The sequence below is a fragment of the Pseudomonas maioricensis genome (genome assembly GCF_022790535.1).
Taxonomy (GTDB): Bacteria; Pseudomonadota; Gammaproteobacteria; order Pseudomonadales; family Pseudomonadaceae; genus Aquipseudomonas; species Aquipseudomonas maioricensis.
Genome location: NZ_LOHG01000004.1, coordinates 90,007 through 141,917 on the forward strand (window position 1 = coordinate 90,007; position 51,911 = coordinate 141,917).

The following is a 51,911-nucleotide window of genomic DNA, read 5'->3' on the forward strand; positions in this document are numbered from 1 at the left end:
CTCCTACATGGACTGCGCAATCTTCGTTCTCGTGATCAGCCGTTCCATGAGCAGCAGAGGCCAAGCGTTGCAAGTATCAGCGCCCTGCCCCTGCTCCTCGCCAGCCTTAGCGTTTGTGTCTCTACCGACGTTTACGTCATTTGCCTGGCAGGGTGCTGAGGCGCTTCATCGACCATCGAATCACGCTCTCAGAAAAGGCAGGCCGAGAAGGCCAGACGGTTGTTCTCTGGAAATCCATTTCCAGCGTGTCGCCGATAAAGCGTCCATTGAAGGTGTGCACGGTCGTGTAGACGAGTTCACCATTCTGTTTTTTGAGCGGGGTGCGCGACTCGGCGGTTATACGGTCGCCGGTGCGAGTGAACGCGATGGGCGTATCCACGCCGGTGCCGTTGTCTTTGGTGTAGTAGTCAAATTTCTTCAGGACCACATCGGGGTCCTCAACGGTACGCCAGTAGATGAAGTGGGTGTCGTCGACGAACATCAAATACGCATGCCAAGGCACAATTCGCGGCTGCTCTGTTTCGGCGTACCAGATTTTTTCCCGAACGCCGGAGCCCGGCAAACTCGCGCACCCCGAAAGGGTGAGTAGAAAAAGCGCGGCAATCAGTATCTGTTTCATGCGTCCATCCTGGATGATTCGTTGTCTGGCGTTATTGCGCTCGACAGCACCAAGCCGCTGTTTTGAGCGCGGCCACTTTATCACGCGGTCAGGTGCTGATGGTTTAGGTGGTGGCTGGTTGGAGGTGGCGTGTCAGGGTGGACGCTTCGCGGGCAAGCGCGCTCCTACAGGGGCGGTGGGTGTTTTTCAAGCGCCTGGCTTGCGGGCCCATGCGCCGAACATGACGTCGCCGATGTAGATGCTTTCGGACTGGGTGCGTTCTTCGTCCAGGCGGTGTTGCAGGGTTTCGATGTCGACTTCTTCTGCTGTCGCCACGCCCAGCGCGATGATGCGTGGCAGGCAGGCGCGCACGATGTAGCCCAAGGCGTAAGCGCTGTCAGGCGTTTGCACGATGCATTCGGCGCGCACATTTTCGACGGTCAGCCCGGCCTTGGTGAAGATGGCGTGCAGGTTGAAGCCGATGTGCAGGTCGGCGCCTTCGCGCGCAATCATTTGCTGTAACCAGCCTTGCGCTTTTCGGTGCAGAGTAAACGCGTCGACGCTGGCCGGGGCCAAGGTGGTGTCGTGTTCCTGGAAGACCATGACGCCGCCTGGACGAAGGTGCTTTGCCAACGCCGTGACGGCCGCAACGGTGTCCGCCTGATACATGAGCACTCGCCGACCGACGATGGCGTCGAACGTGCCAACCGATGCCGGGAGGTCAAGGAGCCCGCTCTGAATGAAGGTAGGCGAAGGTTGTTGATTGGCACTCGCACGGTTGCGGGCCGTGGCGAGCGCATTGTCATCGTGATCAATGCCCACGACTTCTCCGGTCTCCCCGACGAGGCTGCTTAGCAGAAAGGCCACGTCGCCCATTCCGCAGCCAGCGTCCAGCACGCGCATCCCACTGTTAATACCGGCGTCCATGAGAAGTTGAGTGGTGAAGTCGTGTCTGGCAGTCGTCATGCGGCTAGCTCCTGAAATTGTGCGCGGAGTCTGAGGCACGTTTCCTGTTTGGCGCAATGAGCGCCCCGCCCGGCTGCCAGTTCGGACTAGTAATCCAGCCGCCCGAACAATTCCCCGAATGGAATCATCACGTGCCCTTTAAACGCTGCACGGGTTTGCAGCCGTTGATACCACGCCTCGACGTGGGGAATATGAGGGCGCGGGATATCCAGATTGAAATAGCGGTAGAGGTTCGTGCCGGCGGGTATGTCTGCCAACGTGAGGTGCGGACCGGCGAGGAAGTCCTGCGTGCTCAGGACGTGGTCAAGCAGTTGGAAATATTGCGCACAGAGGGCCACGTTTTTATCGACAGCGTTCATGTCGCGCCGGGCTTCGGGCGTTCTGTAAAAGCCCCAGAACACGCCCGTGAGAAACGCCGGTTGCAGCGTGCTCTGGGACCAGTCCATCCAGCGGTCTATCTGCGAGCGACGTGCAGGGTCATCGCTCCAGAATGCTGCCTTGCCATAACGTGCCGCCAGATACCTGAGGATGCTGTGTGACTCCCAGACGACCGTCCCGTCGCTGTCCCTGATGACGGGCATTCGACCGTGCGGGTTCATCGCCAGGAATTCGGGGGTGTCTTTGAGACCGAACTCGCCTCCCGCCGGAATGTGCTCATGGGGCAATCCTAGTTCGCCGATGAGCCACATGACCTTCTGAACATTGAATGATGAACGCCTTCCCCACACTTCAAGCATGCAGCCTCCTGGTCTTGGCTGGACGATGGCCAGCTCTACAGTTCGCTAAAGCTTACCTTGATTGAAATGGGTGGATGCATGCGAGATGGTTAAGCCGCACTGGCGCTGCTGAACTGCCTTGGCTTTAGCCTTTCATGCGCTGTCGGTATTCCTGAATCATGGCTTTGGTGACGTCTTCTTTGTAGCACAGCGGCGCATATCCGCCCGGCTTGCTGTAGGCGCTACGTTTGCCGCAGCTTCTGCCGTTGCGCATGGCGTTGTAGGGGCATGGGCAGTTGCCGGAATAAGAGGCGATGGAGTCGTCGATCAGGAGTTGGACGATGGTTGAATCGGGGATTTTGCTGTCCTTTGCGGAAACGGAAAATGCGCAGAGCAACGCCAGCAGCGCGACGAAGCTGATTCCTGTCTTTCTCATGGCCAATCCTTAGCTGATGGGACGATATGTCCGAGCAGCCTTGTATCACGCCATCATTTCGCCACTAAGCTTTTTGTTTCCGAATGTCGGGATTTGAGAGATTTGTCTCACCGGCGGCGAGACAAATCTGTGCCAATGTCCGGGCGGTGTTATTGCTGCTTGGGTGGGTCGATCGGGTCCCAGTTGAAATGCTGGCGTTGGCCGATGCCGTTGAAGTCCACGCGGTAGGTGTGTTGCTTGCCGCCGATGTCGCACACGCCGATATAGTCGTGGTTGTGTTGTTCGCGAGGCGGCGGCAGCTCGATGCGGACGGTGCCTTTGCAGCCCTGATGATCGCAAGACGCTGTTTTGCGATACAGCAGGTAATCACCCGCTTCGTCGCGCTCGACCCAACGACCATCAATGAAACGAGCCTGCCCTTCGGGAATGGTTTGCAAGGCTATCTTGCCTTTGGTTTTGTAGAACACGAGGCCAAACATGCCGACGATGGCGATGGCCCAGGCGAGGATTTTCCAGCCTAGGTTGAAGTAGGAAAAGATACCTACCGCATCGGCAAAAATGGACATGACGGAGAGCGCAAACGCCGGTATGGAACCTGCGAAATACCAGGCACCTTTGTTGACGCTGGCACGGCTTAACCGTTGCACGCTGCTGGCTACAACTTCGAACTCGATGGGGTTGCGCATGGCGGATTGGCTCTGGGCGATGTTGATGTGATTGGCGTTACCGATAGAACCAATGTTGATGTTGTTGTCGTCGGACATGGTGTGTCTCGCTGTGGTTTCGGGGATGTGCGTTACGCAGCGTTAACGCTAGAGGGATGGGCTGCTTGATGCCAGTGAACACGATGCAGTTGCTCGCAGGCCTTGTGTAGCTTGGGTTTCAGAGGTGGTTGATCGGTATTGAAAATCGCGCAGATTCTCAATATTGCCGCTGCTTGGCGAAGAGGCGGACCTTAGCAAGGCTGGGCATAGGGCAGATCGCTGTCAGGGAAAAACAGACGAGTCCTACAGCAGAAGTAGGCAGCTGACTGAATTGGAATGCTTTTCTGTAGGAGCGAACTTGTTCGCGAAGAGGCCACTGCACCCGCTACATAAGTACTGCCTGAAATACCGTCTTCCCGAATGAATTCGGTCCTACAGGTCCATCATGAACCCGAGGTGGGCGTGAATCAGTACGGGCGAACGGGTTTGCTGCGCGACACCTTGGTGTCAGGACACTGCGACAGCTTCTCCTAGTCATCTCAGCTTCAACATGAGGGAAGAGACTAGAGCCCAGTCGAGTCCGATCAGGCTCGTCCGTGCGGAAATCTGAAGCAGTAGCCGGAGATGCGCAGGGAAATTTTCAATATCATCCGCGTCGAGACGGCCTGCCCGAATTGCAGCTCCGGGCCACAGTATTTCGAAGGAGATTCTGGCGGCCTCCCAACGCCGTTCCCTCCAACCCATAGAGTCAGTAGAACCACGACTCCAGCGATACTTGTCACTGTTTTTCAATGCATCCAATATCGCATCTAAATGTCGAACACCGATGTACTGGGCAACCAGCCAGCCGAAAGTCATCAGCAAGTAAGGAGTCATGAGGAAAATGGCAGCAATCCATCGCGGCCAGAAGTCGATGTTCAATAGTTCCAGCCATCGTGAGTAATGCTCATATCTGGAGGCGTCAATGCAGTGGTTTGCAGAGGTCGTATCCATCCCGCTAGCGCAGCTCAGCCAGCACGTAAATGATCAAAAACCAGATCACGATGATCAGAGTCAAAACATGTTTGGCTTTGAGAAGCTTGCGCAGATATGCCGGAAATTTTCTGAGGTCGTCAGGATCCATTTCACCCAAACGCAATCCCGGTCCAGGCCACTGCACCATGCCACTGATGATCGCTACAAGCAGGATGCGCTCGAACCAACCTTGATGACGTAAGCCCGTACGAGCCGTTATATAACGACTATTTTTCAAAGCGTCGATCATTGCATCCAAGTGACGATTGGCCATGTACAAGCTGAGTACGAAGCTAATGATGATCAACAGAAAAGGTATCCCGATAAATAAAATTACCGCCCACGGAGACCAACTATTGATGTTCATCATAGAGGCAATACCTCATATATCGCCTCTCCCATCATCTCTCCACCGATACCAACCCCGGTGGACCCCAGCCATGCACCCGCACCTATAAAAATTCCAATACATATAACGCCAGGGACCCCTCCTGCTGCACCCAAAAGCGCGCAGATAGGCCCCGCTGTTCTAGCGGCTAGTTCTCCGCCAGCAAATCCTCCCGCGGTCGATCCAGCAAACTTCCCCCCTTCCGTAAACTTGATCTTCCTGCACGCCTCCGCATCCCTATGCCCGCACACTTCCTGAATCGCCAATACTGACGAAACCCCGCCAATACCGATCCCGATGTAGCCACCCGCTTTCATGTATTTGGCAGCCTTGCTTACTGATTCGACGTGGGTGGAATAGCCGTGAATGCTTTTCGGGCCGCCGGCTTGTTTCCAGTGGTGGACAAGGCTTTGGGTGGAGATGCCGAGTGCTTTCTTCAGGTTGTGATGGTCACTCAAGGTGGTGAAGCTGCGCAGGCGGGTAGATTTCAGGAACTGGGCATTGAGTTGGCTGATAAGTATTTTGCGCTGGGCGAAGAACTCCGGGGAACTGAGGTTCCCTTGTTTGCGGAAGCTGTTCTGATGCAGCTCTTCGATGCCTTTCAACGTCTTGGAGATTTCGACCAAGTGCTTCTCCATCACGGCTGCGCTGACACCAAGCCAGGTGGAGCTCTGCCCAGTGAAGCTGACGATTTCCGCTGCGTGGCGGTGCATGAAATCGGCTTCGTCAGGGGTCAGCGGGGCCAGTGCGGCTTTGACTTGATGGGCCGCCTCCATGAGTTGGGATTCGGCGTAGGTGCATGAGGTGTTGTTGGGGTCGCTGAGTACGATCAGGGTGCCCGCTTTGACGATGTCCTCAAGGTTTGGGTTGAGGGCACTGAATTTGGTCAAGGCGCTGTCGGGCATGTTGTCGAACAACCCGTGGTAGAAGTCGTAGGTCGATACGCTCTGCGGGACGATGTAAAAGCCGGGCTCGGCGGCGGGCGCTGTTTCGGCAGCGATGAAGGTGCGCGGCTGCGGATTTTCGAAGCTGTAGTTGTGGGACGATGGGTATTGAGGTGCGTCGAGAATGGGCGGATTGGGATCAATCTCAGGAGACCGCTGGCCGAATGCATAGCGCTTTTCAACCTCCATGTTGTTGGGGTTGGTCCTGATTCTGTCAGCCATGACACCGGCTCCTTGCTGGTCAAAGGAGCGGAGCCTAGCAAGGCTACGAGCGGCGGTGACGGGGACGCGAGTGAATCAGAATGGTCCTACGGTGAATGTCGAAAAAGCTTGTGGGATTTAGCGGTGATGGAGCGTCTGGAAGGGGTCGGGTGACTGGGCTGGCCTCCTCCCGGCTGAGTCTGGTCCTACGCCATCGCGCCAATAGTTGGGATTGCGCAGAACCTGTGGGAGCGAGGCTTGCCCGCGATAAGGTACATGCGATCTAAAGTGAATCGCGTCCAGCCTTATCGCGAGCACGCTCAGCTCCCACACGTCCAATGGCTAATGCTGGAGGGCGTGCAGTCAGCATTACCGCAGCAGCACAATGCGTGGGCTCGTTCCTGGGGTTTACGGTAAAGTCTGTGCCCTGCCCGCCTCTGACCCATCAGGTTTATCGCTGTGAAACTCACTCGACTCAACACGTTGCTTGCTCGTGCTTCTGCCTGGTTAAGAGGCAATCGTGAGCCTGTGGACGAGTCGCAGGTGGTTGAGGATAAGCTGCTCGATGCGCCCCCCGTTGAACCTGTCAAACCAAAGGTCAGGAAGGCCAGGCCCAAGGCAGTGCCCAAGGCTGCAGCCGAGCCGAAAGCGCCCGCATGCCCGCATTGCAAGAAGGCAATGGTGCTGAAGGTGGCACGCACTGGAGCCAATGCCGGGGGGGATTTCTGGGGGTGTGGGAATTATCCGAAGTGCCGAGGCATCAGGGCGATCTTTGCGCCAATGGTTGATGACCAGCAGAAACGCAGTCGGTAGGAGCCAACTTGTTGGCGATGCGGTGGATCAGGTCTGCCGCCTCGCCAACACGTTGGCTTCTACAGGTTCAATGCTTGCCGCTCCCCTCTCCTTCAACCCCATGGCTGATCATCCAGCGAATCATGCTCGCCAATGGCACGCGATGATGACGCACGGTGCACCAGGCCGCATCATCCTGGCTGAACAACTCGACGTAGCGGCTCAGTAATACGTGGCGGCCATCGTCGGCCACGCGCAGTTCGATTTCGCGGCTGTGCAGTGACGCGGGGTTGGGGTTGCGGGTTCTGCGGTGCAGCACCAGGGCTTCGGTTTTATTGGTCATCGGCTTCACCGCCAGGGCAAGTTGAAAGGCTTGGGACGACGGCGCCGGATTTGCCTTCGACCACGAAGTTGGCGCGTTTCTGGGCCACGGTGTCACGCAGGGCCGCGTAGTAATCCGGCTGCTTGCGCAGTTGGTCGGTGAACGGCAAGGCTTCAGCGCGGCCATCCACGATGCCGCCGACGGTATTAATCGTACCCAGGGTCTGCACGGTGTCGCTGTTGCTGCCCAGTGGGTCGACCACGAAGCTCAGCACTTTGCCGGTCGCATCTCGCAAGTTGCCGGTCCCCAGTAAAGGCAGTTCAACGATGGGGCCGTTGGCGATATTCCACACGCCGAAGGTCTGGCCAAAGTCTGACTTATGGCGCTCGATGCCCATCTTGCCCGAGACGTCGATCAATCCGACGATGCCCACAGTGGTGTTGATCACGAAGCGCCCGAAGGTGGCAACTGAACGCTCGCCATTACCTTGCAGCAGGTCGTTGATGAACACTTTGGGCTCGCCGAAGTTAGCGACGAAGTTGTGAACGCCGGTCTGGAAAAAGTCTGGCAGGTGGCGGTAACCACGGGCCACCGGCGCCAGGGCGTAATCATCGACCGTGCGGTTGAAGGCGAAGATGCCTCGGTTGACCGGCTCTGCCGGGTCATGAAGGGTGTAGCTGACGTTATCGCAGGGGCCAATCGGGGTAGGCGGCGGGCTCGCGCAACCGCTGGCAAGCACGACAACAAACCCGGCAACTGAGAAGCGAACAATAGGCGAAGCGCATTTGAGAGTGGGCATGCAAGGTGATCTCGGCAAGGACTGGCGCTGATCCTGCCTGCGCTTTTTTGCCTGAAGATTTCTGCTTTATTGCGCGCTCGTCGCTTTATTACCGAGTTGAAATATATGACGCGGCGCCGCGAATGATTTTAGATAGGCGCTGCACATCCATTCCGGCAGCGAGCCCACTGTGAGTCATTTACTACTGGTCGACGACGATGTTGAAGTCCTCGCCCTCTTGCAGAAGTTTCTTGAGCAGCATGGTTACAGCGTCGAGGTCGCCACCGATGGCCCGGCGCTGTGGCAGGCTGTGGAGCGGCGTTTGCCGGACCTGATCATCCTCGACGTGATGCTGCCCGGTGAAAGCGGTCTGGTGCTCTGTCAGCAGTTGCGTGCCAGGCACAAGATTGCAGTGATCATGCTCACTGCCATGGGCGAATTGAGTGATCGGGTCATCGGCCTGGAACTGGGCGCCGATGATTACCTGACCAAGCCGTTCGACGCCAGGGAGTTGTTGGCGCGTGTGCGTGCCGTGCTCAGGCGCGTGGGGGAAGCGGCAACGGTGTCGAGCGACTCTTCGCGCTCGATCCTTGAGTTCGCCAACTGGCAGCTGGACGTGACCCGCCGCGAGTTGCGCTCACCGGAAAAAGTCATGATCCCGCTGTCCACCGGCGAGTTCGAGTTGCTACTGGTGTTTGCCGAGCACCCGCGGCGCATTCTCACCCGCCAGCAGTTGCTGGACATGGCACGTGGCGAGGCGTACGACGCGTTTGATCGCAGCGTCGATGTGCAGGTCAGCAGGCTGCGACGCAAACTGGAGGCGGATATTCACAGTGAGCCGATGATCCGCACGATTCGCAACGGCGGTTACCTGTTCAGCCCGTCGGTGGTGAAGCGATGAGTTTTTTCTCGGCATTGCGCACCCGATGGAATCGCCCCCATGACACGGTCGCGCGCTGGATCGCCCTGACCACCATGCTGGCGATGCTCACTTCGCTCGCCTTGAATGGCGCCTTTACGTTGCTGGCAGGTGTCTGGGCGCGACCGCCAATTCTGGAAACCGGCCTGATGGAAAAGGCGGCGACCATCACGCGCATCATCAACGCTGCGCCTCTGGAGCAGCGCAACAGCATTGCTGTCGCGGCCAGCGACAAGGTGTTCGACGTGCAATGGTTAGCCCGTCGCGAAGATGCACATTTGCCGAATACCAACGACCCTGGCTTCGAAGACGGGCAGCAGTTTTTACGTGACTTACTGGAAATGCCCGATGCAATTATTGAGGCCTATGAGCCAAGGGACTGGGGTGCAGAACAGGCCGGGCGACCGTATGCATTGCTGATCCAGTTGGGCGACGGTTCTTGGGTGCAGTTCTCCGTGGCGACGCGCAACTGGGGGCTCGACCCGTTTGAGCGCAACCTGATCGTGATCTTTCTGGCACTCCTGTCGACCATCGTGGTGGCGCTGATTGCCACTCGACACCTGGCGACGCCTTTGGAGCGCTTCGCCGAAGGGGCCAGGCGGTTTGGTAAGGACTTTCGCGCGCCGCCCATCCCGGTCGTAGGCCCCCATGAGATCCGTCAGGCGATCCTGGCCTTCAATGCCATGCAGGCGCAGATCCGGCACTTCCTCAACGACCGTACGCAAATGCTCGCCGCCATTTCCCACGACCTGCGTGCGCCCTTGACCCGGATGAGGCTGCGCGGGGAGTTCATTGAAGATGCCGAACAGCAAAGCAAGCTGTTCCGGGATGTGGATGAGATGCAGACGATGGTCAACTCTGCGCTGGACTTCTTCCGCGACGACGCCCGACTGGAACCGCCCACGGCGTTTGATCTGGCTGAACTGCTGCTCACGGTGGTCGATGATTTCAAGGATGCGGGGATTGATGTGCAGTGTGTGGGCGCCAATCGTTTTGTCTACGTGGGACGCCCGATCGGTATCAAGCGTGCGCTGGTCAATTTGATTGATAACGCCGTGAAGTACGGCCGCGAAGCCCGCGTTCAGCTCAGCTCGCGTACTGGCTGGGTCGAAATCCTGGTGCAGGATCGCGGGCCGGGTATTGCTCCGGAGTTGCATGAACAGGTGTTCGCCCCCTTCTATCGCATCGAGGGCTCGCGCAACAAGAACACAGGCGGCGTAGGCCTGGGCCTGCCAACCGCCCGTGCCACGGTGCTTGAACATGGCGGCTCGTTGACGTTGAGGAACCGAAGCAGCGGCGGGCTCGAAGTGAAGGTGGCGCTGCCGGTGGATTGAGGTGGTGCTAAACGATGGAATTCTCCGTCTGCCCGCGAACTGATGTGCGACGTTAATTCTGTAAGCAAGCTGTTCGCGAAGCGGGCGTGCCTGATGAACCGCGTTAGCCCTTCTCGCCAACAAGTTGCCTCCTACCTTCAAAAGCGTTGAGCCTACGCGGTCGGGGTAGGAGCGAACTTGTTCGCGAGGCGGTGTGTCAGGACAACGCTTCGCAGCCTTCGGCAGCTCCTACAAAAAATGTATTTCAATTCCGGGACGGGGTGTTGGACGAGGCGAAATTCGACATAAATCTTCCCTTGAGGCAGGATGCCAGCACATCCAGCCGGGATCATTCCGGCGCTTTTTTCGAGGGCATTCGATGCGGTTCTTTAGCTGTAAAACTCTGCTGGTGACGGCTGCATTGGCGATGGGTCTACAGGGCGCGAATCTGTCCGCTGCGCCCCAGCAAAAGGCGCCGAGCCAGCAGAAAGTGTCGATGCTGGAAGGCAAATGGGTGTTCAGCCTGCCCAAGGAATACGTGAAAAACCCGATGCCGGAAATCGACGACAAGGCCAGGGCCGCCGGGGTGACGGGGTCGCTGTACATGAACAAGGCCGCCAAGCGCGTGGTAATTGTCACTGAAACGCCACTCGACTCCCCCGAGCCAGTATCAAGCAATGATGAGGCAACGCTCAGCGGCGTCATCGCCGCGACCCTCGAACAGCAGCAGGCCAGCTACCAGAACTTCAAACAGTTGGGCGACGTGAAAAAGATAGTGCGTCGCGGTTTGGGCCTTCGTCAGTTGGACATTTCCGGCAGTGTCGACGGTGGCAAAGTACTGAGCACCACCGTGACCGCGGCCTCAGGCAAGCGTATGGCGATGGTCAATGTCATCTCGCTGGAGAAAGACGCCAAAGCGCATGGGGATTTGCTGAAAGGGATTACTGGAGGGAAGTAGCGGATCCCGGTAGAGAGCCGACCTGCTTTTCCGTAGGAGGCGTCGCTCCGCCTTCGAAGCCACGCTGTTGCGCAGCAAACAGCGCCCCTGTAGGAGCTGCCGAAGGCTGCGATAGCGGTGTGTCAGGGTCAATGCTTCGCAGCCTTCGGCAGCTCCTACAGGAAAATGCATTTCAATCCAGTAATTTGCATGTCGTTTTATAAGAGCCAACGTGTTGGCGCCTACGATGGTCTCAATCCATCCGCAGCGTCGCCGACAGCAGCTCCACCAACTGATGCACCTTGGGCAGTGACTCCCGGTTGCGGGGCCAGGCCAGGTGCAGATCGAGGCCTTCGGTAGCGAGATGCGGGAGGATTTCTACCAGTTCGCCGCGCTGCAACTGGTCTTTGATCAGCCAGGTCGCCAGTTGTGCCACCCCGCTGCCCGCCACCACCGCCGCAACCTGAGCCTCACCATTACCGACGACAATGCGTCCTTCGATCATGCGCAACTGGGTTTGCCCAGTGGCGTCGACGATGACCCACGGGCTGGTGCCGCCATAGTCTTTGCCATACAGCACGCAAGCATGATCGGCCAACTCATCAAAAGTCTTCGGCGTGCCGTGGCGATGCAGATAGACCGGAGCGGCACAGAAGATCACTCGCTCGGTCCCCAGATAACGATGGCCCAAGGTCGACGGCCAGGCAGACGGCCCGCCAATGCGCACGGCCACATCGACCCCCTCTTCGATCAGGTCGACGAAGCGATCGGTAAACGATACATGCGGGCGCAGTTTGGGATGCTGCTCGGCAAACCCCAGCAGAAGCGGCAACACGTGAATGCGCCCGAACGAGGCAGGCAAATCTACGCGCAGATGCCCGGCGGGCTCCGAGCGCTGTGCCGCCATTGCCGTTTCGGCATCGGCCAGTTCATCAAGGATGCGGGTACAGACGGCGTAGTACGCGGTGCCCTCTTCCGTCAGGGCCAGGCTGCGGGTAGTGCGCTCGAACAGGCGCATGCCCAGCCGCCCCTCAAGCCGGGCAATGCTTTTACTGACGGCGGAATTGGTCAGGTTCAAGCGCTCGGCTGCGGCCGTAAAGCTGCCCGCATTGGCGACAGCCACGAACGTTGAAATACCTTTGAGGCGGTCGGCGGAAATCATAAGCCTGCATCAACTAGTGAAATTAATTCCATAGTGCACGGAAAAACCACCAAAGATAAGAAGAGGTTTCTCGAATAGGCTAGCAGCATTATTTCAATTTGAGTTATATCCATGCCTTCTGTAGACACTACCGCTGCTGGTTCTGCCAGCAGCGCAAGCGCCACTGGCGCCAATTTGGCGATTGCCATTCTGGCGCTGGCCGGTTTTGTAATCGTCACCACCGAATTTTTGATCATTGGCCTGCTGCCGGGCATGGCCCGAGACTTGGGGATCTCAATCTCCGACGCGGGCTTGCTGGTGACCTTGTTCGCCTTCACGGTGATGCTGTTCGGGCCGCCATTGACGGCGATGCTTTCACACCTTGATCGCAAAAAGACCTTTGTGGCGATCCTGCTGATTTTTGCGGCGTCAAACGCGCTGGCTGCGCTGTCCAGCAATATCTGGGTGCTGGCGTTCGCCCGGTTCATCCCCGCTCTGGCGTTGCCCGTGTTCTGGGGCACAGCGAGCGAAACCGCTAGTTTGATGGCCGGCCCGCAAAGCGCCGGTAAAGCAGTGGCGCGGGTTTACCTGGGCATTTCTGCGGCCATGCTCTTCGGCATTCCGCTGGGTACTTTGTTTGCGGACGCGGTTGGCTGGCGTGGCGCTTTCTGGGCCCTGACGCTGTTGTCGCTGTTGATGGCCTTGCTGCTGTGGATCTCAATGCCCTCCATTGCTAAAACAGAAAAGGTTGGCTTGGCCAAGCAGGCAAAAATCCTCGGTGACCCGCAGTTCATCGTCAACTTGCTGCTGTCGATCCTGTTGTTTACCGCAATGTTTACCGCTTACACCTACCTGGCCGACACGCTGGAACGCATTGCACAGATCGCCCCCGCACAGGTCGGCTGGTGGTTGATGGGCTTCGGTGCAGTGGGCTTGATTGGTAATACCCTGGGCGGCCGTTATGTGGATCGCAGCCCGTTGGGTTCGACCATCGTCTTTGCGCTGTTACTGGGGATAGGCATGACGGCCTCGGTGCCAGCGGCAGGCTCCATCCCGTTGCTGTGTGTAGTCTTGCTGGTCTGGGGCATTGCCCATACCGCGCTTTTCCCGATCTGCCAGATCCGCGTGATGAAAACCGCACCTCATGCGCAGGCACTGGCAGGCACATTGAACGTCTCGGCGGCAAACGCAGGGATTGGTCTGGGCTCGGTAATTGGCGGGCTGGCTATTGATCAGTTAGGTCTGAGTTATGTGGGTTATGTGGCCGCATTCGTCTCGCTGCTGGCCATTGCGACAGCGCTCATAGCCATGCAAATGAAGGAGCGATGAGCGACGAACGGCGCAAATCAATACCGCCAGCGACTTTTTACGGCGGTATTGCTCAATAATGGCAAAAGGCTCTTCCTAATTCCCTGTCGGCGGGCCAAAATCCGATATTTCGTTCTGACCTAAGACCAGAAGGTCCTCAGATCGATTCCGGTAGAGCGTTATGAGAAATCACGACGGCAAAGGAATGTCCTTTGCCAAACGAATATATTGGGTTCGCAGCGTTGGTGTAGGCATTGGGTTCTTCAGTGTCGCGGCCACCATGTACCTATTGCATCCACCCGCCTGGGTCTGGGTACTGATGCTGTGCAACTCGATCGTCTGGCCGCCGATTGCCCTATGGCTGGCCACCCGCTCTCGCCAACCCTTTTACGCAGAACGACGCAACATCCTCTGCGACTCTCTCGCAGGCGGTTTCTGGGCCGGGGCAATGGGTTTCAACCCGTTGCCTACGGTGACGGTGCTGGCAATGATGGCGATGCATAACCTCGCGGCAGGCGGCAAACGTCTGTTTCTGCAGGGCTGCGTAGCGCAGATCATTGGCGCATCGATCTCTCTCTATCTGTTTCGCCAACCGTTCGTGTCCGTCAGTACCCCGATGCAGATCTACGCCTGCCTGCCGGTCCTGGTGTTTTATCCCATGTTCGTCGGCTACATGAGCTATCGGGTGGCGGTGAAGCTCAGCGAGCATAAGCACATTCTCGGCAAACTCAGCCGTACCGACAGCCTGACCGGCCTGATCAATCACGGTTCCTGGAAAGACCTGTTGCAGCTTGAGTTCAACAAAAGCCAGTTGCTGTCACGCCAGGCGTCCATTGCCTTGATCGACATCGACCACTTCAAGGCTATCAATGACACCCAAGGCCACATCATCGGTGACAACGTGCTCAAGCGCCTGAGCACTGCACTGGTGGCTAACCTGCGGGATTCGGATATGGCGGGGCGCTACGGTGGCGATGAGTTCTGCGTCATCCTGCCCAATACCAGCGCAGCCCTGGCGTGGGAAATCCTTGAGCAACTGCGCCGGGACGTTAATGACTTGCGCGATCCGCAACTGCCCCACCTGCAACTGAGCCTGAGCATTGGTATCTCGACCTTTGGCCCGCATATCAGCGACGCGGCCATGTGGCTCAACGAGGCGGACAAGGCGTTGTACATCGCCAAAACCACAGGCCGAAACCGGGTCTGTTCCGCAGCCCCGGCCGTGATTGATTACCCTCGTCTGGGTGCTGAAACGTCAGCGTCCTGATGCGTTCAATCGATAGCACTCGTGCTAGTGCACAGGTGCGTCAATATCCACTCGGGCGTGTGCTCTTCAAGCAGTTCACTCACGGTTCTTTTCAGTTCGAGCCTGCCATAAACCGCTTCTTCACGTTCCAGATGCTTTTGCTGAGCGCGGCGGTAATGGGCGGGATAAATGCTCTGTTCTATGGGTAATAGCGCATCGAAATGCTCCAGCAACCCGGTAAAAACCAGACGCCGCTCGACGGTGTGCCGGGTAGTGGCGATAAGTTTGATGAAGTACTGGCTATCACGCTGACGCAAGGCCTCGTAAGCGGCGAAACGCTCAGCCAGCGTATAGTCAGCCAGATCATCGAACACCATGCAGCACAGCAGCGAGCGTGACAGATCGTGAAAGGGGTTAGCGCTCAGCGTCCGGCGCTGGTGGAAGCCCAAAGCAAAATCGACGGCTTTTTCAACTTCCTGCTGGCGCTCGACATCGTCAAACTCCGGCAAGTTAACGAGCCCCGGCGCTTGCCGCCCCTGAGTCGCTACCTGCCGGGAGAATATCGACAACTTGCCTTGAGGCCCAAGCAGCGCTGCTTGCTGGTCACACAGCCGGGCTTTGGTTGTAGCTACCTGTCTGGCGACCAGTTGCTGAAAACCCAGCACCACGTCGGTCAGCGGTACATGCATAGATTGCTCCCACGCGTGTTCATCCCCCTGAGTAAGCAAAACGCTCATGACATAACTCCCTTTTTATTGACGTGTTTATGGTGTGCAGTTTTTTATTGTTGGTTCGCAGATCACTGAGACAGGTGGGCAGCAACCTGTTCCACGGATAAAAAGGGCGTAGTCACACTCTCTTCCCTGATGAATCCGTAGGAGAATTCTTTATTTACCTTCCTTGTATCGACGGCGCGCATAGCTGATACATTGCTTAGCAGAATATTCCTACAACACACATGGAATACTTCTTATAAATAACTCAAACACTGTTTAAAAATTTAATGGCGACGACTTGTATAGACAGAAACGATAAACATTCGGAATAACAATTACAACCAATCGTTACAAATATATTGTTCATCTTGATGCCTACAAAACAAATCCCATTATGAATGCGCACAACAAGAATATTCCCACACCTTCAATAGCTGTGAGATGACAGACTTTTTGATTATTTAAATATTTTTACCGCACATTGAGGCAGCGAGGGCTTTTTATAAAGCTCAACGGTCCGCTCAGGGGGGGCGGCCTGGACACTGGAGGGCTGATCTTGGTGCGTGTTATGACGGCAGGGATTCATGCCCTGCCCTCGTTCAGTCGAGGATAAAGACGAGCTTCATCCCGACTAAACAAGTGCGCAGACTGTCAGTTGCTGACGAACACCGCATCGACTTTCATGCCGCGACGCAAGCCAAATACTGCAGCGGTCCCCAGCCCCACCGCGCCCATGATCGCGACGTAGCCAACGCACACCCATGGGCTCCATGGCATCAGTGCGATGAGCACCAACGGCGTAATGCTGGCCCACAGTGCGTAAGCGATGTTGTACGTGAATGAGATACCTGAAACGCGAATGGTGGGCGGGAACAATCCGACCATTACCGAAGGCACGACCCCGACGATGCCGCAGGCCAGACCCGCCAATGCATAGGCGATGCCCGGAGCGAGCCATTGGCCGATCAGGCTGGCGTAAAGCAGGCCGATGCCAAGCGGCAGCAGCATGCTGTAGACAATCACGCCACGCCAGGCGCCGATACGATCGACCAGCATGCCCGCCAGCACACAACCAATGTTCAGGAATACGATACCCAGGCTGCTGAGGGCAAACGTATCGCTGGCGCTCATGCCGAAACGTTTTTGCATGACCGTCGGGGTAATGACCACCAACACCACCACCGCTGAGGTCAGTACGCACGTCAGCAAGGCGGCGGGCAACAGCGACTGACGGTGTTCGCGCAGCACCGCTGTCAGGGGGAACTCCGTCGCTGCTTCGCGCTGGGCGTGCATGGCCATGAACACTGGCGTCTCGCTCAACCAGCGGCGCAGCCATACGCCGAGCACACCAAAAGCGCCGCCCAGCAGAAAGGGTATGCGCCAGGCATAGTCGAGTATTTCCGCCGGGGTGAAGACCTTGGCCAGCCAGGTAGCGATCAGTGCGCCCAGCAGATAACCAAACGTCAAACCCGCCTGAAGGATGCCCAGTGCGTAACCGCGATGACCTTTGGGGGCGTGTTCGGCAACAAATACCCAGGCGCTTGGGACCTCGCCACCTACCGCTGCACCTTGCAGGATACGCAACGCCAGCAGGATCAACGGCGCCCAATAGCCGATCTGCGCGTACGTTGGCATCACTCCGATCAGCAGACACGGCAGCGCCATCATCAGAATGCTCAGGCTGAACACCCGCTTGCGTCCCAACCGGTCAGCGAAGTGGGCCATCAGGATGCCGCCCAGCGGACGGGCCAGATAGCCGGTCACGAAGATCCCGAAGCTTTGCAACAGACGCAACCACTCGGGCATTTCTGGTGGGAAGAACAGCTGGCTGAGGGTCAGCGCAAAGAAGACGAAAATGATGAAGTCATAGATTTCCAGCGCCCCGCCCAGCGCCGCGAGGCCCAGGGTTTTATAGTCAGCCCGGGACAGCGGCTGAGGACGTGGTCGAGCAATGGCCGTCATAAGGACCCCGGACACGGAAGAGTGAGAACGCGACACTGCGTCGCAGGGCGCGAAGAATAGCAAAAAGGAGGCTAATGGCTAGGGGTTTGGATGAGTGGTGACGTGGTACTGCCTGAAACCGAGGCGCGCCAATCGCGAGCAAGCTCGGCTCCCACAGAGCCCACGCAGTCCCGGCCGGTCCCACAAGATCAAGAGATCGCTTGCAGGCAAACATAGAATCTCTCACGGGTTCTGCGTGATTCCAGGTATTGGCGCGATGTCGTGGGACCGAAAAACTTGCAGGAAGACAGGGGGTTTACAACCAGCAATAACGCCCACGTTTATTATTAAGCGTGAATTAAGTATCAGTGGCTAATCTGGCTTCAACAGGCAACGGAACGATTCAGTTGCCCCTCGATCAATATCACCAGATCAACCATAAGGAAGTACTCATGAAAACGTTGAATGCCTTGTTTGCTGCTGTTGCCCTTACTGCCGCCGCTGGCGCTGCCCAGGCAGACGTTCGTCCAGATCAGATCCCTGGCCTGCTCAAATCGGGCGCGATCATGGACTTCGAAAAGTTGAACAAGCTGGCGCAGGACAAGCACCCAGGCTTTACCATCCATGACACCGAACTGGATCAGGACGCACAAGGCAACTATATCTATCAGGTTGAACTGCGCGATGCTCAAGGTGTTGAGTGGGACGTTGATGTCAACGCCAAGACAGGCGCTATTGTAAAAGACAAACAGGATAAGTAATCAATACTGAGCTGTTTGATATGAACCTGCCGGGCTGAACGTGTTAGAAAAAACGCAGGATAAGTCAGTCAAAGCGTCACTGACTTATCCCACGTATAACCTACACGTTCAGCACTGCAGGTTTTTACTGTTTCAACCCTACTTTCAATAGTTGACCATTGTCTTCATCGGTCAACACATAGATATAACCATCCGGTCCTTGGCGCACGTCCCGAATGCGCTTCTTGAGGTCACCCAGCAAACGTTCTTCATGAACGATCTTGCCATCTTCAAATTCCAGCCGAATCAGATCTTCCGATGCCAGGGCACCAATGAACAGGTTGTGGTCCCAGGCCTTGAAACGTGACGCGTCGTAGAACGCCATGCCGCTGATGCCCGGTGATTTTTCCCAGACGTGGAACGGCTTGATGGTGCCTTCGACAAACTTGCCTTTGGCTTCGGGAATAGCCTCGCCAGAATAATTGATGCCATGAGTCGCCAGCGGCCAGCCGTAGTTCTGGGCGCGCTCGATGATGTTCACTTCATCGCCACCTTTAGGGCCATGCTCGTTGGTCCATAACGTGCCAGTCCATGGGTTGAGCGCAGCCCCTTGTTGATTGCGATGGCCATACGACCAGATTTCAGGACGCACGTTTTTCTGGCCAACGAACGGGTTGTCAGGTGGCACCTTGCCGTCGGCGAACAGACGTACGATCTTGCCCTGCAATTTGTCCAGATCCTGGGCTGTCGGCCGGTCATTGTTCTCGCCGAGGGCGATGAACAAGTACCCCTCACGATCGAAGACAATCCGCGCGCCAAAGTGATTGCCCACCGACAGCTTTGGCTGTTGGCGGAAGATCACATTGAAATCTTCCAGCTTGGTCAGGTCTGCCGAGAGACGCCCGCGGCCTGCAGCGGTGCCTGCCTTGCCGTCGTCACCGACCTCGGAAAAGGTCAGGTACACCATGCGGTCCTTGGCGAAGTCCGGAGACAGGACAACGTCCAGCAAACCACCCTGCCCGTTTGCCCAGACCTTGGGCACGCCGGACAAGGGTTGGGACAAGGTGCCGTCAGGCGACACAACGCGCAGGTTGCCCGGCTTTTCAGTCACCAGCATGCCCTTGTTGTCCGGCAGGAATGCCACGGCCCACGGGTGGGCGAGCCCTTTGGCCACTTCTTCGACGCTGATGGTACCTTGCTCGGTTTTGAAATCCTGTACGGGACCTGCAGCAGCGCTCAGCGGCAAACTCAAAAAGGCGCTGGCACACAACGTTGCGATCAAGGTTTTGCAATGCATGGACGATTCCTTATGTCATGAAAAAGCCCCCCGGCTTGCGGGGGATGCGGGTCTCAATCAGTACTTTTACGGTTCTGCCCGGAATTGCTGTCGCCTGGGCGAGGGGCTGGTTGTCGGGTCGGGTAACCATTGCCGATGCCGCCATTTTCCAGAGTAGGCGGCCTTGGGTTAGGGGCCGTACTCGGGCCGCGCACAGGTGGCGTGGACGGGACAGTGCCTTGGCGGCTGTTAGGGTTGGCACGGTGAATAGGGCTGTTATTCGGATTGCCGCTATTAAGCGTACTGTTGGGCAAGGTCTGGGCCTGGGCGACACTGGTCATGCCAGCTGTCAGCAGGCTCCCCAGGGTCAGGAATGCAACACGTCGCGCAAAACTGTTCATCACTTACCTTCTGTTGAAAACGGTAACGATCCGGATCTTTGATGGCGATTGCTCCGCTAGGTTCGCCCTCAACAGGGTGGATGAGCAACCGGCGCGGGTTTGAGTTTGTAACAAGGATGTGCAGCGGTGCCGGCAGAGCCCGCCCGGTAGCTCTCATCAAACGCAAAATAGCCATATGAATTCAGATGCTTTTTCTGTAGGAGTGAGCTTGCTCGCGATAGCGTCTAATCCGACGATAATTTCTCGACGTTACTACCGCTATCGCGAGCAAGCTCACTCCTACAGGACCCGATGTTTGCTGTCCGATAGCGTTGCGTCTGGATGAAGGGGCAAACTCGTTCACGAGAAAGGCCAGCCCATCTGATACACCTCACTGGACTGTAACGCTGCGACAATGGCGCGCAGGCAACATCACAGGTTCTCAGTGTTAATAATCAGGAGAAAACCAGCCTCATGACAGACACCCCCGAGGCAGCACCGGCGCTGAAGGAAATTTTCAACCGGGCGCGGCTGCAGCACATCGCCGAGCAAACCCGTGCGATCTACCCCGCTTTCGATACCGAGGCGTTTTTGGCCCATGTGGCTCATGACCTGGACAGCCAGTCGCTCATGCAACGCCTCAATCGCGTCAGTCGCGGCCTGCACGCTGGCTTGCCTGCCGACTTCAGGGAGGCGCTGGACATTCTGCAAGCACTCGCGCCACGCCTGAACAGCAGCTTTGTCAGCCTTATCCTCCCGGAATACGTTGCGTTGTACGGTCAGCACGACTTTGACCGCTCTATGCAGGCATTGAAATTCTTCACCACGTTTGGCTCATCTGAATTTGCCGTGCGGCATTTCCTGCGTCTGGATTTCCCGCGCGCACTGCAGATCATGCAAGGCTGGGCGCTGGACGAAGATGAACATGTGCGCAGGCTCGCCAGCGAAGGCAGCAGACCACGTCTGCCGTGGTCATTTCGGCTGGAGACGTTGATGGTCGATCCGACGCCGGTATTGCCGATCCTCGACGCACTCAAAGCCGACACCAGCCTCTACGTGCGTAAGTCAGTGGCCAATCACCTGAACGACATCACCAAGGACAACCCCGACTGGGTGCTCGCACAGATCGAAAGCTGGTCACTGGATAACCCGCATACGGCCTGGATTGCCCGTCATGCACTGCGCTCGCTGATCAAGAAAGGTGATCGACGCGCGCTGACGATAATGGGTGCCGGGCACGCGCCGCAGGTACGCGTTGAACAGGTCAGCGTCACCCCGGGCGAGATTCGTCTGGGAGATAACCTGAGCCTGTCTTTTGAGTTGACCTCAACGACCGCAGAAAGCCAGCGACTGATCATCGACTACGCGATTCATTACGTGAAGAAATCCGGTGGCACCTCGGCCAAGGTTTTCAAACTCAAGACACTGGAACTGGAGCCGGGAAAATCAGTGCTTGTCACGCGCAAGCTTCAGGTCCGTAATTTCACCACCCGCGTGCATTACCCGGGCGTGCATGAACTGGACGTTCTGATCAACGGTGAGTGTCTGGGCAGCAGTCGCTTTGAACTGCTGCCTTGATGGCTGCACAAATCTTCCAGACACATGGAATGACAAACGACGACAATCAAGAAAACGGCGTGACCGTTCAGCCTTATCTTTCACCTGCACCACCTCCGCTGTTCTGACAGGACTTCGCCATGGCCAATAGCAACTGGATCGACTTGAAGCAGGACCACGAGTCCGGCATCGAGACGATTCGTGCGCATTTTGAGGGTCATGCCTATGATCCCCATTGGCACGACAGCTACCTGGTGGGCATTACCGAGCAGGGTGTGCAGCAGTTTCACTGTCGGCGTCAGCGGCGCATCAGTACGCCGGGGCGAATCTTTTTGCTTGAGCCCGGTGAGATCCATGACGGTGACGCGCCTGCACCGGAAGGCTTCACCTACCTGACGCTGTATGTGGACCCCAAATGGCTGGACCGGGAATTGCGGGCGCTGTTCGAACATACTCCGGCCGACTGCCAGATCAGCTTTGCCGACACCCAGGCTGATGATCTGCGTCTGGCCACGGCCACCGCCAACGCGTTCAACATGCTGCACGGTGACGAACTGCGCATTGTGCGCCAAACAGCCCTTGATGATTTGCTGTCGAACCTGACCCGCCACCTGCGCTGGCGCACGCAGGTCTCTCCTGACCCACGCTTGCCCCTGGTGGCGCAAACCGCCCGTGAGTTTCTGCACAGTCACAGCCATCAGGACATTGGTCTGGATGACCTGGCACGGATCACCGGGGTTGACCGGTTTCGTCTGACACGGGCATTCAAGGCAGCATTCGGCATCGCGCCGCATGCCTATCTGATCCAGCTGCGTCTGGCCAGGGCCCGACGGCTGCTGGCCAGCGGTCAATCCCCTGCCGAAGTTGCAGCCGCGCTTGGCTTTGCCGATCAAAGCCATCTGGGGCGCTGGTTTCAGCGGGCGTACAGGATGACGCCCGCCCACTACCGCAAGCGCTGCTCAAACCTTCCAGACTGACGCGCTGCCGATGGCGATGATTGACTGACGATCAATCACCGACGAGCGTTTCATGGAACAGTTCTTACCTTTCATGCTGTTTGCTTTCGTGTCATCCATCACGCCTGGCCCGACCAATATTCTGGTGATGACCAACAGCTCGCGACACGGCTGGACAGTGGTCGCGCCCATCGTGCTGGGTGCCTGTGGCGGCGCCGCTGCGCTGGTCTTGCTGGTGGGCACAGGCATTGGTGATGTGCTGGCCCGTCATCAGGGTATTCAGACCGCCATGTCGTGGGTCGGGATTGCGTGGCTGAGCTGGATGGCCTGGCAGATTTTCAGCGCACCGCCCGCCGCCATTACCCCCACCGGCACCGACAGCAAAGGCCCGCGCCTGGGCCTGTTCGGCGCCGCCAGCCTGCAACTGGTAAACCCCAAGACGTGGATGATGGCGCTGGCGGTGATCAGCGTTTTTGCTGGCGCTGATGCGGACAGGGGCATGCGCGTGGTGTACCTGTCGCTGATGTTCTTCCTGATCGCCATCCCGTGCATGACAGCCTGGGCCTGGCTGGGCGTCAGCGCCGCCCGCTTCTGCCAGTCACCGCAGAGCATGCAACGCTTCAACCGCAGCATGGCGCTGTTGCTGCTGGCCTCGACGTGGATGACGGTGTGGGTTTGAACGGTAGGAGGCAACTTGTTGGCGAAAGGGCCTGACGCGGTCCTTAGGGCAAGTCAGCTCCAAGAGCTTGCATCACCCCACCGGGCGCGCCAGGTTGATGGTGAAGGTGGTGCCGTCTTCGGCATTGGACATCACGCTGACGTCTCCCCAATGCGCGCGGGCGATTTCGCGGACGATGAACAGGCCAAGGCCGATACTGCGGCTCGGGTCGTCATCGGCCACGCCATGTGGCATCGGCTCAAACAGGCCGTCCAGACGCTCCGGGGCTATCGGTGGACCGAAGTTGTGTACCGCAATCCTGATCCACTGCGCGTCGAATGCCGAGGTGATGGTGATTGCCTCAGTCGCCGAGCCATAGGCCGCAGCGTTGCTGACCAGATTGTCGATGAGTTCGAACAGCCGGTCGGCGTCAGCAGTACACAGGCCTTCGCCGATACATTCATGCACCAACACCCGACGCGGAAAGATCAACCGTTGCTCGGCGACGCTGGCGGCGATCACCTCATGCAATTGCAACGGCTGGGGCAGCACAGAAATGCCACTACCGACCCGCGCCTGCGTGAAGTCCAGCAGGTCGACAATCAGACGCTGCGCACGCCCCACCGACTGGTTGACCAAACCCAGGCTGCGCTGCTGTTTCTCACTGAGCGCTTCCAGCCCGATCAACCCGGCCGCCATCTTGATGGCCGCGAGCGGATTGCGCAGATCATGGCTGACAATAGCGACCATTTGTTCGGCAAACGTGGCACGAATATCCGCTTCGGTCTGGGCCAGACGCAGCCTGTTCTGCACCGAAGACAACTCCTTTTGCGAGGCCAGTTGCTGCAACAACAGGTCTTCAGCAGCCTGACGGGTATCCTCCAGCTCGCGCTGATATTTGTTACGTTCTTCGCCGCTCATCAACGCCAGGTTATGCACCACACCTTGAGCGGTTTCACGGCGCGCGGCGCTGAGCATCATGGTCAGGGCATGCCCGTCATGATGCTTCAGGTCGACTTTGATCTCCGACACCGAACCCTGTGCGGTCAACAACGGCCCCCAGTGGGTCTGGTAGAAAATCCGGTCACCTGCGCCCAGTAAATCCTGAAAGCGTGACCCCGCCAGGCTCGCCTGCTCCAAACCCACCCACTGGCAGAAAGTCTGATTGGCGCGCAGGATGGTGCCGTCTTCCCGAGTCACCAGCAAACCACACGCAGCCGTTTCGAATAGCAGGTCGCTATCGATATGAAACGCTACATCAACAGGCAAGAGGTACTACTCCAGATTCACGAATGAACTCATCGATGGCTGCGATACAGGCGTCTGGCGCACTCATGTGCGGGCAATGACCAATGTTGTCGATGATCCGCAAGGTGCAGTCTGGCATCACCCTCTGCAGATAATTCCCTACTTCGAGCGGCGCGATAAAGTCGTTGTTGCATTGCAGGACCAGGGTTTTGGTCGGCAGTCGCGCAACGTCCTTGCGGTTATCCGCCATGAAGGTGACACGGGCGAACTGCTGGGAAATGACCGGGTCGGTGCGACAGAAACTCTGGGTCAACTCCTCACCCAGTTCAGGACGGCCGGGTGCGCCCATGATGGCCGGCGCCATGGTACTGGCCCAACCGAAGTAATTGGCCGCCAGCGTGCTGAGCAACGACACGATGTCCTGTCGGGTGAAGCCGCCCACATAGTCGCCATCGTTGATGTAGCAAGGCGACGGCCCCACCATTACGTGAGCCGCGAAATGGCCGGGCTCACGCAAATCTGCGAGAGCACCGATCATTGAGCTGACCGAGTGGCCAACATGAATCACTGGGCCAGGCCCGGCGAATTCCTTGACGACCTCCAGCAGATCACTGGCATAGCCGTCCAGTGAATCGTACTTGCGTTTGTAATAAGCCGTCAGATCAGACTTACCGTTACCAACTAGGTCGTACAACACCACCTTGAATCGATCTGCGAACAGCGGCGCCATGAATCGCCACATGTTCTGATCGCAACCGAAGCCATGGGAAAATACGAGGGTTGCAGGCCCCTCGCCCATGACATTGACGTTATTGCGCAACTGCACCGACATCCGTATCCCTCCAGGATTAATCCGAACAGTGATCAGATTGCCACCAATGGATTAACCGAGATTAGCATCGTTCTGTTCGGGAAGAACTCCTACAAACGTATCCTCCCTCTGAAAAAGCTTGCCTGAGTACCTGGGGCTGCTTCCCAATAGACGACTTTGAATCAATCTGTGAATCGCATCATGAGTCAGCTTTACGACGCTCGCGGCAATATCTACGCCGTCTGTACACCTCAAGGCTTACGCGAATTGGGGATTGATATTGCAGACAACGCTGCAGACGCAGCGGCGAACCGAAATGAGTGGACCAGCGCCGCAGTGCACGCTTTGTGCAGTTGGCCGGATGAGGTTCGACCGCAGGGCGCCAAGGCGCATCGCTCGGACGGTTTGCTGGTCGGACCGTTTCAGCAGGCCCCGCCTTTCGACCTGTTGATCATCAACACCGACGGCACTCTGGCCGAGCGCAGCGGTAACGGCCTGACGATTTTTGCCCAGTTCCTGACGGACTCCGCTTGCGTCCATAGCACTGGCTTCGAGTTGCGGGTTCATCATGATAAAGACGACGCGGTTACCCCCGTGCCGACTCACGTTGAGCCGACCACGATTAATGGCGAGCAAGGCTTCTGGCTCGCACTTGGCAACCCGGCCTTTGGTCCGGACGCTGTCGGCGCTCTTAGCGCCAGCCTGGAGTCTCCACAGCTCAATAGCCGCGCGGTTGTCAGGGTTAAACCTTTGGCTGAGATCAAGCCCCAGTGGGACCGCAGCGTTTTTGTTCGAGTCGGGAATCCGCATTGCGTCACCCTGGTTAATCACCAGGCAGATTTACCCTCGTTCGAGTCACTGCATGAGCAGGCACTGAGCGCATCGTTGACGCGTATCGCATTTACCGAAGGGGACTTGGGCGCGGGGCAGCCCTGCCCGGCTGGCGTCAACCTGCAATGGGCGTGGGCAGCGTCAGCGAATCAGCTGGTCGCCAGGGTATTCGAGCGCGGCGAAGGCCCAACCGCATCTTCCGGCACCAGCGCCAGCGCTGTGGCTTGCGCTGCTTGGTACGCGGGTTCGGTGAGCGCGGGTCTGGTTCAGGTCGAGATGCCCGGCGGAACAGCGCCGGTGCGTCTGGAAGAGCAGAACGGAGAGCTGCGGGTTTCGCTGTTTGGAGTGGCGAAGGCGTTTTAAGCACTTTCTCAGGACCGGCTTTAGCCGGGAAGGCGACGTTGGCATCGGTTTCTGTAGGAGCTGCCGCAGGCTGCGATGGCGGTGTGTCAGATAATACCTTCGCAGCCTGCGGCAGCTCCTACAGAAGATCGGCAAGGACTTACTCGCCAATGTCCTCATTCCACAGCTCAGGCTTGCTGGCGATAAAGCCTTTCATCATGTCTACGCACGTGTGGTTATCGATCACTTGCACGTTCACGCCACGCGAGCGCAGCAGTTCTTCTTCGCCCATGAACGTCTGGTTTTCGCCGACGATGACCTTGCGGATGCCATACAGCAGAATGGCGCCGCTGCACATCGCGCAAGGTGAGAGCGTGGTGTAGAGCACCGCATCGCGATACACACGGGCAGGCTGGCGACCGGCATTTTCCAGCGCGTCCATTTCCCCGTGTTTGATGGCGCTGCCTTCCTGAACCCGACGGTTATGCCCGCGCCCGATGATCTGGCCGTCATGGACGATAACGGAGCCGATAGGTATGCCGCCTTCGGCAAGCCCGAGCTGCGCTTCGTCGATTGCAGCCTGCATGAATGGGTCCATGGTTCTACCTCGTTGCCTGCATGTATAGGGAAGTAAGGAACATCAATGGGGCAACCTGGCCAGCGCATTGTTCAACGCTTGCGAAACAAACTCCTTGAGCAGGTCAGCAGAGCGCGTCTTCATGTCCATACCGACATCATTCTGTTTGGCTTTGAACTTGTTGGCCAGCATTGGCTGGTTATCACCACGGTTAAGCGCGCGCAGCTCTTCAGCAGTGAAGGACTGGGCATAGGAGGCCGCCATATTGCGGTCCCATTGCGCCTGAAATTGAGGTTGCAGGCGTTGCAGTTCATCTTTGACCAGTACCTGCGCTTCGGTCTTGCCGACCGCTTCGACAATGCTGCCGAATGTGGCGGTACGCGAAGCGACCTGATACCCCAGCCAGCCAAGGCTCTCACCCAAATGGCGTTCCTCGACGAATGCCAGGGCACTGTCATCGACTTCAGACGCCTGGGCACTGCGTTCGACGCAGGTAAAAAAGCCAAGTAGCAAGACGATAAACAGGCTGCCGGAAACCGACTTGTGCAGTCTCATGAAGCCTCCCGAGCCTGCCACTCATCACGGTTCAAGCGATAAATCCTGACGCCCAAACGGTGGTACTGGCTGTGAACGAATGCGATGAATCCCACCTTCTGAATCACTCGAACTGACGCCACGTTTGCGGGCTGAACAATGGCAATGATCGAGCGCAGCCCCAACGTCTGAAAACCATACGCCAGTGTTGCACGGACGATCTCGGTGGCCAGGCCTCTGCCCCAGAACCGAGTGGCAAAGCGATAACCGATCTCGACCTCTTCGACTCCATCGACGCTCTCCTGATTCAACGCACAGAAGCCCATCAACACGCCGCTGTGTTGTTCGACCACTGCGCACGGCCCGAAACCATGCCGTGCATAGGACTCGACCGACCATTGGACGAACTCCGCAGTTTCGCTTTCAGTGAGCACTCCACGTACCGAATAGCGCATCACCTCGGCATCGCTGAGTATCTGCGCCAGGTATGGCACATCAGCGCTGCTGAACGGGCGCAGTGTCATGCGCCCCGTGTGTAAGACAGCCTCAGTATTCATGACTCAACCATTTACAGACCGGCTCCGCCTCGCAGCGCATCGTCGATAGCCCCTCACAGACTACCGCTGACTTTGCTGGCCACCTCGGCTGGCAGCCACTGCTTCCAGACCTCGGGGTGCTGTTTTAGGAAGGCTTGAGCAGTGGCCTTAGGCTGCTCGCGCTTTTCGCTCATCTGACCAAGGGTCTGGTTGAGCAGATCGATAGGCAAGTCGACTTTCTCGAAGAACCCCACCAGGTCCGGATACTGTTTGTGGAAAGCATCCGAGACGCCGATGCTCAAGCGCGGCTCCAGGGAGCGAGTACCCCGCGGATTAGGGTTATTGGCATCGGCCAGGGTTTTCCAGGCTTCTGCGTCAAACGGCGGCTCTTCCAGCTTGATCAGCTTGAAGCGGCCCAGCAGCGGTGTCGGCGACCAGTAATAGAACAGCACCGGCTTGCCACGATGAATCGACGAACTGATCTCGGCGTCCAGCGCTGCACCCGAGCCCGTGCGGAAGTTCACGTAGCTGTCGGTCAGGCCATAAGCCTTGAGCTTCTGGGTATTGACGATTTCCGACGTCCAGCCAGTCGGGCTGTTGAGGAAGCGCCCTTGTTGCGGCGATTCCGGGTCTTTGAACACGTCTTTGTAGCGCGGCAGATCCGACACGGATTTAAGGTCGGGAGCCAGCGGCTTGATGCCCTTGGCCGGATCCCCCTTGATCACGAATTCCGGAACCCACCACCCTTCGGTGGCACCTTTGACGATGTTGCCCAGGCCGTGCACCTTGCCTTCAGATTCAGCCTTGACCCAGGCAGGACTGCGCCCGGCCCACTCCTCACCAATAACCTGGATATCATTTTTGGCCAACGCCGCTTCCAGACTCACCGTACTGCCCGGCAGTGTATCAGTGGGGTAGCCGTAACCCTTTTCAACGATGGTGCGCAGTATTTCGGTAATCAGACTGCCGCTTTCCCACGTGATATCGCCAAAGTGGATCGGTGCGGTCTTGTCCGCCGCCACCGCAGGCTGTCCCAGCAGGCCGAGGGCCAGAAGTGAACAGCCGAGCAGGGTTCTGATTGATGTCATGGTCACCTCTGGATGGCCGAACCGGCCTGACGGGAAAGTTGTGATGTTGTTATTGATAAGTGTGGCTTGAAACGTATCGACATCTGTAGATAGCGATAAGTTGTACTCATGTATAGGCGGTGAGCCTGAAGAACCGCGTCAGCCCCCTCGCCAACAAGTTGCCTCCTACCTTCGAAAATGGCGCAAGGCCTGGTAGGAGCGAACTTGTTCGCGAGGCGGTGCCTGAATAACCGCATGAAACCCTGTCGCCAACAAACTTTAAAAAAACAATAACGGCAGCCCTTGCTCGCTCGCTTGACGTTCATAGTCCAGCAACACTTGATATTCATCGGTCTGGGCGGGCATGACACGCTTGATAGCCAGTGCCTGCGCGACGTCAGGCAGGTCCAGCAGCGCCTGGTTCATCGCCAGGCGAATAGCGTCGGCCTGCACAGCGTCAATGCTGAGGGCGGTGATAAAGGGCAGACATGGACTACTCGCGGTGCGCCCCAGAATACGCAGCCCGCTGACTTCTTCGCTGGCATCCCGAGCCAGGTAGTCATAGGTCACGCTGTCGATGGCCGCCAGGTCACCTCGCCCTTCTTTAAGCTCGCGCAGACTGTGCCGATGACCACCGGTGAGGGATACACGTGAGAAAAACCGCCCCTCACGCTGCAGCGGCGCCACGGCATGCCGGAACAGGTTCATGCCGGAATTGGAGTCTTCGCTGTTGACCAAGGCGTGGCTGCCGCAAAACGCTGTGAGTGCGCGGCGGGGATCATCGGCGCGCACCACCAACAGGCTGCAATGCATGCCATCGGCGCTGTGGGGCAATTCGTAAACCGGTCGCCCGAGCAGGCGGACCTTGCCGCTCAGCAACGTCATCAGCGGGTAGCCGCAGGTTTGCGCAAACAGTAACTGATCAGACAACCAGAGTTGCGGCAGGTCGAGTCCGGCGCTTTGCAGCCGCTGCGCGCCAAGCACTTCGAAGATTCGCGCCAGCCAAGCCTCGCTGGCTTCAGCGACGCGCGCTGGAGCGTTGTACATCGGTAGTTCGGCGATACCCTGAATCATGACAAATCCGGTCAAAGCGATTGACCCAACCATAGATGAAAAATGCAGTCGATGCGCGGTCCATCGGTCACAACCACGGTCCCTGTAGGAGCTCACCGAGGTTACGAGGCCAGCGATGGCGGAGTATCAGACATACTGTGATCGCTGGCCTCGTAACCTCGGTGAACTCCTGCAGAACGGGGGCAAACCACTACATTGAATGAGTTGTCACCAGCGATGGATTTTAGATCAATGCCCAAAAAGGCCGGTGTCGGACTTCTTGGCTTTCTTGTCGGCGCGCTTTTCATCGGCGGTTTTGGCGGGCTTTTTCTTTGCCGCTTTCTTTGAATCCATACCTTTGCTCATGGTGCGTGCTCCAGGGTTAAGGATCGGGCCTCTGTTATACACCCATTCGACGCTATGATAAGCCGCCATTCCTGCCGCCCCGCGAAGTGCGCCCTGCCCCCATGTCCGACATTGAGTTCTGCCCGCTACCGTCGATCTGCCAGCCTCTCCTGGACAAGTTTTACCGCGCTCATCGGTCGCCAATGCGCTCCTCTGGCGCGGCGCAGATGTGGGTGGCCAGGCAGCAGGAAATTATCGGCGCGCTGAGTCTCACGCCGATTACTGACGGGCACTGGTTGACGGGTTTATTCGTCGCGCCGCAATGGCGAAGTCAGGCAATTGCCGGGAGATTGATTGCGCGGGCGCTGGAGGATTTGACCGGGCCGGTCTGGCTGTTTTGCCATCCTGAACTCGTAGCGTTTTATGAACGATCAGGCTTTACGCCAGCCAGCGAATTGCCACCGCTGCTAGCGGAAAAACTGACGAGGTATCAGCGTACGAAGGAGTTGCTGGCGATGCAGTGGAAGCGTTAGAGATTGACCTGTAGGAGCTGCCGAAGGCTGCGATGGCGGCATGTCAGGATAAATGCTTCGCAGCCTTCGGCAGCTCCTACAAGAAAAGCATTCCAATCCACAGCGCGGATGCACGCTGCCTAAGCGTTATTCATCTGCATTCGGGTCCATATCAGGAAACATCACGTCCATGAAACCGAACTTACTGAAATCGGTAATACGCGAAGGATAAAGGCGGCCAATCAGGTGATCGCATTCGTGCTGAACCACGCGAGCGTGAAAGCCATGGGCTTCGCGCTGGATCGGCTGGCCGTCCGGATCGAAGCCTTCGTAACGGATGTTCTGATAGCGATCAACTGCGCCGCGCAACCCAGGCACGGACAGGCAGCCCTCCCAGCCCTCTTCCAGATCGGAACCCAGCGGCGTAATAACCGGGTTGAGCAAGATGGTCTGAGGCACCGCTTCCGCGTCCGGATAGCGCTCGCTGCGCTCGAAACCGAAGATCACCAGTTGCAGATCAACCCCAATCTGTGGCGCAGCCAGACCAACGCCCCCCACACTCTCCATGGTTTCAAACATATCGGCGATCAGGGTCTTGAGTTCAGTGCTGCCGAACATCGAAGCGGGCACAGGTGGAGCGATGCGCAAGAGGCGCTCATCGCCCATTTTCAAGATGGTACGGATCATACGGGCGGGACTCCGTAGCGAAAAAACGTCATCGTGCCACAGTCTTGCTCAGGATTCCCCGGCCTTGGCAGGCAACGGCACAGAATGATCACGCCCGAGGCCAGATACGTGCTGCTTCTCCGTGGACTCAAGCGCGCCGTCACCCTCGACCTTTTCGCCTTTGTCTTTGCCTTCTGCCGACATGTGCTCAACCACTGCATTCATCTCGGCCCCCAGCAACAGCACGGCTGCGGAGATATAGAAATACAGCAGCAGGACGATGATGGCGCCAATGCTGCCGTACATGGCGTTGTAGTCGGCGAATGTCTTGACGTAATAACCGAAGCCGAGCGACGCGAGTATCCACACCACAACCGCCAACACAGAGCCGGGGGTGATAAAGCGAAACTCCTGCTTCACATCCGGCATGACGTAATAAATCAACGCGACGGCGACCATCAGCAACATGACGATCAGCGGCCAGCGCAAGATAGTCCAAAGCGTCACGATGAAGTCTTCCATGCCAATTTGCGCGGCAATCCAGTTCATCACTTGCGGCCCGGTGACCATCAACGCGGCCACCGCGAGCATCATCATGGCGATGCCAATGGTGTACGCGACCGACAGGGGAATGCGCTTCCATACGGGGCGGCCTTCAACCACGTCATACGCGGCATTCATGGCGCTCATCATCAAACGCACGCCCGCTGAAGCGGTCCATAGCGCGATCACGATACCGATCGAAAGCAGGCCACCTTTGGATTGCTGAAGCTGATCAATCACCGGGTTGACCTGCTCAAGTGCCTGAGGTGGCAGCACCAGTTCCGATTGCAAGCGTAGCCAGGAGAAGAAATCCGGCAGGTGCAGAAAACCGATCAGGGCGATCAGAAACAGCAGGAAAGGAAACAGCGAAAACAACATCTGGTAGGCCAACGCCGATGCATAAGTAGACATCTCGTCATCGAGAAACTCGCTGACCGTACGTACCATCACCTTGCCCAGTGGCAGTTGGCGCAATTCCGGGAAAATCATGGCGTCTCCTTCGCTACATAACTGACGCAGCTTACACATTCACATTGATGGGCACTGCGTCTCTTGCACAAGCTGTTCGCAGATAATGGCGTTTTACCTTAATTGAGTGGACTGGACGGCCTGTAAAAGGTTTCAAAACCTTAATTTCAAAGGCTGAAAATGACAACGGCCATCCGAAGATGGCCGTTGCTCAATACCAGGATTATCCCGGGGGGTCAGGCTTATGCCTTGTCGACGCCTTTTTTCACGGCGTCTTTGGCGTTCCCTTTGGCTTGCTGGGCTTCGCCTTTGACTTCCTGCGCCTTGCCTTCAGCTTTCAGTTTGGAGTTGTCGGTCGCCTTACCCAGGCCTTGCTTGACGTTACCGACGGCTTCGTTAGCCATGCCTTTAACTTTATCGCCAGTGCTGCTCATAGGTTTTACTCCGCAGAATCAATGAGAGGTCATTGCCTCGACGTAAAGATTGACCTGCCGCTTTTGCACAGAGTTTCAACTATTTGCATGGGCGTGATAGCCGTTCGTCTGCTGCTCATGAGCCGATGAAAGCCAGCTTGATGAAACTTTGCCTTTAAGTTTGTGCGGCAACCCACGAGAATGCGCAACGCAATCCGGCTCAGTCGGGCACAGCCCGTCGCGCTGAATACAACGATCCGCAGGAACATTATGAAACTCGATAAAAAGCAGGCCATCGCACGCCGGAACCAGCAACTGGGCGGTGCCGTGCTGGGAACCAACAACACCCACTTCGCAACCCTGAACACCAACAAGAACATTTGGTGGTTCGACCTGCCGGTCCCGCGTCTGGCGGTGGGTCAATACGAATGGGTGCATCTGCTGTTGTACACGCCGAGCAGCGATCAGTTGCTGCACCTGAAAGTCACTACAGTGTTCCTGCGTGATCACATGGAAGGTCTGGTGATCCGCAATAAAGGCCAGCGCAAGTCCACCGTCAGCCTGGAGCTGAGCGCGGACAAGGATTCGTATCTGAAGGATGTGAGACCGCTGGGTGCAAATCTGAGCTTTGCAGACTTCCTGCAGCCCTGATGCCTTGAACTGCGTAACGCTGTCGCGCAACAAACGCGGCGCCCTGTAGGAGTGAGCTTGCTCGCGATTCGGTCATTGGATCGACGAGTTTATCGCCAGGACCGACGTGATCGCGAGCAAGCTCACTCCTACAGGTCTTGTGGTTGCTGCATTGCCCCAGACAGAAAAGCATCCCAGTCCGATGATGCGATAGCCATCAAGCAACCCGCCTGGCAACCAGAAACCCCACCGTACCCGCCACCGCCGATGCAAACGTGCCCCACGCCAGATCCACCAACGCCAACTGCGCAGGCCAGCCTTGCAGCGTGGCCCAGTTGGTCAGGTCATAGGTGCCATAAGCCACCAGCCCCGTTAGCGCACTGCGCTTGGCGGCATGGCTGACGCTGTCGCGACGCAGCCCCGACAGCACCGCCAGCACGAGCAGGCCAAAGGCGTACAGCAAGTAAAACACCACAGCCGGTGCAATTACCGGCTTGTCGAGCATCAAAGGCCCCAACCAGGCCCGGTAGCTTGGCCCCATCAACACGCCCAGCCAGATACCGTCCAGAATCAGGAATGCCAGCAAGATGCTGAAGTAAGCCGTGAGATTTCTTTTCATGGAAGGCGTCCTTGTCTGAGTTGATCCGCATGGCGCGGCACGCCCTGATGAGCATTGACGGGTTGGACCCCATGCCAGGCAGGAACGATCCATCGTCCCTGCTTTAACCGATGAACGTCAGACCAGCTCGATGCGGTCTGCGTGGATCACGATCTGGCCTTGCTTGTACAACGCACCAATGGCTTTCTTGAAATTGCCTTTGCTGACGCCGAACAGGTTGCTGATGACCTGCGGATCGCTCTTGTCACTGACAGGCAACACGCCGTTGTTTTCCTTCAGCTTGCCGAGGATCTTGCTGTTCAGACTGCTGGCGGCTTGCTCGCCCACCGGCTGAAGGCTCAGACTGATATTGCCGTCTGTGCGGACTTCCTTGATGTAGCCCTTTTCCTGTTTGCCGGCACGCATGAACTTGAAGACTTCGTTCTTGTGGATCAGGCCCCAGTGCTTGTTATTGATAATCGCCTTGAAGCCCATGTCTGTCGCTTCAGCCACCAGCAAGTCCACTTCCTGACCCACGCTGTAACTGGCAGGTGTTTTATCCAGATAACGGTCCAGACGCGCAGTGGCGGTGATGCGGCGGGTGTGTTTGTCCAGATAGACATGCACCACGCAGTAATCGCCCGCCTGCAGGGTACGCTTCTCTTCCGAGTAAGGCAGCAGCAGATCCTTGGGCAGGCCCCAGTCAAGGAACACACCTATGCTGTTGACTTCAACCACCTTCAGGCTGGCGAACTCACCGACCTGAACCTTGGGTTTTTCTGTAGTGGCCAGCAGCTTGTCTTCGCTGTCCAGATAAATGAAAACGTTGAGCCAGTCTTCATCTTCGCTGGGAATATCCTTGGGGATATAACGATTAGGCAGCAGAATTTCGCCGTCCGCCCCGCCATCCAGATACAGACCGAAGTTAGTGTGTTTAACCACTTGCAAGCTGTTGTAACGCCCGATTAAAGCCATGTGCAAATACCCTCATTACGTGGGCGGCATTCTACCCGAGTTTGCGTCCAATGATGCTGGCGTAGAACGGGGTCAGGTTGGCCAGGAAAAAGACTGGAAAAATCAGCCAATTGCCTCAGGCTGACGAGCCCGGAATACGCTCCATTCGTCAGATGCCAAAGCATTTGAGCGGCCCGACATTCGGATAAACGCACATTCTTCTGCAAATAACTTATCAATTAAAACAACCGGTTAGCCCGACACCATTAATTATTTAGCCCCTGAACCCCGATAATTATGCGCTGTTTTTAAGGGGATATTTCCCAAGCAATTGTCAAGCTATTCGTGTACCATTGCTGGCCGTATTAAGTTTATATAGGTTAATGGCAGCCATGCGCGTAAAAGCATCCAACTCGAAAGCAAAGCCAGCTCCAGCCGTTGAAACGAGCGACTCGATCAACGCCCAGATTGCTGCTTTCCTCAAGTCCGGTGGCGAAATTCAGCAGATTGCCAAAGGCGTCAGCGGCCAGACTTTCGGCCCGTCCAAACAGATTACCCTCGGCAAGAAGTAATTCTTCCCCCGCTCCAGTTGTCGATCTCTTTGCGTCTTGGCTCTCAAGACGCCAGAGCTTGCTAACCTTCGTTGCAACCAGCCGTTTTCAACCTGACTGCCAAAGCCATTGCCTTCCCCATTGCCTAGTTGTCCGGCGACGGGCAGGATGATGTCTCGAAGCCAGCCTTTGCGGAATGCACGAATGAAGAACTGGATGCTGTTCGGCGCACTGATCTACCTGACGGGTTGCGCATCTCACAACTGCAACACGGTTCCTGATGACGGCCACCCTTCGGGCAGTGATTGTCGTGCGGAGCACTTGCTGTATCAGAATGACATGCTGCAAGCCAAGTTGTTGATCAGTGAAGCCGATCGGGAAAATTACGAGCTGGCTGAAGCGATGTTGCATCGCGCGGGTGTAAATGATGCGTCTGGCGAGGCCGAGTTTTACCTGGCGGTACTATTGATTCGTCAACAATCGGATCAGCCTCGTGTCATCGAATTGCTTGAAGATGCAGCTGATCAAAAGCATCCGTTGGCTATCGCACTGCTCTCCCAGCAACTCAGCATGACCGATCAGAAAAAGTCTGAAGCTTACCGCGCCGAGTACGCAGAACTGGACGTAGCCAAGAGTGGCTACCCCTCTTTCGATCAGGCGTTGGTGGTTATTCGAGGCTTGATCATCCCGCAGGCTCAGGCGACCGCTTCGAACTGATTCTCACGTGGATCGACGAACGGTCTTCGCTCTACGACTTTCGTAGGTATGCTGCGAGGCTCTAGATCGCGGTTCCCCATGTTTTTCCTGTTGGGCCTTTGGCCATTTCAACCTGCCCCCTCCGTAACATGAAGGAGTGAGCACGATGCTCAATTTTCGCTATTGCGCGCTTACCGTTAGCGCTTTACTGGTTTGTCAGCACGCATCCGCCCAAGTGATTGAGCGGGAGTTGGGGGATTTCAGCCTGAAATTAGGCACCTCGCCGACGCGCAGCATGGCCCAAGGCCTGGTGACGCAGAGCGGCTCGGGCTCATTCCACGGCGGGCTGGACCTGACCCACGACAGCGGTTTCTACTTTGGCCAATGGTCGCCCAACGTCGGCGTTACGGAAGACAGCACGCTGGAGCTCGACTCTTACATGGGCTTCAAGAAACCTTTCGACCAGACACTTGGCTATGAACTGGGCATGATCCGCTACAGCTACCCGGACACCAGCCAGATCGACACCCACGAGTTTTACGCCGGCCTGCGTATCCTCGACAGCCGGGTCGGCGCAGCCTTCAGCAATGACATTGGCCGACGCGACAGCACCCTGATCGTTGACCTGGGCGGCATCGAACAACTAGGGCTCGGCATACGCATGCAGTACGCCAACCATCAGTACGATGCCCCCCAACAAATCTCGGACGGCAGTATCGTAACCAGTTTCAATGACTGGTCGCTGAACCTGTCCCGCCCGTGGCTGGGCATGGACATGAATCTGATCTACAGCGGCTCCAGCCTGACAGGCAACGACTGCAGCGCGTACAGCGGGCACAACCCCAATTGTGAGGGTACCTTTACCCTCAAGGCCGTGCGCTCATTCTTCTGATGCAGTGAACTGCTACTCTTTGGCCCGCTCTACACAAACAGGCAGGTCCACTGAGGAGTCGTTATGCGCACCCCGTACAAAGCCTTCATTTCGTTGTTGATGGCGCTGTTTATCCTTGGCGGCTGCACGCGCATCGGGCTGGCGTATCGCAATCTGGACATCATCATTCCCTGGTCGCTCAGCGACTATCTGGAGATGAATGCCTCACAAAAAGACTGGTTTGACGAGCGCCTCAAAGAACATTTGAGCTGGCACTGCACGACGCAATTGCCCGGTTATCTGGGCTGGCTGGATCGATTGCAGCGAATGGTCGAGACCAATCAGGTCACCCATGATGGGCTACAGGCCAGGACTGACGAAGCGAAGCTGGCGATTGCGCAGATATCCCAACAGATAACGCCTTCAGCAGTGGAATTGCTCGCCCAACTGGACGACAAACAAGTGCTGGAGATGCAGAACGCGTTCGCCAAGGACCAGCGCAAACGCGAGAACGAATTCCTCAAAGAACCACTGCCCAGACAGATCAGTGATCGTGCAGAGCGTATGGAAAAGCGCCTGAGCCCGTGGCTCGGCAAGCTAAACGCGACTCAGCAACAACGCATTCAAAGCTGGTCAGAGTCGCTCGGCGAACAGAACCGTGCCTGGCTCGACAATCGCGCGAATTGGCAGAGGCTGTTTGTCGCTACGGTTCAGGACCGTAAGGCACCGGACTTCTCCAAAAAGATCGCCAAGCTGTTGCAGGATCGCGAGACCTTCTGGACGCCTGAATATCGCGAGGCTTATGACCGTACTGAGCAAGCGGCCATTACATTATTGGTGGACTTGATGGCGCAAAGCACGCCGGAACAGCGCCAACGCCTGCTGGGCAAGATTGCAGATACCAGAAAGGACTTTACGGATTTGAGCTGTTTGAAGGCGGCTCAGGCAAGCTGAGACAGTCGGGCATGCAACCACTGTCTACCTGCGGATTAGTCACTGTAGGAGTGAGCTTGCTCGCGATAGCGTTCAGGCAATCACTAAATACATGACTGGACATCTGCTACCGCGAGCAAGCTCACTCCTACAGAGATGCGTTTCAATTCAGCGGCTTGCGGGCATTTCTCAAGCAATCTGCGCTTTGGCCGCAACCTCTTCAAAGATCGCCGGATCAAGGGCATCAGCCTGTTCATCCAACACCTGACGCGGGTGGTCATTGCCCGGGATGCTGCTGTCGATCAGCGCCAGTAACTGTGCGCCGAGCGGCGTCAGGATGAAGTTTTCGCCGTTACCGCCCTCCGCTTCCGGCCGCGACTGGATGAATCCACGGTCCAGCAGCAGCTTCTCGTATTCACCGGCAATGGCTTTCAGATGGTCCAGATTGCCCACGGGCTCACCTGCGGCAGCCGCTGCAGCGGCGTGCTCCTCCGCATACTTGCGGGGCTTGAAGGTGTCGTCGGCGCTGTTTTGTACCTCATGCAGCAAGCGTTCAACGAGGTCCCAGTCATAAGGCTTGTCCATTGTTATTACCTCCAGTCAACGTGGGTAAACGCCCTGACGGCCGCCGGCCTCGGGACATGTTGCTGAAGGTGTGACCCATGTCATCGCTCACCGTTCATCACCAGCCTCCCGGCGGTCGCGCTGAACTTTTGCCGAAAATGCTCGCTCCACCGCATAAGCCCAATGAAATCAGAGGCGCTTATGAAAATCCTGTTGAGTGTGACGGCGGCAATCACTTTGCTGACAGTCGTCCCTGCTTTTGCCTGTACGCCGGACGAGGCGACGGCAAAGCGTGAGCAATTGGCGATGGAAGTCCAGAAGCTCACCGAGCGAAACCCGACCAAGGCCAAGGAGATCAACGACGAGCTGCAGAGGATGGACCTGAAAAGCGAAGCGGCAGAGCTGCCGGACAAATGCCAATTGATTGATCAGCGGCTCAAGGAGTTGAATACGGCGGAGAGGAAGGTGGAGTGAGTTAAAGCCTGAGCCACCCCGTCAGGCCCTCTCGCCAACAAGTTGCCTCCCACCCCGATACCGCGTTTTTCGGTAGGAGCGAACTTGTTCGCGAGGAGGCAGGACATCGGTTTATTCAGCCGCAGGCGTCTCTGTCTTGCGCTTTTTCAGCGGTGCCATGCCGTCTTTGCTGACCAGCGACAGGGCGTCGGTCTTCGGACGGTTGGCTATTTTGCGTTTGGTAGGAGCCTTGGCGCCGGTTTTCTTCTTGTCGCCTTTGGCGTCGGTCTTTTTCTTCTTCACGCCGACCGCTTTACCTGAAGCCTTGACCTTCTTCGGCCCGCCGTAGCTGCCTTTGACTTCCTTGATGGTGCGGCGTTCGAAGCTCTGCTTGAGGTAGCGCTCAACGCTGGACATCAGATTCCAGTCACCGTGACAGATCAGCGAAATCGCCAGACCTTCTGCACCGGCACGACCGGTACGGCCAATACGGTGCACATAGTCATCGCCGCTGCGTGGCATGTCGAAGTTGATCACCAGATCCAGGCCTTCAACGTCCAGACCACGCGCCGCCACGTCAGTCGCGACCAGCACCTTGGTGCCGCCCTGCTTCAGACGGTCGATGGCAGCCTTGCGGTCCTTCTGATCCTTGTCGCCGTGCAGCACGAAAGCTTTGTAGTCCAACGCCACCAGACGGCCGTACAGGCGGTCAGCCAAGGCTTTGGTATTGGTGAAGATGATTGCCTTCTGATACGTCTCATTGGCCAGCAGCCAGTGGACGATCTGCTCTTTGTGGCTGTTGTGATCCGCTGTGATGATCTGCTGACGCGTACCGGAGGCCAGTTCACTGACGCTGTTAACCTGCAAGTGTTGCGGGTTGTTCAGCACCTTGCCGATCATTTCACGCAGACCTGCGCCACCGGTCGTAGCCGAGAACAGCAAGGTTTGCTGACGGTTGGCGCACTCATTGGCCAGACGCTCGACGTCTTCGGCAAAGCCCATGTCCAGCATGCGGTCAGCTTCGTCGAGGACCAGCACTTCCACGTTCTTCAGGTCCAGGTTGCCTGCGTTCAGTTGCTCCAGCAGGCGCCCCGGCGTACCGATGAGAATGTCCGGAACCTTGCGCAGCATTGCGGCCTGAACCTTGAAGTCCTCACCGCCAGTGATCAAACCGGATTTGATGAACGTGAACTGCGAGAAACGCTCGACTTCCTTGAGGGTCTGCTGCGCCAGTTCACGGGTCGGCAGCAGGATCACGGCACGAATGTCGACGCGAACCTTGGCCGGGCCCATCAGGCGATTGAGGATCGGTAATACGAATGCAGCAGTCTTGCCGCTACCGGTTTGCGCCGTCACCCGCAGATCACGCCCTTCCAGCGCCAGAGGTATGGCCGCAGCTTGCACTGGCGTCGGCTCGACAAAGTTAAGCTCGGCCACGGCTTTAAGCAGGCGTTCATGCAGGGCGAATTGGGAAAACACGGGTGTTACCTCGACGAAATACAAAAATACGGCGCATAGCGTAACGGTTTCGGGCGCCTGAGCCGAGTTTCTTTACTACCAACGGCCGATTTTGTTACGCAATTTGCCAACGTAACCCATTATCAGGGCCATGAATGTTCTAATTGCCGCGCTTTTTTCTTCAGGATTCGCAGACATCCCATGGATATTCAATCGTTATGGCTTCGCGCTCAGGAACTCTGGGCTGTGCTGGATCAACACCCGATTTTGCATGCCAGCCTCGGGCTGTTGCTGCTGCTGGTCGTGGCGCTGGTATCGGGGCGTCTGGCGCGCTTTCTGATCCTCCATGCCACGAAAATACTGGGTCGTCAGCCCGCGCTGCACTGGGTCAATGATTTACGCCACAACAAGGTCTTTCACCGACTGGCGCAGATGGTCCCTTCGCTGATCATCCAGTTTGGCTTGAATCTGGTGCCTGACCTCAGCAAAACCGGTCAGAACGTCATCGGCAACATCGCCCTGGCCTTCACCATTCTGTTCATGACGCTGGCCGTGGGGACGCTGCTCAACGCGCTGCTCGATATCTATGCCCGCACCACTCACGCCCGCACACGCTCGATCAAGGGCTACGTGCAACTGGCGAAGATGATTCTGTATATCTTTGCCGCGATCATCATTGTCGCGACCCTGATCGACCGCTCGCCGCTGTTGCTGCTCTCGGGTCTGGGTGCCATGTCGGCAGTGATTCTGTTGGTCTACAAGGACACGCTGCTCTCATTCGTTGCCAGCGTGCAACTGACCAGCAACGACATGCTGCGGGTCGGCGACTGGATCGAAATGCCGCAAGTCGGTGCCGATGGTGACGTGGTGGATATCACCCTGCACACGGTCAAGGTGCAAAATTTCGACAAAACCATCGTTTCTATCCCCACTTGGCGCCTGATGTCCGAGTCGTTCAGAAACTGGCGCGGCATGCAGCAATCCGGTGGACGGCGCATCAAACGCAGCCTGTTTATCGACGCCAGCGGTGTGCGCTTCGTGCGCGACGATGAGGAGTTGCAACTGAGTCAGGTCCACCTGCTCACCGACTACATCAGCCGCAAACAGGCCGAACTGCTGGCCTGGAATCAGGCTCAAGGTAACGTGGCAGCCCTGTCAGCCAACCGCCGACGCATGACCAACATCGGCACCTTTCGCGCGTACGCCCTGGCCTACCTGAAGAGTCATCCCGATATCCACCCGGACATGACCTGCATGGTCCGCCAGCTGGAAGCTACGTCCCAGGGCGTACCGCTGGAAATCTACTGCTTTACCCGCACCACCGTCTGGGCAGAATACGAGCGCATTCAGGGCGATGTTTTCGATTACCTGCTGGCGGTACTGCCGGAGTTCGGGCTAGGGGTTTATCAGCAGCCGAGCGGGTCGGATATGCGGGCGGGGTTGGCGGGACATGCTGAAACGACGACGCTTTGACAACAGCAGACATGGCCAGCTCCAGGGCTGGCCACTTTTGTCGCGGGGATCACATTTTAAAACTGGCAGCGGACGCATCACCGATCAAAGCCTGCTCGACGGGAGCATAGAGACTGCGAATATGAGCCACAAGAAATGCCCAGAACGCAGGATCATTCACCGTTTGTAGAACCAACTGCGAAGGCAAAAAGCGGGTCATCTCCTTGCGAAAATCGGTCGCCACCGCCGGATCGTTATCCAGCAAATCCATACGCTCTTTGAGCAAGGTCAAAAAAGCTGCTACTTCGCACTTATGGTCGTGCAACTTATTGCCTATCAATGCGAATGCCGGGATTACGCTCTGCTGACGTAACCAGACCATATCCCACAAATCGCGGTTTTTGATTCTGTTGGGACGCAGAGCAAAAGCCACGATTTTGTCGGCGTAGATTTCTTCCCGTGTCTCGGCCTGAAGTATCAACCCACTGGTGCCCATGTCGACACCGTACGGATTGAGCAGCAGCATTGGCTGGGGCTGATAGCTGGGGATTGAGCACACATCGATGTTGATACGCTGGGCAGGCAAGTCCTTGCGTCCAGGCCTTGTCTGGATTTTCAGCTTCCAGGTATCAACATTGCTCTCTTCGCGAACAGGCTCACTGATCTGTACCTCAAGTCCATATTTGGCTTCAAGGCTTGAGACAAGTACCCGCGCCAGTTCGGCCAGACTTTGGCGGCTGAAATCGGCACCGCCAGTAAAGTCCAGATCCTCACTTAAACGATTCGAACCATAACAGGCGCGAAGGCAGGTCCCGCCAATAAAGGTCAACGTGGCGAGCATCCCGGCGGAGCTAAGTGCCAGCATGATGTCGTGATGCAATAATTCTTTTTCAACCACCACGCGCAACGGTGCGAGGTCCTGCCTGTTCTTGAGCGCTTCGTTCACCAACTCGTCAAATAAGCTCATCAGCGGCACTCCAGTCGATCAGATCCATTTTTCGTTTCGCGGCCTTCATGTCGCGCAACGCTTGTCTTGGCGACGCTCGCCATAATCGGCAGGCTGCGTCGTAATGAATATGGCCCACGAGGGTCTGTGGCGTTTGGCGGGTATGTACGAACTCGATGCTGCCCCACTTGCCACATGAAATCGTGCTGCTACGCCCCGAAGACATCAGAGTGATCCATTGGATCGGGATTTGCGAAATGACCCCGACGTCGCTCAACGCTGTTTCCAGGCTGATGTAATTAAACTGTTGGGCGCGGAGCCTCGCGGCGACATGAAACAAAACCAGACCAGAGTCAGGTTTTGCGGGCTCGAACAGATAAAGTCCACGGCAGACCCGGGACAGGTATCCATCCGAAGCTGCGCGGCTCAATAAGGCCTTATAGGCCCCTGTGGAGATGTCAGGAAGCAATGCCCTGAGGTCGTCTGGCGTGAAAAGATAGCGCTCTGGAGTCGCAAATTGAGTCAACCGCTGTATCAATCGCCGCATGGGTTGAAGCGTATCGGGAGAAATATCCATGCTACAGACTCAACAGAAAGTTACAACAAATGTAACTTACCGTTGAGTCCCCTACAACAACCTAAAACTTTTGGACGCATGAATCAGCTCAGTACACGCCTGCGTACAAGCCCAAGCCGACTCACCCACAACGACACCAGAATCAGCACCCCGCCAAAAGCCAGACGCCCTAACGGCTCGTTCTGGTTCCAGATCAGCAGATTGATCAGCAACCCGACCGGCACATGCAGAACGTTGAATACGGCCAGGGTACCGCCGTTCACAAGGCACGCACCTTTGTTCCACCAATACATACCCAACGCCGTGGAGCAAAACCCGAGGAACAGCAGCACCGCCCATTGATCCGCTGCGTCTGGCAGACGCTGTGGATTGCCAAACATCAGGAATGCGGGCAATGCAATGATCAACGCGCCGAGATAGAAGTAGCCAAAACGCCGGTAATGTGGCAGGTCGCTGGGGTAGCGGGCGACCAGATGTTTGTACAGCACCTGACCTGCGGCGTAGGTGAAGTTGGCCACTTGCAGCAACAGGAAGCCGCCGAGGAAGTTGCCGTCGATGCCGTCCCAACGAATAACCCCGGCACCCAGTACGGCCACCAATGCAGCCACGAGCGCCCACGGGTTGAAGCGCCGATTGAGCGCATCTTCGATCAGGGTTACATGCAGGGGCGTGAGGATGGTGAAGAGCAAGACTTCCGGCACGGTCAGCACCCGGAAGCTCAGGTACAGACAGACGTAAGTGATGCCGAATTGCAGCGCACCGATGACCAGCATGCCACGCATGAAGCCCGGTTCCACCCGGCGCCACTGGGTCAGCGGGATGAAGACCAGCCCGGCCAGCACAACGCGGATCAGCACGGCGAAGTAGCTGTCGACATGCCCTGCCAGAAAAACGCCGATCAGGCTGAATGAAAACGCCTGAATCAGCGTCACGATAAGTAGATAACCCATGAGTGCTCCCCTGTGAAGGCGGCGACCTTAACGGGTTGGTGTCAGCGGTGTCCATAAAGCACGGCGAATTCCATGTAGGAGCGCACGAGCTACGCGAGGCCGCGATGACGATGTACCAGAAAAACCGCTATCGCGGCCTCGCGTTGCTCGTGCGCTCCTACAGAAAAGAATCTGCCCGCCTGACCAGACTTATTCCTTACTCAAATCCACCAAAGGCTCCTGACGCACCTCGGTCGCACGCCCAGCCTGAATATCCTTGACCTTGCCCAGAGCCGTATCGACCGCGGCTTTACCCGCCAACAAGCTGTAGCTGATCTCAAACTGGCGTTGTTCTTTAGGCCCAATGGTCGGCACCAGATTCAGCGGCCGTTGATAACGACGGTTGTAAGAGAAGCTGGTACCTGGCTCCAGCCCCGTCACATAGCCCTGACCTTTGGTATCGGTGTTTTTCCACAGCGAAAACACCGGCAACTGCTGGGTGTTGAAGCCCAGCGACACGCCCAGACTGCCGCCTTTGTTATGCAGGACTGCCAGGGTCTCGCCTTTGGCATCGCCGTAAGGCACTACGTTGTAGACGGTTTCGTCATAGTCTGGCGTTGGCGCACGATAGGTTTGCCAGTCACCAAGGTCACCCTTGGCTTTCTCGTTGAACGGTGACACCTGCTTGACCGGCGCCTCGAAACGAGCGCCCTGCTCCAGAAACGGCGTGCTGAAGTTGCTGTGATACAGCGCCTGATATTCCTTCGGGTAATCCCCGTTGTTGGTCAACGTGTCGTTAAGCGTGAAACGGGTACTGCCCGCCTCGGTCACCAATTCGGTCTGCACCGAGAAATCGACCTTCTTGAACGCCTGTTCCTTCAGTTCGCCTTTCAGGCGGATCGCATAGGGTGGTTTTTCGTCGATGTGCAAGGTCACCTTGCTGGCCGGAATGTTCGCCGCGCGGCCGTGAAGGGTCAGCAGCTCGCCGTTATCCATGCCCGGATGCCCGACCCACTCATAACCACAGCGCGTCACCAGCTCATTGAAGCCTTCCAGCCAGCCAAGACCGCCCCGGCCATTGAGTTCGATAAAGGCCGGATTGACGACTTCCTGCACGGGCGAGTCCCAGCCCATACGCACGTCACCGACAGATGCTTGCAGCACGTTCATGCCACGAGTGGGCACCACTGAAAGCTTCATCGTGCCATTGTCGATGTCGATCACGCTCACGCCTTCCTGCCGACCGCCATGCAGGGTGCGCATCGTTACGGAAAAAGGCTTGTCGGTTTTGACACCTAGCTGGGCGCTGGTGATTTGCTGATTCTGGGCAGGTTTATCGGTGTCGAGCAGCACGTAGTCCCATGCGGCAGCCTGTGTAGCGACGGCAATCGCACTGAGGCCGAAAAGCCAGGCAAGAGGTTTCATTGGGGTAGTCCTTATTGGAATTATTGGGTTCGCTGCAGTATCGGGCCGAATCGGATTAATCGTTTCAGCTACCGTCCGAGTCTAGTCAAACTGACGAAAAACAGGAAACGTAATTCGGAAACTCAGCACTGAAAAAAGCACGCACAAGAAAAAGCCCGATGCCCCCCCAAAACGGGGGTCTATCGGGCCATGCACCCAGGAGCGGGAGGTGCCAAAGGGAATTCGGTACAACCGTTGATTCAATGAAAAGCGCAGCAGTCGTTCAGATCAAGCCACCTGTGCGAGTTTGGCGACGGCCTGGTTCATGCCTTTTTCGACAAAGTCACCGCCCATGTTCAGACCTTCAGCATGGACAAAAGTGACATCGTGAATGCCGATGAAACCCAGCACCTGACGCAGGTACGGTTCCTGATGGTCCAGGCTGCTACCGGCGTAGATACCGCCGCGAGCGGTGAGGACAATGGCGCGCTTGCCAACCAACAGGCCCTGCGGACCGGTTTCACCGTATTTGAAGGTCACGCCAGCACGCAGCACATGGTCCAGCCACGCCTTGAGCGTGCTCGGGATAGCGAAGTTGTACATGGGCGCGGCCAGCACCAGTACATCAGCAGCAACCAGTTCGTCGGTCAGCAGATCAGAACGCTCCAGTGCTGCTTGCTCGTTGGCCGTGCGCTGATCAGCGGGCTTCATCCAGCCGCCCAGCAATGTCGAGTCCAGGTGCGGAACCGGGTCCTTGGCGAGATCACGAACCGTCACCTGATCAGCCGGATGCGCTGCCTCCCACTGGCCAATGAATTGCTGAGTCAATTGGCGGGAAACCGAATCCTGCTGACGGGCGCTGCTTTCGATGATGAGGACGCGGGACATGATCTGTGGCTCCAACGAAGAGATATGTGTTCGATGGAGTGAAGGTTAAGCGTTAACATATCGATTAAAAAGCGTAAAAAACTGCTACAAAGCATCTAATAATTTGTTTTATTCAAAAGCTGGTTTACCCTGAAACCCTATCTCCTGACTGCCTGTAGGAGCTGTCGAGCACCGCGAGGCTGCGATAGTGATTTGCCTGACACACCGCAATCGCAGCCTCGCGGTGCTCGACAGCTCCTACAGAATGCGATTCAAGTGAGAAAACGGCACACGGCTACCAGCTTTACTCGGCCTTGCAGGTCAGACTGATGCGCAGCTTGATGATGCTGCGGTTGAATTTGGCAGTCACGTCAGCGCTTTTCTTCGCGGCGACGGTAATGCGCCGGGTGCGAGGCGCTTCGGGGCCGTTGCGAAACACCACGCTGCACTTGGCGTCGACATCGCCGTAGTTGTTCACCGTGATCGAGCCCGTGTCGTAAAACGTATCGTGAGCGGTGTAGTCGACTTGAACGCCCTCGTAGCTTTTCTCCACTTCGATGGGGTAAGCCCAGGCCGTCAACGGCAGCAGCGCCAGCAACACACAACAGATTCTGTTCATCGGCAGTCTCCAGAAGGGATTGCAGATTAGGATAAAGCGCTACAAAAGAGGAGCACCACATGAAAGCCCCCCGCGTTACCCTCGATCAATGGCGAACGTTGCAGGCCGTCGTCGATCACGGCGGCTTCGCCCAGGCAGCCGAAGTGCTGCACCGTTCGCAATCCTCCGTGAGCTATACCGTGGCGCGCATGCAAGAGCAGCTTGGCGTACCGCTGTTACGCATCGACGGGCGCAAAGCCGTACTTACCGAAGCCGGTGGCGTGTTGCTGCGTCGCTCACGGCATCTGGTCAAACAAGCCAGCCAGCTCGAAGACCTGGCTCATCACATGGAACAGGGCTGGGAAGCCGAAGTGCGCCTGGTGGTGGATGCTGCTTATCCCAGCGCACGGCTGGTGCGTGCCTTGACCGCTTTCATGCCCCAGAGCCGAGGCTGTCGCGTGCGACTGCGCGAAGAAGTGCTGTCCGGCGTCGAGGAGGTTTTGCTGGAAGGTGTCGCCGACCTGGCCATCAGCGGTTTCAGTATTCCCGGTTATCTGGGTACTGAAATGAGCAACGTGGAATTCGTCGCCGTCGCCCACCCGGAACACGCACTGCACCAACTGCAGCGCGAGCTGAACTTCCAGGATCTGGAAAGCCAGCTGCAAGTCGTGATTCGCGACTCCGGTCGCCAGCAACCCCGAGACGTAGGCTGGCTGGGGGCCGAGCAACGCTGGACGGTCGGCAGCCTTGCAACCGCTGCGACATTTGTCAGCAGTGGTCTAGGCTTTGCCTGGCTGCCACGGCACATCATCGAGCGCGAACTGCGTGAAGGTGTGCTCAAGGCGTTACCCATGGACAAAGGTGGCAGTCGTAACCCGACCTTCTACCTTTACTCCAGCAAAGACAAACCACTGGGGCCAGCGACGCAAATCCTCATCGAGTTGATCCAGACCTTTGACACCGCGCCACTGACCGCCGCTTTCGCCGCACCACAACAAGCCTGACAAGGACCTGTCCATGGCCCATTTCGAACATGATGGCTGCTCACTGCATTACGAAGAATATGGCCAGGGCGCGCCCCTATTGTTACTGCATGGCCTGGGTTCAAGCTGCCGGGACTGGGAATATCAGATACCGGCGTTTGCCGCACGCTATCGGGTCATTACCATGGACATGCGCGGCCATGGCCGTTCAGACAAACCCCGGGAGCGCTACAGCATTCGGGGTTTCAGTGCCGACGTTGAAGCGCTGATCGAGCACTTGAATCTGGGTCAGGTGCATGTGCTCGGGTTGTCCATGGGCGGGATGATCGGCTTTCAGCTAGCGGTCGATCATCCTCATCTGCTGAAAAGCCTGTGCATCGTCAACAGTGCCCCCCAGGTGAAAGTGCGCAGCGCCAACGACGTCTGGCAATACAGCAAGCGCTGGGTGCTAGCCCGGCTGCTGGGCATGCAGACGCTGGGTAACGCGGTGAGCCAGAACCTGTTCCCCAAGCCTGAGCAGGCACAGTTACGGCAGCGCATGGCCGAACGTTTTGCACAGAACGACAAGCGCGCCTACCTGGCCAGTTTCGATGCCATTGTCGGCTGGGGCGTCGAGCAAAAACTGTCGCGCATCACCTGCCCTACACTGATCATCACAGCGGATCGGGATTACACGCCAGTGGCACTCAAAGAGGCGTATACAGGATTGATAACCAACGCCAGGCTGGTGGTGATCAACGATTCACGCCACGCAACGCCGCTGGAGCACCCAGAGCAATTCAATCGGATCGCGCTGGAATTCATCGATTCAGTACAGGCCTGAGGCGACCTGGCCATTTGGCTAAAGCGCTTTCAGGCTGGGCAAAAAAAGCCAAACGTGATTACCTTGTCGCCTGCATCGCTTCATGTGTCCGCATTATTGATCGCAGTCGAAACCACCCATCAGGATCTAATGACCCATGCTGAAAAAAATCGCTATCGCCGCCTGCTCCGTGTTGTTCGCCGCCAACCTCATGGCTGCAACACCTGCCAAGCCGACCCATGTCGTGCTCGACACCAGCTTCGGCGCGATTGAAATCCAGCTCGAAGACCAGAAAGCGCCGATCAGCACCGCCAACTTCCTGGGCTACGTCGACAGCGGTTTCTACAACAACACTATTTTTCACCGTGTGATCCCGGGCTTCATGGCGCAGGGTGGCGGCTTCACTGCACAAATGATGCAGAAGCAAACCAAGGATCCAATCAAGAACGAAGCCAATAACGGTCTGCACAACGTTCGCGGCACCGTTGCCATGGCCCGTACCTCGCAGGTCAATTCGGCCACCAGCCAGTTTTTCATCAACACCAATGACAACGCCATGCTCGACAACGGTGTACGCGACTTCGGCTACGCGGTGTTCGGCAAAGTGGTCAAAGGCATGGATGTGGTCGACCAGATCGTCAACGCCCAGTCAGGCAACAAACAAGGCATGCAGAACGTGCCGCTGGATCCGATCTATATCAAGTCTGCCAAGCGCGTCGAATAACCTCGGACACACCGCATGAAATCAGCCGAAGCATTCCTGATTTCATGCGGTCAGATCAGGGGAATATCCGCTCAGTAAGGAGAGCCTGCCTAACCCGTGGGCATCATTGCCAATGTTCTATCGTCGTTTCGAAAAACTGATCGATATCTTCCGTGACGCCCCTACCGACGCCCCGCCCAACAAAGTTCTGGCTTTCTACATTTACTACCTGCGACAGGTCTGGCCCAGCTTCGCTGCACTGTTGGTGGTGGGCCTGATTGGTGCCCTGATCGAAGTCGCGTTGTTCAGTTACCTGAGCCGCATTATCGACCTGGCACAGGGCACCCCCGATAAAAATTTCTTCAGCATCCACGCCGGCGAATTCATCTGGATGGCCGTGGTTGCGCTACTTCTGCGTCCCATTTTTGTGGGCCTGCATGACCTGCTGGTGCACCAGACCATCAGCCCCGGCATGACCAGCATGATTCGCTGGCAGAACCACAGCTACGTGCTCAAGCAAAGCGTGCGCTTCTTTCAGAACGACTTCGCCGGGCGCATCGCCCAACGCATCATGCAGACCGGCAACTCGCTGCGCGATTCTGCCGTTCAGGCCGTGGATGCGCTCTGGCACGTATTGATCTACGCCATCAGTGCGCTGGTGCTGTTCGCCGAGGCTGACTGGCGCCTGATGATCCCGCTGCTGGCATGGATCGCGGCCTATATCGCCGCCCTTTGCTATTTCGTGCCCCGGGTGAAAGAGCGCTCGGTAGTGTCTTCCGACGCCCGCTCCAAACTCATGGGCCGTATCGTCGACGGTTACACCAACATCACGACGTTGAAGCTGTTCGCTCACACCAATTTCGAACAGCAGTACGCCCGTGAAGCAATCAGCGAGCAGACCGAGAAAAGCCAGTTGGCCGGTCGCGTCGTGACCGCCATGGATACCGTGATCACCAGCATGAACGGCGTGCTGATCGTCAGTACCACAGGCCTTGCCCTGTGGCTCTGGACCCAGTCGATGATCTCGGTCGGCGCCATTGCGCTGGCCACCGGTCTGGTGATTCGTATCGTCAACATGTCCGGCTGGATCATGTGGGTGGTGAACGGCATTTTCGAAAACATCGGCATGGTGCAGGACGGTCTGGCCAGTATTTCTCAGCCTGTCAGCGTCACTGACCGCAAGCCGGCACCACGCCTGAACGTCGACAAAGGCGGCGTTAAATTCGACGGTGTGGATTTCCACTACGGTAACGGCAACGGCATCATTCACGGCCTGAACCTGGACATCAAACCGGGCGAAAAGATTGGCCTGATCGGCCCGTCGGGTGCGGGCAAATCGACCTTGGTCAACCTGCTGTTGCGCATGTATGACGTGCAAGACGGGCGGATCCTGATCGACGATCAGGACATTTCACACGTCTCGCAGGAAAGCCTGCGCGAGCAGATCGGCATGATCACTCAAGACACGTCGCTGCTGCACCGGTCGATACGCGACAACCTGCTCTATGGCAAACCCGAGGCCACGGACGAGCAATTGTGGGAAGCAGTACGCAAGGCCCGCGCCGATGAGTTTATCCCGCAGTTGTCCGACTCAGAGGGGCGAACGGGTTTCGATGCACAGGTAGGTGAACGCGGCGTGAAGTTATCAGGTGGTCAGCGCCAGCGTATCGCTATCGCACGGGTCCTGCTCAAGGACGCGCCGATTCTGATCATGGACGAAGCCACCTCGGCGCTGGATTCGGAGGTCGAAGCGGCGATTCAGGAAAGCCTGGAAACCCTGATGCGAGGCAAAACCGTGATCGCCATCGCTCACCGACTGTCCACCATTGCACGCATGGACCGCTTGGTAGTACTGGAAAATGGCCGCATTGCCGAAAGCGGCACCCATGCTGAGCTGCTGGCCCATGGCGGTCTGTATGCACGGCTGTGGCAGCATCAGACGGGGGGATTTGTGGGTATTGATTGAGCATAGATCTCTGTAGGAGTTACCCCGGAGCCCATGGCACCGTGCTGTCTCGCGGCGAGATATAGACCTGTAGGAGCTGCCGA

The 51,911-nt window shown here is 57.1% G+C and carries 58 protein-coding genes; 23 read left to right on the forward strand and 35 right to left on the reverse strand.

What is annotated here, in order from left to right:
- Window positions 1–136: 136 nt before the first annotated feature.
- The 8 genes from AUC61_RS07780 to AUC61_RS07815 form a co-directional block, all read right to left on the reverse strand.
- Window positions 137–619, reverse strand: coding sequence for a putative periplasmic lipoprotein (locus tag AUC61_RS07780; RefSeq protein WP_243245389.1), 483 nt, complete (start codon window positions 617–619; stop codon window positions 137–139).
- A 186-nt stretch (window positions 620–805) separates the two neighbouring features.
- Window positions 806–1,564, reverse strand: a complete 759-nt coding sequence (locus tag AUC61_RS07785; protein WP_243245390.1) for a methyltransferase domain-containing protein — start codon at window positions 1,562–1,564, stop codon at window positions 806–808.
- Window positions 1,565–1,650: 86 nt separating this feature from the next.
- Complete coding sequence (locus tag AUC61_RS07790) at window positions 1,651–2,301, reverse strand: glutathione S-transferase family protein (protein ID WP_243245391.1); 651 nt, start codon at window positions 2,299–2,301, stop codon at window positions 1,651–1,653.
- Window positions 2,302–2,425: 124 nt separating this feature from the next.
- The gene (locus AUC61_RS07795) at window positions 2,426–2,716 is read right to left on the reverse strand and encodes a hypothetical protein (protein ID WP_243245392.1); all 291 of its coding nucleotides are present in this window, start codon (window positions 2,714–2,716) and stop codon (window positions 2,426–2,428) included.
- 149 nt (window positions 2,717–2,865) lie between these two features.
- Window positions 2,866–3,480, reverse strand: coding sequence for a hypothetical protein (locus tag AUC61_RS07800; protein ID WP_243245393.1), 615 nt, complete (start codon window positions 3,478–3,480; stop codon window positions 2,866–2,868).
- Window positions 3,481–3,954: 474 nt separating this feature from the next.
- Window positions 3,955–4,341: a hypothetical protein gene (locus tag AUC61_RS07805; RefSeq protein WP_243245394.1), complete on the reverse strand. Its 387-nt coding sequence runs from the start codon at window positions 4,339–4,341 to the stop codon at window positions 3,955–3,957.
- Window positions 4,342–4,417: 76 nt separating this feature from the next.
- Window positions 4,418–4,804, reverse strand: coding sequence for a hypothetical protein (locus AUC61_RS07810; RefSeq protein WP_243245395.1), 387 nt, complete (start codon window positions 4,802–4,804; stop codon window positions 4,418–4,420).
- Window positions 4,801–5,955, reverse strand: coding sequence for a hypothetical protein (locus AUC61_RS07815; protein WP_243245396.1), 1,155 nt, complete (start codon window positions 5,953–5,955; stop codon window positions 4,801–4,803). Before AUC61_RS07815 ends, AUC61_RS07810 begins: the two co-directional genes overlap by 4 nt.
- A gap of 471 nt (window positions 5,956–6,426) precedes the next feature.
- On the opposite strand from AUC61_RS07815, the gene AUC61_RS26590 reads away from it, so the two are divergent.
- On the forward strand, window positions 6,427–6,780 hold the full coding sequence (locus AUC61_RS26590) for a topoisomerase DNA-binding C4 zinc finger domain-containing protein (protein WP_422765129.1): 354 nt from the start codon (window positions 6,427–6,429) through the stop codon (window positions 6,778–6,780).
- A 67-nt stretch (window positions 6,781–6,847) separates the two neighbouring features.
- Here the strand turns inward: AUC61_RS26590 and AUC61_RS07825 are convergent, their stop codons facing one another.
- Both AUC61_RS07825 and AUC61_RS07830 read right to left on the reverse strand, forming a co-directional pair.
- Entirely contained in the window at window positions 6,848–7,102 is a 255-nt protein-coding gene (locus AUC61_RS07825; RefSeq protein ID WP_243245397.1) for a hypothetical protein, read from the reverse strand.
- Window positions 7,092–7,880, reverse strand: a complete 789-nt coding sequence (locus tag AUC61_RS07830) for an MlaA family lipoprotein (protein WP_243245398.1) — start codon at window positions 7,878–7,880, stop codon at window positions 7,092–7,094. The genes AUC61_RS07825 and AUC61_RS07830 overlap by 11 nt, the downstream gene beginning before the upstream one ends.
- 169 nt (window positions 7,881–8,049) lie before the next feature.
- Here AUC61_RS07830 and AUC61_RS07835 point away from each other — a divergent pair, with 169 nt between their 5' ends.
- The 3 genes from AUC61_RS07835 (at window position 8,050) to AUC61_RS07845 (ending at window position 11,049) form a co-directional block, all read left to right on the forward strand.
- Window positions 8,050–8,760, forward strand: a complete 711-nt coding sequence (locus AUC61_RS07835) for a response regulator (protein ID WP_243245399.1) — start codon at window positions 8,050–8,052, stop codon at window positions 8,758–8,760.
- Window positions 8,757–10,112, forward strand: a complete 1,356-nt coding sequence (locus AUC61_RS07840) for an ATP-binding protein (RefSeq protein WP_243245400.1) — start codon at window positions 8,757–8,759, stop codon at window positions 10,110–10,112. Before AUC61_RS07835 ends, AUC61_RS07840 begins: the two co-directional genes overlap by 4 nt.
- A gap of 358 nt (window positions 10,113–10,470) precedes the next feature.
- On the forward strand, window positions 10,471–11,049 hold the full coding sequence (locus tag AUC61_RS07845; RefSeq protein WP_243245401.1) for a DcrB/PsbP domain-containing protein: 579 nt from the start codon (window positions 10,471–10,473) through the stop codon (window positions 11,047–11,049).
- Window positions 11,050–11,281: 232 nt separating this feature from the next.
- Here AUC61_RS07845 and AUC61_RS07850 read toward each other — a convergent pair whose 3' ends face one another.
- On the reverse strand, window positions 11,282–12,190 hold the full coding sequence (locus AUC61_RS07850; protein WP_243245402.1) for a LysR family transcriptional regulator: 909 nt from the start codon (window positions 12,188–12,190) through the stop codon (window positions 11,282–11,284).
- Between the two features lie 111 nt (window positions 12,191–12,301).
- On the opposite strand from AUC61_RS07850, the gene AUC61_RS07855 reads away from it, so the two are divergent.
- Together AUC61_RS07855 and AUC61_RS07860 are read left to right on the forward strand one after the other, a co-directional pair.
- Window positions 12,302–13,498, forward strand: a complete 1,197-nt coding sequence (locus AUC61_RS07855; RefSeq protein ID WP_243245403.1) for an MFS transporter — start codon at window positions 12,302–12,304, stop codon at window positions 13,496–13,498.
- A gap of 160 nt (window positions 13,499–13,658) precedes the next feature.
- Entirely contained in the window at window positions 13,659–14,744 is a 1,086-nt protein-coding gene (locus AUC61_RS07860) for a diguanylate cyclase (protein ID WP_243245404.1), read from the forward strand.
- Between the two features lie 5 nt (window positions 14,745–14,749).
- Here the strand turns inward: AUC61_RS07860 and AUC61_RS07865 are convergent, their stop codons facing one another.
- Both AUC61_RS07865 and AUC61_RS07870 read right to left on the reverse strand, forming a co-directional pair.
- Window positions 14,750–15,460: a hypothetical protein gene (locus tag AUC61_RS07865; protein WP_243245405.1), complete on the reverse strand. Its 711-nt coding sequence runs from the start codon at window positions 15,458–15,460 to the stop codon at window positions 14,750–14,752.
- Window positions 15,461–16,090: 630 nt separating this feature from the next.
- A complete protein-coding gene (locus AUC61_RS07870) occupies window positions 16,091–17,401 on the reverse strand; it encodes an MFS transporter (protein WP_243245406.1) in 1,311 nt (436 codons plus the stop codon).
- A 431-nt stretch (window positions 17,402–17,832) separates the two neighbouring features.
- Between AUC61_RS07870 and AUC61_RS07875 the strand changes: the two genes are divergently transcribed.
- The gene (locus tag AUC61_RS07875; protein ID WP_122665952.1) at window positions 17,833–18,141 is read left to right on the forward strand and encodes a PepSY domain-containing protein; all 309 of its coding nucleotides are present in this window, start codon (window positions 17,833–17,835) and stop codon (window positions 18,139–18,141) included.
- Window positions 18,142–18,265: 124 nt separating this feature from the next.
- Here AUC61_RS07875 and AUC61_RS07880 read toward each other — a convergent pair whose 3' ends face one another.
- Both AUC61_RS07880 and AUC61_RS07885 read right to left on the reverse strand, forming a co-directional pair.
- Window positions 18,266–19,417: a PQQ-dependent sugar dehydrogenase gene (locus tag AUC61_RS07880; protein ID WP_243245407.1), complete on the reverse strand. Its 1,152-nt coding sequence runs from the start codon at window positions 19,415–19,417 to the stop codon at window positions 18,266–18,268.
- A gap of 53 nt (window positions 19,418–19,470) precedes the next feature.
- Window positions 19,471–19,797 (reverse strand): hypothetical protein, encoded by a 327-nt coding sequence (locus AUC61_RS07885; RefSeq protein WP_243245408.1) that lies wholly within the window; start codon window positions 19,795–19,797, stop codon window positions 19,471–19,473.
- 453 nt (window positions 19,798–20,250) lie between these two features.
- On the opposite strand from AUC61_RS07885, the gene AUC61_RS07890 reads away from it, so the two are divergent.
- From AUC61_RS07890 to AUC61_RS07900, 3 genes are all read left to right on the forward strand, one after another.
- Window positions 20,251–21,354 carry a DNA alkylation repair protein gene (locus AUC61_RS07890; protein WP_243245409.1) on the forward strand — a complete coding sequence of 368 codons (1,104 nt, stop codon included), beginning with the start codon at window positions 20,251–20,253 and terminating at the stop codon, window positions 21,352–21,354.
- A gap of 119 nt (window positions 21,355–21,473) precedes the next feature.
- Complete coding sequence (locus AUC61_RS07895) at window positions 21,474–22,310, forward strand: AraC family transcriptional regulator (protein ID WP_243245410.1); 837 nt, start codon at window positions 21,474–21,476, stop codon at window positions 22,308–22,310.
- Between the two features lie 52 nt (window positions 22,311–22,362).
- Window positions 22,363–22,968 carry a LysE family translocator gene (locus AUC61_RS07900; protein ID WP_243245411.1) on the forward strand — a complete coding sequence of 202 codons (606 nt, stop codon included), beginning with the start codon at window positions 22,363–22,365 and terminating at the stop codon, window positions 22,966–22,968.
- Window positions 22,969–23,040: 72 nt separating this feature from the next.
- On the opposite strand, the gene AUC61_RS07905 is transcribed toward AUC61_RS07900, so the two are convergent.
- Window positions 23,041–24,216, reverse strand: coding sequence for a PAS domain-containing sensor histidine kinase (locus AUC61_RS07905; RefSeq protein WP_243245412.1), 1,176 nt, complete (start codon window positions 24,214–24,216; stop codon window positions 23,041–23,043).
- Complete coding sequence (locus tag AUC61_RS07910) at window positions 24,206–25,027, reverse strand: alpha/beta fold hydrolase (RefSeq protein WP_243245413.1); 822 nt, start codon at window positions 25,025–25,027, stop codon at window positions 24,206–24,208. Before AUC61_RS07910 ends, AUC61_RS07905 begins: the two co-directional genes overlap by 11 nt.
- A 180-nt stretch (window positions 25,028–25,207) precedes the next feature.
- Here AUC61_RS07910 and AUC61_RS07915 point away from each other — a divergent pair, with 180 nt between their 5' ends.
- On the forward strand, window positions 25,208–26,200 hold the full coding sequence (locus tag AUC61_RS07915; RefSeq protein ID WP_243245414.1) for a diaminopimelate epimerase: 993 nt from the start codon (window positions 25,208–25,210) through the stop codon (window positions 26,198–26,200).
- A 139-nt stretch (window positions 26,201–26,339) separates the two neighbouring features.
- Here the strand turns inward: AUC61_RS07915 and AUC61_RS07920 are convergent, their stop codons facing one another.
- The 5 genes from AUC61_RS07920 to AUC61_RS07940 form a co-directional block, all read right to left on the reverse strand.
- On the reverse strand, window positions 26,340–26,777 hold the full coding sequence (locus AUC61_RS07920) for a nucleoside deaminase (RefSeq protein WP_122665960.1): 438 nt from the start codon (window positions 26,775–26,777) through the stop codon (window positions 26,340–26,342).
- 42 nt (window positions 26,778–26,819) lie between these two features.
- Entirely contained in the window at window positions 26,820–27,311 is a 492-nt protein-coding gene (locus AUC61_RS07925) for a hypothetical protein (protein WP_243245415.1), read from the reverse strand.
- On the reverse strand, window positions 27,308–27,847 hold the full coding sequence (locus tag AUC61_RS07930) for a GNAT family N-acetyltransferase (protein WP_243245416.1): 540 nt from the start codon (window positions 27,845–27,847) through the stop codon (window positions 27,308–27,310). Before AUC61_RS07930 ends, AUC61_RS07925 begins: the two co-directional genes overlap by 4 nt.
- 53 nt (window positions 27,848–27,900) lie before the next feature.
- Window positions 27,901–28,914, reverse strand: a complete 1,014-nt coding sequence (locus AUC61_RS07935; protein WP_243245417.1) for an ABC transporter substrate-binding protein — start codon at window positions 28,912–28,914, stop codon at window positions 27,901–27,903.
- A 258-nt stretch (window positions 28,915–29,172) separates the two neighbouring features.
- Entirely contained in the window at window positions 29,173–29,967 is a 795-nt protein-coding gene (locus AUC61_RS07940; RefSeq protein ID WP_243245418.1) for a phosphate/phosphite/phosphonate ABC transporter substrate-binding protein, read from the reverse strand.
- 446 nt (window positions 29,968–30,413) lie between these two features.
- On the opposite strand from AUC61_RS07940, the gene AUC61_RS07945 reads away from it, so the two are divergent.
- Window positions 30,414–30,824 carry a GNAT family N-acetyltransferase gene (locus tag AUC61_RS07945; RefSeq protein ID WP_243245419.1) on the forward strand — a complete coding sequence of 137 codons (411 nt, stop codon included), beginning with the start codon at window positions 30,414–30,416 and terminating at the stop codon, window positions 30,822–30,824.
- 126 nt (window positions 30,825–30,950) lie between these two features.
- Here the strand turns inward: AUC61_RS07945 and def are convergent, their stop codons facing one another.
- The 3 genes from def to AUC61_RS07960 form a co-directional block, all read right to left on the reverse strand.
- Window positions 30,951–31,490, reverse strand: a complete 540-nt coding sequence (gene def, locus AUC61_RS07950) for a peptide deformylase (protein WP_243245420.1) — start codon at window positions 31,488–31,490, stop codon at window positions 30,951–30,953.
- Window positions 31,491–31,538: 48 nt separating this feature from the next.
- Window positions 31,539–32,501: a YihY/virulence factor BrkB family protein gene (locus AUC61_RS07955; RefSeq protein ID WP_243245421.1), complete on the reverse strand. Its 963-nt coding sequence runs from the start codon at window positions 32,499–32,501 to the stop codon at window positions 31,539–31,541.
- A gap of 221 nt (window positions 32,502–32,722) precedes the next feature.
- Window positions 32,723–32,914, reverse strand: a complete 192-nt coding sequence (locus AUC61_RS07960; RefSeq protein WP_243245422.1) for a CsbD family protein — start codon at window positions 32,912–32,914, stop codon at window positions 32,723–32,725.
- Window positions 32,915–33,163: 249 nt separating this feature from the next.
- Between AUC61_RS07960 and AUC61_RS07965 the strand changes: the two genes are divergently transcribed.
- On the forward strand, window positions 33,164–33,544 hold the full coding sequence (locus AUC61_RS07965; RefSeq protein WP_243245423.1) for a hypothetical protein: 381 nt from the start codon (window positions 33,164–33,166) through the stop codon (window positions 33,542–33,544).
- Between the two features lie 196 nt (window positions 33,545–33,740).
- Here the strand turns inward: AUC61_RS07965 and AUC61_RS07970 are convergent, their stop codons facing one another.
- Both AUC61_RS07970 and AUC61_RS07975 read right to left on the reverse strand, forming a co-directional pair.
- Window positions 33,741–34,142: a DUF2177 family protein gene (locus AUC61_RS07970; RefSeq protein ID WP_243245424.1), complete on the reverse strand. Its 402-nt coding sequence runs from the start codon at window positions 34,140–34,142 to the stop codon at window positions 33,741–33,743.
- A gap of 117 nt (window positions 34,143–34,259) precedes the next feature.
- Complete coding sequence (locus AUC61_RS07975) at window positions 34,260–35,096, reverse strand: CvfB family protein (protein WP_243245425.1); 837 nt, start codon at window positions 35,094–35,096, stop codon at window positions 34,260–34,262.
- A gap of 362 nt (window positions 35,097–35,458) precedes the next feature.
- Here AUC61_RS07975 and AUC61_RS07980 point away from each other — a divergent pair, with 362 nt between their 5' ends.
- From AUC61_RS07980 to AUC61_RS07995, 4 genes are all read left to right on the forward strand, one after another.
- Complete coding sequence (locus tag AUC61_RS07980; RefSeq protein WP_027898056.1) at window positions 35,459–35,647, forward strand: hypothetical protein; 189 nt, start codon at window positions 35,459–35,461, stop codon at window positions 35,645–35,647.
- A 183-nt stretch (window positions 35,648–35,830) separates the two neighbouring features.
- On the forward strand, window positions 35,831–36,343 hold the full coding sequence (locus AUC61_RS07985; protein WP_243245426.1) for a hypothetical protein: 513 nt from the start codon (window positions 35,831–35,833) through the stop codon (window positions 36,341–36,343).
- A gap of 145 nt (window positions 36,344–36,488) precedes the next feature.
- The gene (locus AUC61_RS07990; RefSeq protein WP_243245427.1) at window positions 36,489–37,214 is read left to right on the forward strand and encodes a TorF family putative porin; all 726 of its coding nucleotides are present in this window, start codon (window positions 36,489–36,491) and stop codon (window positions 37,212–37,214) included.
- 63 nt (window positions 37,215–37,277) lie between these two features.
- Window positions 37,278–38,147, forward strand: coding sequence for a DUF6279 family lipoprotein (locus AUC61_RS07995; RefSeq protein ID WP_243245428.1), 870 nt, complete (start codon window positions 37,278–37,280; stop codon window positions 38,145–38,147).
- A 168-nt stretch (window positions 38,148–38,315) separates the two neighbouring features.
- On the opposite strand, the gene AUC61_RS08000 is transcribed toward AUC61_RS07995, so the two are convergent.
- Window positions 38,316–38,711 (reverse strand): transcriptional regulator, encoded by a 396-nt coding sequence (locus AUC61_RS08000; protein ID WP_243245429.1) that lies wholly within the window; start codon window positions 38,709–38,711, stop codon window positions 38,316–38,318.
- 180 nt (window positions 38,712–38,891) lie between these two features.
- Between AUC61_RS08000 and AUC61_RS08005 the strand changes: the two genes are divergently transcribed.
- Window positions 38,892–39,164, forward strand: coding sequence for a hypothetical protein (locus AUC61_RS08005; RefSeq protein ID WP_243245430.1), 273 nt, complete (start codon window positions 38,892–38,894; stop codon window positions 39,162–39,164).
- Window positions 39,165–39,275: 111 nt separating this feature from the next.
- Here AUC61_RS08005 and AUC61_RS08010 read toward each other — a convergent pair whose 3' ends face one another.
- On the reverse strand, window positions 39,276–40,622 hold the full coding sequence (locus AUC61_RS08010; RefSeq protein WP_122665973.1) for a DEAD/DEAH box helicase: 1,347 nt from the start codon (window positions 40,620–40,622) through the stop codon (window positions 39,276–39,278).
- Window positions 40,623–40,802: 180 nt separating this feature from the next.
- Here AUC61_RS08010 and AUC61_RS08015 point away from each other — a divergent pair, with 180 nt between their 5' ends.
- Window positions 40,803–42,074, forward strand: a complete 1,272-nt coding sequence (locus AUC61_RS08015) for a mechanosensitive ion channel family protein (protein ID WP_243245431.1) — start codon at window positions 40,803–40,805, stop codon at window positions 42,072–42,074.
- A gap of 49 nt (window positions 42,075–42,123) precedes the next feature.
- On the opposite strand, the gene AUC61_RS08020 is transcribed toward AUC61_RS08015, so the two are convergent.
- The 6 genes from AUC61_RS08020 to AUC61_RS08045 all read right to left on the reverse strand — a co-directional run bounded on the left by AUC61_RS08020 (window position 42,124) and on the right by AUC61_RS08045 (window position 47,395).
- Window positions 42,124–43,020, reverse strand: coding sequence for a nucleotidyl transferase AbiEii/AbiGii toxin family protein (locus tag AUC61_RS08020; RefSeq protein ID WP_243245432.1), 897 nt, complete (start codon window positions 43,018–43,020; stop codon window positions 42,124–42,126).
- Complete coding sequence (gene abiEi / locus AUC61_RS08025; protein WP_243245433.1) at window positions 43,007–43,576, reverse strand: type IV toxin-antitoxin system AbiEi family antitoxin; 570 nt, start codon at window positions 43,574–43,576, stop codon at window positions 43,007–43,009. Before abiEi ends, AUC61_RS08020 begins: the two co-directional genes overlap by 14 nt.
- An 83-nt stretch (window positions 43,577–43,659) precedes the next feature.
- Entirely contained in the window at window positions 43,660–44,526 is an 867-nt protein-coding gene (locus tag AUC61_RS08030) for an EamA family transporter (RefSeq protein WP_243245434.1), read from the reverse strand.
- Window positions 44,527–44,715: 189 nt separating this feature from the next.
- Window positions 44,716–45,930: an aldose 1-epimerase family protein gene (locus AUC61_RS08035; RefSeq protein WP_243245435.1), complete on the reverse strand. Its 1,215-nt coding sequence runs from the start codon at window positions 45,928–45,930 to the stop codon at window positions 44,716–44,718.
- Between the two features lie 267 nt (window positions 45,931–46,197).
- Window positions 46,198–46,797: an FMN-dependent NADH-azoreductase gene (locus tag AUC61_RS08040; protein WP_243245436.1), complete on the reverse strand. Its 600-nt coding sequence runs from the start codon at window positions 46,795–46,797 to the stop codon at window positions 46,198–46,200.
- Window positions 46,798–47,080: 283 nt separating this feature from the next.
- Entirely contained in the window at window positions 47,081–47,395 is a 315-nt protein-coding gene (locus AUC61_RS08045) for a 3-phosphoglycerate kinase (protein ID WP_087270668.1), read from the reverse strand.
- A 59-nt stretch (window positions 47,396–47,454) separates the two neighbouring features.
- Between AUC61_RS08045 and AUC61_RS08050 the strand changes: the two genes are divergently transcribed.
- The 4 genes from AUC61_RS08050 (at window position 47,455) to AUC61_RS08065 (ending at window position 51,828) form a co-directional block, all read left to right on the forward strand.
- Window positions 47,455–48,378 carry a LysR family transcriptional regulator gene (locus AUC61_RS08050; protein ID WP_243245437.1) on the forward strand — a complete coding sequence of 308 codons (924 nt, stop codon included), beginning with the start codon at window positions 47,455–47,457 and terminating at the stop codon, window positions 48,376–48,378.
- A gap of 13 nt (window positions 48,379–48,391) precedes the next feature.
- Entirely contained in the window at window positions 48,392–49,180 is a 789-nt protein-coding gene (locus AUC61_RS08055; protein ID WP_243245438.1) for an alpha/beta fold hydrolase, read from the forward strand.
- Window positions 49,181–49,316: 136 nt separating this feature from the next.
- Window positions 49,317–49,883, forward strand: a complete 567-nt coding sequence (locus AUC61_RS08060) for a peptidylprolyl isomerase (RefSeq protein ID WP_122665980.1) — start codon at window positions 49,317–49,319, stop codon at window positions 49,881–49,883.
- 112 nt (window positions 49,884–49,995) lie between these two features.
- A complete protein-coding gene (locus AUC61_RS08065; protein ID WP_243245439.1) occupies window positions 49,996–51,828 on the forward strand; it encodes an ABC transporter ATP-binding protein in 1,833 nt (610 codons plus the stop codon).
- The last annotated feature ends 83 nt before the right edge of the window (window positions 51,829–51,911 follow it).

What these genes read in the sequence shown, in the direction of transcription:
- AUC61_RS07780 (WP_243245389.1), bottom strand. Translation starts at nt 619, where the DNA reads ATGAAACAGATACTGATTGCCGCGCTTTTTCTACTCACCCTTTCGGGG.
- AUC61_RS07785 (WP_243245390.1), bottom strand. Translation starts at nt 1,564, where the DNA reads ATGACGACTGCCAGACACGACTTCACCACTCAACTTCTCATGGACGCC.
- AUC61_RS07790 (WP_243245391.1), bottom strand. Translation starts at nt 2,301, where the DNA reads ATGCTTGAAGTGTGGGGAAGGCGTTCATCATTCAATGTTCAGAAGGTC.
- AUC61_RS07795 (WP_243245392.1), bottom strand. Translation starts at nt 2,716, where the DNA reads ATGAGAAAGACAGGAATCAGCTTCGTCGCGCTGCTGGCGTTGCTCTGC.
- AUC61_RS07800 (WP_243245393.1), bottom strand. Translation starts at nt 3,480, where the DNA reads ATGTCCGACGACAACAACATCAACATTGGTTCTATCGGTAACGCCAAT.
- AUC61_RS07810 (WP_243245395.1), bottom strand. Translation starts at nt 4,804, where the DNA reads ATGATGAACATCAATAGTTGGTCTCCGTGGGCGGTAATTTTATTTATC.
- AUC61_RS07815 (WP_243245396.1), bottom strand. Translation starts at nt 5,955, where the DNA reads ATGGAGGTTGAAAAGCGCTATGCATTCGGCCAGCGGTCTCCTGAGATT.
- AUC61_RS07825 (WP_243245397.1), bottom strand. Translation starts at nt 7,102, where the DNA reads ATGACCAATAAAACCGAAGCCCTGGTGCTGCACCGCAGAACCCGCAAC.
- AUC61_RS07830 (WP_243245398.1), bottom strand. Translation starts at nt 7,880, where the DNA reads ATGCCCACTCTCAAATGCGCTTCGCCTATTGTTCGCTTCTCAGTTGCC.
- AUC61_RS07840 (WP_243245400.1), top strand. Translation starts at nt 8,757, where the DNA reads ATGAGTTTTTTCTCGGCATTGCGCACCCGATGGAATCGCCCCCATGAC.
- AUC61_RS07845 (WP_243245401.1), top strand. Translation starts at nt 10,471, where the DNA reads ATGCGGTTCTTTAGCTGTAAAACTCTGCTGGTGACGGCTGCATTGGCG.
- AUC61_RS07850 (WP_243245402.1), bottom strand. Translation starts at nt 12,190, where the DNA reads ATGATTTCCGCCGACCGCCTCAAAGGTATTTCAACGTTCGTGGCTGTC.
- AUC61_RS07855 (WP_243245403.1), top strand. Translation starts at nt 12,302, where the DNA reads ATGCCTTCTGTAGACACTACCGCTGCTGGTTCTGCCAGCAGCGCAAGC.
- AUC61_RS07860 (WP_243245404.1), top strand. Translation starts at nt 13,659, where the DNA reads ATGAGAAATCACGACGGCAAAGGAATGTCCTTTGCCAAACGAATATAT.
- AUC61_RS07865 (WP_243245405.1), bottom strand. Translation starts at nt 15,460, where the DNA reads ATGAGCGTTTTGCTTACTCAGGGGGATGAACACGCGTGGGAGCAATCT.
- AUC61_RS07870 (WP_243245406.1), bottom strand. Translation starts at nt 17,401, where the DNA reads ATGACGGCCATTGCTCGACCACGTCCTCAGCCGCTGTCCCGGGCTGAC.
- AUC61_RS07875 (WP_122665952.1), top strand. Translation starts at nt 17,833, where the DNA reads ATGAAAACGTTGAATGCCTTGTTTGCTGCTGTTGCCCTTACTGCCGCC.
- AUC61_RS07880 (WP_243245407.1), bottom strand. Translation starts at nt 19,417, where the DNA reads ATGCATTGCAAAACCTTGATCGCAACGTTGTGTGCCAGCGCCTTTTTG.
- AUC61_RS07885 (WP_243245408.1), bottom strand. Translation starts at nt 19,797, where the DNA reads ATGAACAGTTTTGCGCGACGTGTTGCATTCCTGACCCTGGGGAGCCTG.
- AUC61_RS07890 (WP_243245409.1), top strand. Translation starts at nt 20,251, where the DNA reads ATGACAGACACCCCCGAGGCAGCACCGGCGCTGAAGGAAATTTTCAAC.
- AUC61_RS07895 (WP_243245410.1), top strand. Translation starts at nt 21,474, where the DNA reads ATGGCCAATAGCAACTGGATCGACTTGAAGCAGGACCACGAGTCCGGC.
- AUC61_RS07900 (WP_243245411.1), top strand. Translation starts at nt 22,363, where the DNA reads ATGGAACAGTTCTTACCTTTCATGCTGTTTGCTTTCGTGTCATCCATC.
- AUC61_RS07910 (WP_243245413.1), bottom strand. Translation starts at nt 25,027, where the DNA reads ATGTCGGTGCAGTTGCGCAATAACGTCAATGTCATGGGCGAGGGGCCT.
- AUC61_RS07915 (WP_243245414.1), top strand. Translation starts at nt 25,208, where the DNA reads ATGAGTCAGCTTTACGACGCTCGCGGCAATATCTACGCCGTCTGTACA.
- AUC61_RS07920 (WP_122665960.1), bottom strand. Translation starts at nt 26,777, where the DNA reads ATGGACCCATTCATGCAGGCTGCAATCGACGAAGCGCAGCTCGGGCTT.
- AUC61_RS07925 (WP_243245415.1), bottom strand. Translation starts at nt 27,311, where the DNA reads ATGAGACTGCACAAGTCGGTTTCCGGCAGCCTGTTTATCGTCTTGCTA.
- AUC61_RS07930 (WP_243245416.1), bottom strand. Translation starts at nt 27,847, where the DNA reads ATGAATACTGAGGCTGTCTTACACACGGGGCGCATGACACTGCGCCCG.
- AUC61_RS07935 (WP_243245417.1), bottom strand. Translation starts at nt 28,914, where the DNA reads ATGACATCAATCAGAACCCTGCTCGGCTGTTCACTTCTGGCCCTCGGC.
- AUC61_RS07940 (WP_243245418.1), bottom strand. Translation starts at nt 29,967, where the DNA reads ATGATTCAGGGTATCGCCGAACTACCGATGTACAACGCTCCAGCGCGC.
- AUC61_RS07945 (WP_243245419.1), top strand. Translation starts at nt 30,414, where the DNA reads ATGTCCGACATTGAGTTCTGCCCGCTACCGTCGATCTGCCAGCCTCTC.
- def (WP_243245420.1), bottom strand. Translation starts at nt 31,490, where the DNA reads ATGATCCGTACCATCTTGAAAATGGGCGATGAGCGCCTCTTGCGCATC.
- AUC61_RS07955 (WP_243245421.1), bottom strand. Translation starts at nt 32,501, where the DNA reads ATGATTTTCCCGGAATTGCGCCAACTGCCACTGGGCAAGGTGATGGTA.
- AUC61_RS07960 (WP_243245422.1), bottom strand. Translation starts at nt 32,914, where the DNA reads ATGAGCAGCACTGGCGATAAAGTTAAAGGCATGGCTAACGAAGCCGTC.
- AUC61_RS07965 (WP_243245423.1), top strand. Translation starts at nt 33,164, where the DNA reads ATGAAACTCGATAAAAAGCAGGCCATCGCACGCCGGAACCAGCAACTG.
- AUC61_RS07970 (WP_243245424.1), bottom strand. Translation starts at nt 34,142, where the DNA reads ATGAAAAGAAATCTCACGGCTTACTTCAGCATCTTGCTGGCATTCCTG.
- AUC61_RS07975 (WP_243245425.1), bottom strand. Translation starts at nt 35,096, where the DNA reads ATGGCTTTAATCGGGCGTTACAACAGCTTGCAAGTGGTTAAACACACT.
- AUC61_RS07980 (WP_027898056.1), top strand. Translation starts at nt 35,459, where the DNA reads ATGGCAGCCATGCGCGTAAAAGCATCCAACTCGAAAGCAAAGCCAGCT.
- AUC61_RS07985 (WP_243245426.1), top strand. Translation starts at nt 35,831, where the DNA reads ATGAAGAACTGGATGCTGTTCGGCGCACTGATCTACCTGACGGGTTGC.
- AUC61_RS07990 (WP_243245427.1), top strand. Translation starts at nt 36,489, where the DNA reads ATGCTCAATTTTCGCTATTGCGCGCTTACCGTTAGCGCTTTACTGGTT.
- AUC61_RS07995 (WP_243245428.1), top strand. Translation starts at nt 37,278, where the DNA reads ATGCGCACCCCGTACAAAGCCTTCATTTCGTTGTTGATGGCGCTGTTT.
- AUC61_RS08000 (WP_243245429.1), bottom strand. Translation starts at nt 38,711, where the DNA reads ATGGACAAGCCTTATGACTGGGACCTCGTTGAACGCTTGCTGCATGAG.
- AUC61_RS08005 (WP_243245430.1), top strand. Translation starts at nt 38,892, where the DNA reads ATGAAAATCCTGTTGAGTGTGACGGCGGCAATCACTTTGCTGACAGTC.
- AUC61_RS08015 (WP_243245431.1), top strand. Translation starts at nt 40,803, where the DNA reads ATGGATATTCAATCGTTATGGCTTCGCGCTCAGGAACTCTGGGCTGTG.
- AUC61_RS08020 (WP_243245432.1), bottom strand. Translation starts at nt 43,020, where the DNA reads ATGAGCTTATTTGACGAGTTGGTGAACGAAGCGCTCAAGAACAGGCAG.
- abiEi (WP_243245433.1), bottom strand. Translation starts at nt 43,576, where the DNA reads ATGGATATTTCTCCCGATACGCTTCAACCCATGCGGCGATTGATACAG.
- AUC61_RS08030 (WP_243245434.1), bottom strand. Translation starts at nt 44,526, where the DNA reads ATGGGTTATCTACTTATCGTGACGCTGATTCAGGCGTTTTCATTCAGC.
- AUC61_RS08035 (WP_243245435.1), bottom strand. Translation starts at nt 45,930, where the DNA reads ATGAAACCTCTTGCCTGGCTTTTCGGCCTCAGTGCGATTGCCGTCGCT.
- AUC61_RS08040 (WP_243245436.1), bottom strand. Translation starts at nt 46,797, where the DNA reads ATGTCCCGCGTCCTCATCATCGAAAGCAGCGCCCGTCAGCAGGATTCG.
- AUC61_RS08045 (WP_087270668.1), bottom strand. Translation starts at nt 47,395, where the DNA reads ATGAACAGAATCTGTTGTGTGTTGCTGGCGCTGCTGCCGTTGACGGCC.
- AUC61_RS08050 (WP_243245437.1), top strand. Translation starts at nt 47,455, where the DNA reads ATGAAAGCCCCCCGCGTTACCCTCGATCAATGGCGAACGTTGCAGGCC.
- AUC61_RS08055 (WP_243245438.1), top strand. Translation starts at nt 48,392, where the DNA reads ATGGCCCATTTCGAACATGATGGCTGCTCACTGCATTACGAAGAATAT.
- AUC61_RS08060 (WP_122665980.1), top strand. Translation starts at nt 49,317, where the DNA reads ATGCTGAAAAAAATCGCTATCGCCGCCTGCTCCGTGTTGTTCGCCGCC.
- AUC61_RS08065 (WP_243245439.1), top strand. Translation starts at nt 49,996, where the DNA reads ATGTTCTATCGTCGTTTCGAAAAACTGATCGATATCTTCCGTGACGCC.